This window comes from Pseudomonas glycinis (genome assembly GCF_054871425.1).
Window position 1 is genome coordinate 173014 of the sequence record NZ_JBTYHF010000002.1, and the last position, 57199, is coordinate 230212.

Consider the following 57199-nt stretch of genomic DNA (forward strand, 5'->3'; position numbering starts at 1 on the left):
CCAATCCTGACGCTGCAGCAACGCGCGCATGCTGATCAGATTTTCGGGGTAATCATCGACGATCAAAAGGACCGAGCTGCCTTCACCTGGCTGGGGTTGCGCGCATTCCATGCTGCTTCTCTTATCGGGACCGGTTGCCGGCAAAACCATAGACGTACTGAGCCTTCACTCTAGACGCGGATCGGTGAAAGCAGAAGCTGTCATCCCGCCATCATTTAAACAATGCTCAACCCAGCCGACTAACGGTCACCGCTACAGCCCCCGAAAACCGGGCGGGATGGCATTTCGACAGGACTTTGACGTCAAGTAATCGCCGGGCGGGCATTAACAAAAATTGCCGCTACGCTTATAAAGACGCCCGAAAACGCGCGGGCTAGAGCTTCTGGCACCGGCGTTCCGGATGAATTGATTGGAAGAACCGTCATGATCGACCTCGCAACCTGGAACCTCAGCGTTCCTGTTGGCAGCCCGCCGTACACCGTCGAAACCTCAAAACTGGTGGATGGCTTCAAGGATCAGTACTTCCATTCCGACACCGGCACCCTGTTCTTCTGGTCCCCGGTGACTGGCTCGAAAACCGAAAACGCCATCTACCCGCGTACCGAACTGCGCGAAACCTACAGCAACGGCACACTGCGCAACTGGTACTACCCGGACGCCGACAACCTGCTGCGCGCCACCCTCGCGGTGAACAAGGTGCCGAGCTCGGGCAAGATCGTCATCGGCCAGATCCACGCGTACGAGAGCCAGCGGCCGATGGTCAAGCTCGAATACCAGTACAAGGAAAAAACCCATACCGGCAATCTGGTGATCAAAGTGCGCATGCGCCCGGACGACGCCGAAAGCCGCGTCATCACCCTCGCCACCGGCGTCAAGCTTGATCGTGAATTCAACTACCTGATCCACCTAAGTCCCGGCGGCGCACTGGGCGTAAGTGCGGCGGGGTATCAATGGGACTCACAGATCAGCGCGACCTGGCGCGACAAGCCGCTGTATTTCAAGGCTGGGGTGTATGTGCAGGACAACACTGGGTATACCAGCGAAGGTGGGCAGGTGACGTTTACCAAACTGGATATTGATCACGACAAGTAGCTAGCCGCCAAAATGACAAACGACCCATAACTTGCAGGCCACATTCGCTCCAATTGTAGGAGTGAGCCTGCAAGGGCTTCAGGGATGGGCTGCGGACTGCGCCACCTCCACATGCGGGCCGCTGCCTTGGCGAAATGTCGCGTATACGCGACTTTGAGAAGCAAATGTCACGGTAGCGGTACACCGCTTATCATTTATCAGCCTTTTCCTTTCTACCGCTTGATAAAGGATGACGCTTCAAACCAGAACCGACCGAGTCATTCAACGCGACCATGCGCCCGGTGTCCCATTCGCGTTGCATCCTTGCAAACAATTCAACGTCTATCCGTGGTCGGTGAATCAAAAGCGCCTGACTCATTGCCTCGGCTATCCGGTCGACGATCAGTGTTGGCTTATCCACAGCGCAGTGTTTACGACCAAACTCAATCAATTGCTGACGATCGGGATAAGCTTTGGCCTTGTTCATCTTGATGGCGAGAGTACGGTCAACCAGCGATTGCCCGGTCCTGGGGTTGTAGTTCTCGTATACGGTTGTGGTCGTGACATCGTATACCGGCGCCAACTGCACCGTTTCAGTGGCCGCAGGGTGCGTGTAGGTCACCCCGAAGTTTTTCAAATGCGCATCGCCGTTACGCACCATGACCGAAAGACAGACGGATGAAAAAAATCGTTCCAGTTCTCGTATCGGGTCGGCATGTCTGCATACCTGACGGATCACTGCAGCAAGGGTTTCGTAGCTCTGCGAATATTTATAGTTATCGTGGGGATCCTTGTTTAACCCCAGCAGCACCGCCATGTCTTCAAAGCCAAGGCGATCAGATGCCGTCAGATCAAAACGCTCCATGACAAACAGCTCACCGTTATCGGAAAGCCAGAAAGGCGGCGTGTGCAGTCCAGCCAGCCGCGCTGCTTCCAGACACAGAAACTCGTTTTGAGCCAGGTGCTCATACTCTTCCGCTCCTGATTTGACGATAAGGTCGGAGCTGATCACTGTTTTTCGGCTAGCAGTCAGCTTGTCCAGATCGGGCACCAGAACCTTGGGCTGAACACCTGAAATGCCTGACTCGAAGTAGGTTTCGACCAAAAAACCGAAAACATGCTGAGAGGTGTCCGCCGACAGGATCTGCTGCAGGCCGACCTGCGCACGAACAGAGTTTGAAGGTTCTACCGGATTCTCATACGTGAGGCGACCGATCTGATTACCGCCAATGACGGACAACAGGCGCATTTCATCCACTTGCATATGCTTGGCCATGCGCCGCTTGATTTGGTCGGCCAGATATCCCTCAGGCACATTCATATCGAAGATGGGCTGCAATACGCTGCTCACCGACGGTGTCGGGTCATAGGGCATGACCAGGGAAACTTCCCTGAGTGGCGACGCTGACTGGTAAGCGAATGAAAACTGCGAACCTTTGGACAACTCGCCGGAATGGCCCTGAGGCGTCATGACATTCAGTCGTTTCACCTTACTCATCATGCTCCACCAATTCGGCGAGTGATTTGAGATCGATTCGGTTATCGACAATCTCCAACGCCATGCCTAACGCGGCAATGACTCTAAACACGGTATAAAAAGCGACGTTTTCGCCTGCTTCGAGATCGATGATGGTTTTGCGGCTGCAATGAGCCCTATGCGCAAGCAACGCCTGACTGTAGCCCTTGGCTTTGCGCAATTGGCGGATACGCTGGGCAAACGTTGCTGGATTATCGAGGAGCACAATGTCACCCATATCGGACTTTAGATAGATTATCGCCAGTAAAGTCCCCTTTAAGTGACATTTCAAGCAAAAGGATGCCGATGTCTTGTCACAACGTTTGCACCACAAAAAACCCGCCTCTCCAGACTGTGTGAAAACGCACTGACGGCGGTTCCAGCAAACGCCCCGACTTGTTCGGGGCGTTTGCTTTTGTGCTCACAGCAGACGAAAAAAGGCGTTTCAGCCCATCAGCGCCATCATCTGGCGGACGCCCAACACGTTAATTGCTCTTTTCAGGTTGTAGGCGTTCACCGCCAAGGCCATTTCAGCTCTCGCGCCTTCAAGCTGTCGCAGCAAGAATCGAGCGTTACCAAATAACCACTGTTTAAGGTTGCCGAAGGGATGTTCGACGATGGATCGTCGGCTGACCATCATTTCGGGATGTGCCTGCATTCGCTGCTCCATTCGCTCGAAAGCCTGTTCGTGCAGATGGCGCGAGATGTATCGGCGTTTGGCGTCGGTGCACTTCGCTTTAATCGTGCAGCTTGCGCAGTCGCTGACCTTCGCTTGGTAGATCCGGCCTTTATTGCTGATCTGCTTAAAGATCAGCCATTTTCCGGCAGGGCATTGATATCGATCTTGCGACGCATCGTAGGCAAATGCTGTTCGATCGAAAAATATCTGTTCCTTGCCGCAGGAGTTGAGTGATCGCGCCACAGGCACATAAGCCGTGATGTTCTCATCCTCACATGCCTGGAACTGCTTGCCATTGGAATAGCCCGCATCCGCGGTGACCGTCAGTTCATCCTGCGAAAGTTGTTCCTTGGCGGCCTTGGCCATCGGTTCAAGTTGCTTGCGATCATCGCTGTCCTGAGTCACTTCATGATGCACGATCATGCAGTTTTCAGCGTCCACGGCTGTCTGCACGTTGTACCCGACCCGAGGCCCTTTGTGCGTTCGCAGCATTCGCGCATCGCTTTCGTGGGTATTGAATTGCTCAAGCTCCATGGATTTCATCAGCGCCTGGCACGTCAAGTTATTGGAATGCCTGACTTCAAGTTGCGCCAAGTCGCCTTGATTGCATTGCGGTCAATCTTCTCGCCGGCTTCGGTTTTATCTGCCTCGTCCAGCTCTGCCAAATAGTGGGCGATGCGCTTCTCCAGCTTCTGCTCTTGATGTTGGAGCCGCTTCAAATTCATATGACGCCGTGAAGAGGCGACCGCCTGAAATTTGCTGCCATCAATGGCCACCAACTCGCCGGTTATCAGCCCCGCTGTGCGGCAAAACTGCACGAAGGCCCGGCACGTCGCGATGAAAGCGGCTTTGTTGTCTTTACGGAAATCGGCGATGGTCTTGAAATCAGGCTTGAGTCGATTGATCAGCCACATCACTTCGACGTTGCGCTGGCACTCGGCTTCGAGCCGTCGTGATGAGCGAATCCGCTGGAAATAGCCGTAGAGGTAGAGTTTGAGCTGATCCGCTGGATCGTAAGAGGGACGGCCGGTGCTTTTGGGAAGTGCTTTATCAAAGCCCAGTCGAACCAGATCCAGCTTGGCGACGTAAAGATCGATAACGCGAACGAGGTGATCCTCGGGGATCAACTCTTCCAGCGAGACCGGAAACAGGCTGGTCTGGCTGCGGGACTGTCCCTGGATGTAGGCCATAACGAAAAATGCTCCGTATCTTTCGATACGGAGCATTTTCTTTGAGCGCTGCGCAGATTGCTAGGTTTTCACACAGTCTGTCTCGGCGGGTTTCTTTTGAATCAGCTCAACCCTCAGGCTCAGTTGACCTTCGCGTTCAACTCACCCTTCAGATAACGCTGGTACATCGCTTCCAGCGAGATCGGTTTGATCTTCGAGGCATTACCGGCGGTACCGAACGCTTCATAACGAGCGATACATACATCGCGCATTGCTGTCACGGTGGCGCCGAAGAATTTACGTGGGTCGAACTCGCTTGGGTTGGTGGCCATCAGGCGACGCATCGCACCGGTCGATGCCAAGCGCAGGTCGGTGTCGATGTTGACCTTGCGCACGCCGTGCTTGATGCCTTCGACGATTTCTTCAACCGGGACGCCGTAGGTTTCTTTGATGTCGCCGCCGTACTGGTTGATGATCGCCAGCCACTCTTGTGGCACGGAGGACGAACCGTGCATCACCAGGTGGGTGTTGGGGATGCGCTTGTGGATTTCCTTGATGCGGTCGATCGCCAGCACGTCACCGGTCGGTGGCTTGGTGAACTTGTAGGCGCCGTGGCTGGTGCCGATGGCGATGGCCAGGGCATCGACCTGGGTGCGTTTGACGAAGTCAGCGGCTTCTTCCGGGTCGGTCAGCATCTGGCTGTGATCCAGAACGCCTTCGGCGCCGATGCCGTCTTCTTCACCGGCCATACCGGTTTCCAGCGAACCCAGGCAACCCAGCTCGCCTTCTACCGAAACGCCGCAGGCGTGGGCCATGGCGACGGTTTGTTGGGTAACGCGGACGTTGTAGTCGTAGTCGGTCGGGGTCTTGCCGTCTTCGCCCAGCGAGCCGTCCATCATCACCGAGCTGAAGCCCAGTTGAATCGAACGCTGGCAGACGTCAGGGCTGGTGCCGTGGTCCTGGTGCATGCACACCGGGATGTGCGGGAATTCTTCGATCGCCGCCAGGATCAAGTGACGCAGGAATGGCGCGCCGGCGTATTTGCGGGCGCCGGCCGAAGCCTGGACGATCACCGGGGAGTCAGTCTTGTCAGCGGCTTCCATGATGGCGCGCATCTGCTCAAGGTTGTTGACGTTGAAGGCTGGAACGCCGTAGCCGAACTCGGCTGCGTGGTCCAGCATCTGGCGCATGCTGATAAGTGCCATTGTGTGTGTCTCTCCCGGTTGAGGGTCGTTGATCGTGCCAGCCTGCCGGAGCGGCGGCGGCTATTCAAGTTAATGCAGATCGGGGGTTGAGGCCCGGCCTGGTGATTCGGTGTTACCAAAACTGTGTGAACAACAGAGAACCCCTGTGGGAGCGAGCCTGCTCGCGAAAGCAATCTTGCAGTCGCAGATGCAGTGCCTGTCAGACCGCTTTCGCGAGCAGGCTCGCTCCCACATTTGGATCTCTGTACACCAATTCAATCGTGTTACTCGGCCTTGCAACCACGGCCAATGAGGTCATTGGTGGCGACCCAGTACACCAGGCCCTCGTCACCCTTGACGTGAAACGCCAGCATGCCATCGCTGTACAGCGTGCCAGAGGCGCCCGGCTCTTCTTTCAGGCGATAGACCTGATCACCGCCGCCGAGGCGAACGTCGACTTCCTTCTGGCCGGCATCGGCGTAACGCCACAACACCTTGGCCTGACTGTCGCAGGTCCAGGTCGTCCAGTCGTCTGCCGGGGCCGACGACTGAAACAGGCTCAACTGCGCGCAACCACCCAACAATGCCAACGCCGCAACGGCGATCAAGCCTTTCATCCGTGTTCCTCGACTGACGACGCATGCCGCCAGCCCTGAGTTAAAGAGTCAGACCCGTCAAGGACAACCATGTTCCTTGACCGGGGTTTGCGTCTCGTATTTGTCCAGGCCGTCCGGACCCGAGCGCTTGTTCAGCACCGGGTTGGTTTCGGCCTGCCAGTCGGCCTGATAACAGCCCTTCTGGGGTTCGCTCGGTGCTGGCGTCGCGTCAGCCTTCGGGGTGCTCCCGCAGGCCGCCAGCGTACCGGTCAGCAACAACAGCGCTAACGACTTGACCATGTGAACACTCCTTTGCCTGGCCAAACGGGCGGCCTCAGGCCTTGGCCCGGCTTTCCAGGACTTCAACGGCAGGCAGCACCTTGCCCTCGACGAATTCGAGGAACGCGCCACCACCGGTGGAAATGTAGGAGATCTGCTCAGCCACGCCATATTTATCGATCGCCGCCAGGGTGTCGCCACCGCCGGCGATGGAGAATGCCGAGCTTTCGGCAATGGCCTGGGCCAGCACTTTGGTGCCGTTGCCGAACTGATCGAACTCGAACACGCCGACCGGGCCGTTCCACAGAATGGTTTTCGACGACTTCAGCAGCTCGGCGAAGTTGGCCGCGGTTTGTGGGCCGATGTCGAGAATCATGTCATCTGCCGCGACGTCAGCGATCAGCTTCACAGTCGCTTCAGCGCTTTCGGCAAATTCCTTGGCGACCACGACGTCAACCGGCAACGGCACGCTGACTTTCGCCGCGATTTCACGGGCGGTGTCGAGCAGGTCCGGTTCATACAGCGACTTGCCGACTGGGTGGCCGGCGGCAGCGAGGAAGGTGTTGGCGATGCCGCCGCCGACGATCAGTTGATCGCAGATCTGGCTCAGGCTGTTGAGCACGTCGAGTTTGGTCGAGACCTTGGAGCCGGCAACAATGGCCGCCATTGGCTTGGCCGGTGCGCCCAGGGCTTTACCCAGTGCGTCCAGTTCAGCGGCCAGCAACGGGCCGGCAGCGGCGACTTTGGCGAACTTGGCGACACCATGGGTCGAACCTTCGGCGCGGTGAGCGGTACCGAAAGCATCCATCACGAACACGTCGCACAGGGCCGCGTATTGCTGAGCCAGATCGTCGGCGTTCTTTTTCTCGCCCTTGTTGAAGCGCACGTTTTCGAACAGCACGATGTCGCCAGCCTTGACTTCAACACCACCGAGGTAATCAGCCACCAGCGGCACTTCGCGGCCCAGCGCTTTGCTCAGGTAGTCGGCGACAGGTTTCAGGCTGTTTTCGGCGGAGAACTCACCTTCGGTAGGACGGCCCAGGTGCGAGCAGACCATCACCGCCGCGCCTTTTTCCAGGGCCAGCTTGATGGTCGGCAGCGAAGCCAGGATGCGCGCGTCGCTGGTGACAACACCGTCCTTGACGGGGACGTTGAGGTCTTCGCGGATCAATACGCGCTTACCTTGCAGATCGAGGTCGGACATCTTCAACACGGTCATGGGTCGCACTTCCTACGGTTTTTTTGAAGTTGCTGTTTGCAGATAGTGGTCTGCAACGTCCAGCATTCGGTTGGCAAAACCCCATTCGTTGTCGAACCAGGCCAGGATGTTCACCAGTTTGGGGCCGGAAACACGGGTCTGACTGGCATCGACGATGGCCGAATGTGGGTCATGGTTGAAATCACAGCTGGCGTGCGGCAACTCGGTGTAGGCCAAAAGGCCTTTGAGCGGGCCGCTGGTGGCGGCTTCGCGCAGGATCCGGTTGACCTCGTTGGCGTCAGTCGCGGTGGCGGTCTGCATCGTGATGTCAAGGCAGGACACGTTGACTGTCGGCACGCGCACGGCTTTGGCCTGAATTCGCCCGGCAAGTTCCGGCAGCAGACGCTCGATACCGCGTGCCAGACCAGTGGACACCGGGATCACCGACTGGAACGCCGAACGCGTGCGGCGCAGGTCTTCGTCATGATAGGCGTCGATCACCGGCTGATCGTTCATTGCCGAGTGAATGGTGGTGATCGACACGTAATCCAGACCGATCGCCTGATCGAGCAGACGCAGCAGCGGCACGCCGCAATTCGTCGTGCAGGAGGCGTTGGACACCAGCAGTTCGTCGCCGGTCAGGCATTCCTGATTGACGCCGTAGACGATGGTGGCGTCGACATCCGCTTCGCTGGCCATCGGCTGCGAGAACAGCACACGCGGCGCGCCGGCATCGAGAAATCGCTGGCCATCGGCACGGGTGTGGTAAGCGCCGGAGCATTCCAGCACCAGATCGACGCCTAGCGACGCCCAATCGATACCTTCAGGGGTGGCACTGCGCAGGACCTTCACGCAGTCGCCATTGATATGCAGACAATCGCCCTCAACCCGCACTTCGCCGGGAAAGCGGCCGTGGGTGGAGTCGAAGCGTGTCAGGTATTCGATGCTGGCCATGTCGGCCAGATCGTTGATCGCGACAATTTCAAACCCGGCCTTCGCGCCGCGCTCGAACAACGCCCGCAAGACGCAACGACCAATGCGGCCGTAGCCGTTGAGTGCAACTTTGTAGGGACGCGGTTGAGGCATGGGGTTCTCGATTACCGTGGTGAATCATGCAGTGCGATATTGCCTGAACCAACGCTTTCGCGAGCAGGCTCGCTCCCACATTGGAATGCATTTCCCTGTGGGAGCGACGGTGCGACGACTCGACCTGCTCGCGAAGGCGTCAGCCCGGACAACACAACTGTCAGATTTAGTCTTCCAGCAGCTCTTCAGCCTGACCGAGGATGTTTTCCAGGGTAAAACCGAACTCTTCGAACAATGCCGAAGCCGGCGCCGACTCACCGTAGGTGGTCATGCCGATCACGCGACCTTCCAGACCCACGTACTTGAACCAGAAATCGGCGTGGGCCGCTTCGATGGCAATACGCGCGCTGACCTGCAACGGCAGAACCGACTGCTTGTACTCCGCATCCTGAGCATCAAACGCGCTGGTGCAAGGCATCGAGACCACGCGAACCTTGCGGCCCTGCTCGGTCAGTTTGTCGAAGGCTTGAACCGCCAGACCGACTTCCGAACCGGTGGCGATCAGGATCAGCTCAGGCTCGCCTGCGCAATCCTTGAGCACATAACCGCCACGGCTGATGTTGGCAATCTGGCCAGCGTCGCGTTCCTGATGTTCCAGATTCTGCCGCGAGAAGATCAGCGCCGAAGGGCCGTCCTTGCGCTCCAGCGCGTTTTTCCAGGCCACTGCCGATTCCACGGCATCGGCTGGGCGCCAGGTGTCGAGGTTCGGCGTGCTGCGCAGGCTGGTCAGTTGCTCGATCGGCTGGTGCGTCGGGCCGTCTTCGCCCAGACCGATGGAGTCGTGGGTGTAGACGTGGATCACGCGTTTCTTCATCAGAGCCGACATGCGTACGGCGTTGCGCGCGTATTCCATGAACATCAGGAAGGTCGCGCCGTAAGGCACCAGACCGCCGTGCAGGGCGACGCCGTTCATGATCGCGGTCATGCCGAACTCGCGCACGCCGTAGTACATGTAGTTGCCGCTGGCGTCTTCAGCGCTGACGCCTTTGCAGCCTTTCCACAGGGTCAGGTTGGAACCGGCGAGGTCAGCCGAACCGCCGAGCATTTCCGGCAGCAGCGGGCCGAAGGCGTTGAGGGTGTTCTGGCTGGCTTTGCGGCTGGCGATGGTTTCGCCCTTGGCCGCGACTTCGGCGATGTAGGCCGAGGCTTTTTCCGAGAAGTCGGCCGGCAGTTCGCCGCTCAGACGACGGATCAGCTCGTTGGCTTCAGTCGGGAATGCAGCGGAGTAAGCGGCGAAACGCTGATCCCACTCGGCTTCAACCGCGCGACCAGCTTCTTTGGCGTCCCACTCGGCATAGATCTCGGCCGGGATTTCGAACGGGCCGTGGTTCCAGTTCAGCGCCTGACGGGTCAGGGCGATTTCCGCGTCACCCAGTGGGGCGCCGTGGCAATCTTCCTTGCCCTGCTTGTTCGGCGAACCGAAACCGATGGTGGTCTTGCAGCAGATCAGCGTCGGTTGAGCGCTCTTGCGCGCAGTTTCGATGGCGGTCTTGATCTCTTCCGGATCGTGGCCGTCGACGTTGCGGATCACCTGCCAGTTGTAGGCTTCGAAACGCTTCGGCGTGTCATCGGTGAACCAGCCTTCGACTTCACCGTCGATGGAAATGCCGTTGTCATCGTAGAAGGCAATCAGCTTGCCCAGGCCCAGCGTGCCGGCCAGGGAGGCGACTTCATGGGAAATGCCTTCCATCATGCAGCCATCACCGAGGAACACGTAGGTGTGGTGGTCAACGATGTTGTGGCCGGGACGGTTGAACTGCGCGCCCATGACTTTTTCAGCCAGAGCGAAACCGACGGCGTTGGCCAGACCCTGACCCAGCGGGCCGGTGGTGGTTTCGACGCCCGGGGTGTAACCGAATTCCGGGTGGCCTGGAGTGCGGCTGTGCAGTTGACGGAACTGCTTGAGGTCGTCGATGGACAGGTCGTAGCCGGTCAGGTGCAGCAGCGAGTAGATCAACATCGAGCCGTGGCCGTTGGACAGCACGAAGCGGTCACGGTCGGCGAACGACGGGTTGCTCGGGTTGTGCTTGAGGTAGTCGCGCCACAGCACTTCGGCAATATCTGCCATACCCATAGGCGCACCGGGATGGCCGCTGTTGGCTTTTTGCACGGCATCCATGCTGAGGGCACGAATGGCGTTGGCACGCTCACGACGGCTAGGCATCGCTGATCTCCTGGGGGTGAATAGACTGAAACGGAAAAAAGGAGGGCATTTTCCCTCACCCATGCGCCTCGGGGCAATGACAGATAGTCATCGGCAGGCGTTTTTCCAATCGATAGCACAGGTTTCGCTTGGTGAAACCTTTCCGCTATTCGTTTGTAGAGACTGCCGTCCGCCGAGAAGTGCCATTTATCGAGCAATATCAAAACTTTTTGATATTGACCTTGCGGTGCCTTGCCCCCGTCTCTAGACTGCCAGCCCTATGAACTTACGCGTGCCTTCCATTCGCCATGACGATTGCGACGAGCTGGCGGCCCTGTGCAAGGCCGGCGGCGATCCGCTGCGGCTGAATGTATTGCGCGCGCTGGCCAACGATTCGTTTGGCGTGCTGGAGCTGGCGCAGATTTTCGGCATCGGCCAGTCGGGCATGAGCCATCACCTCAAGGTGCTGGCGCAAGCCGACCTGGTGGCGACACGCCGTGAGGGCAACGCAATTTTTTATCGTCGTGCCCTGCCCCACAGCGAATTGCTCGGCGGCAAGCTGCACGCGGCATTGCTGGAAGAAGTCGACAATCTGGATCTGCCCGATGAAGTGCAAGCACGCATCGAGCAGGTTCATGGTCAGCGTGCCGCCGCCAGCCGGGATTTTTTCGCCCGGGTCGCGGAAAAATTCCGTGCCCAGCAAGATTTGATCGCAGGCCTGCCGCAGTACCGTGACAGCGTGCTGGCCCTGCTCGACAAACTGAACTTCGATGGTGCAGCCACGGCCATTGAAGTCGGCCCCGGCGATGGTGCTTTTCTGCCGGAACTGGCCCGTCGTTTCGGCACCGTAACCGCGCTGGACAACAGCCCGGCGATGCTCGAACTGGCGCGTCAGGTGTGTGAACGTGAACAGCTGGCTAACGTCAGCCTGCAATTGGCCGATGCATTGAACGGCACAAGCCTTCAAGCCGATTGCGTGGTGTTGAACATGGTCCTGCACCATTTCGCCGCTCCGGCCGATGCGCTCAGGCACATGGCCGATCTGCTGCAACCGGGCGGTAGCCTGCTCGTGACAGAGTTATGTAGCCACAACCAGAGTTGGGCCAGGGAGGCCTGCGGTGATCTCTGGTTGGGGTTTGAACAGGACGATCTGGCCCGTTGGGCCACCGCTGCGGGACTCGTTCCCGGGGAAAGCCTCTATGTAGGCTTACGTAATGGTTTCCAGATCCAGGTTCGCCACTTTCAGCGACCGGCTGGCGACACTCACCATCGGTAAATTCAGGAAAACATCGAGATGAGCGAATACTCCCTCTTCACCTCCGAGTCCGTGTCTGAAGGACATCCGGACAAAATCGCCGACCAGATTTCCGATGCGGTGCTGGACGCCATTATTGCCCAGGACAAACACGCTCGCGTGGCCGTGGAAACCCTGGTCAAGACCGGCGTGGCCATGGTTGCCGGTGAAGTGACCACCAGCGCCTGGGTCGACCTGGAGCAGATCGTTCGTGACGTGATTTGCGACATCGGCTACACCAGCTCCGAAGTCGGCTTCGACGGCGCCACCTGCGGCGTGATGAACATCATCGGCAAGCAGTCCCCCGACATCAATCAGGGTGTTGACCGTGCCAAGCCTGAAGATCAGGGCGCCGGCGACCAGGGCCTGATGTTCGGCTACGCCAGCAACGAAACAGACGTTTTGATGCCAGCACCGATCACCTTCTCGCACCAGCTGGTGCAGCGTCAGGCTGAAGCACGCAAGTCGGGCCTGCTGCCTTGGCTGCGTCCGGATGCCAAGTCGCAAGTGACCTGCCGTTACGAAGGCGGCAAGGTTGTCGGCATCGACGCTGTGGTGCTGTCGACCCAGCACAACCCGGAAGTGTCGTACAAAGACCTGCGCGAAGGCGTGATGGAGCTGATCGTCAAGCACGTACTGCCTGCCGAACTACTGAGCAAGGACACCCAGTTCCACATCAACCCGACCGGCCAGTTCATCATTGGCGGCCCGGTAGGTGACTGCGGTCTGACCGGCCGCAAGATTATCGTCGACAGCTACGGCGGCATGGCCCGTCACGGCGGCGGCGCGTTCTCCGGCAAGGATCCATCGAAGGTTGACCGTTCGGCTGCCTACGCTGGCCGTTACGTGGCCAAGAACATCGTTGCGGCCGGCCTGGCCGAGCGTTGCGAGATCCAGGTTTCCTACGCGATCGGTGTGGCCCAGCCTACGTCGATCTCGCTGAACACCTTCGGCACCGGCAAGATCAGCGATGACAAGATCATCAAACTGGTGCGTGAAGTGTTTGACCTGCGTCCATACGCAATCACCACCATGCTCGACCTGCTGCACCCGATGTACCAGGAAACCGCAGCCTACGGCCACTTCGGTCGTGCGCCGCAGACCAAGACCGTTGGCGAAGACAGCTTCACCACGTTCACCTGGGAAAAAACCGACCGCGCCGACGCCCTGCGTTCTGCCGCTGGCCTGTAACCCCCTGGCTGCATGAAAGCCCCGCAAGGTTCGCGCCGTGCGGGGCTTTTTCATGCCTGACAGATTTTTTGAGATCCGTGTGGGAGCGAGCCTGCTCGCCAAGGTGCCGCCCCGGCAACACCAGTTCCCCTGCCCCGAAACAGTTCGCAAAAAAGCCGCGCAACGTTCTTCAGATCCTCACCTACCCTTCAAGCATCACCCCCCGAGCAAGGACGCTCACAATGCTCTTCACACTGCGCCTGTTGCTGGCCTTCCTGCTGGCACTCATCACCCTCGTCAGCCAAGCCAACTGCCCGAACTGGGATCTTTCCCAAGCCCAACGCGAAATCACCACCCTGCAAAACCGGATCGACCAATGGGACGACGCCTATCACCGCGAAGGCCGCTCATTGATCAGCGACGAACTCTATGACCAGTCCCGGCTGCGGCTGAAAGAATGGCAAGCCTGTTTCAACCAACCCTCATCCCCGCAGCCGTTGCGCACCGCGTCCGGCCCGGTCACCCACCCCATCGCCCACACCGGCCTGGACAAGCTGCACAAAGCCGAAGACGTCGCCCACTGGTTGCGCGATCGCCAGAACGTCTGGGTGCAGCCCAAGGTCGACGGCGTGGCTGTCACGCTGATCTACCGCCAGGGAATATTGCAGCAGGCGATCAGTCGCGGTGACGGGGTCAACGGCCAGGACTGGACCGCCTCCGCGCGCAGGATCGCAGCCATTCCGCAACGGTTGAGGCAGCCACGGGATCTGCTGGTACAGGGCGAACTCTATTGGCGCCTGAACGCCCATGTTCAATCACAGTCCGGCAGCGTCAATGCCCGCGCCACCATCGCCGGGATGATGGGACGTAAAACACTCGATGTTGAACAGGCCGCCGGGATCGGCCTGTTTGTCTGGGACTGGCCGCAAGGTCCTGTGCGGCTGCCGGAGAGATTGTCCGAACTCCAGGCATTGGGATTCGCTGCAACCGAAACCTATACACAGCCCATCAACCGATTCGAGGACGCGCAAAAATGGCGCGAGCACTGGTATCGCTCGCCCCTGCCCTTTGCCAGCGACGGCGTGGTGCTGCGTCAGAGCCAACGGCCACCTGCCGAACGCTGGCAGGCCAAGGCTCCTTATTGGGCGATTGCCTGGAAATACCCGTTCGCCCAGGCATTGGCCGAGGTGCGCAAGGTCAATTTCAAAATCGGCCGCACCGGGCGGATCACCCCGGTGTTGGAACTGCTGCCGGTCAGACTCGATGACCGGGAAATCAAACGGGTCAGCGTCAGCTCGTTCAAGCGCTGGCAAACCCTCGACATCCGCCCCGGCGATCAGGTGGCAATCAGTCTGGCCGGGCTGACCATTCCGCGCCTCGACAGTATCGTGCTGCGCACCAGCGAACGGGCAGACATCAACATCCCCGATGCCGGCGACTACCACGCCCTGAGCTGCTGGCAACCGACGCCGGGGTGTGAAAGCCAGTTTCTCGCGCGTCTGACCTGGCTCAGTGGCAAGCAGGGCCTGGCCATGCAGAATGTCGGTCGCGGCACCTGGGAGAAACTTTTGGAAACAGGCCGTCTGAAACACCTGCTGGATTGGCTGACCCTCGATGCGTCAGAGCTTGCTAACATTGCCGGCCTCGGCGAGCGCAGCAGCGCACGTCTGATCCAGAGTTTTCACGGCGCGCGGCAACAGCCGCTTGCTCGATGGTTGAAAGCGCTGGGCATGCCGCCGACCGGACAGGCACAACTGGACGATTCGTGGCAGGCCCTGGCACAACGCGACACTGAACAATGGCAGGCAGAAGCCGGCATCGGCCCGGGACGCGCGGCGCAACTGAGCGCATTCTTTCGCGACCCGCAGGTACTGGCTTTGAGTGAAACCTTGAAAGCCGCCGGAATCGACGGCTTCTGAACCTGCAATCCCCGCCCGGCGGGAACCCAACGGCCGGCCAGACGCTCCAACAGCGCAGTGCCCTCCCACCCCGATTGCCTTTGCACATGGAGCTTTTATGAAATTTCTCGCACCGCTCGCCCTGCTTACTCTTTGCGGCGTCATGGCCGCCCCGGTCATGGCCGAAGAAGACGGCCCGGGCCTGACCGGTTGCGCTGCCAAGAAGCAGGGCATCATCAATCAGATCGAACAGGCCAAGTCGCGCGGCAACATGGAGCAGCAGGCAGGCCTGGAAACCGCACTGCGTGAAGTCAATGAACATTGCACCGATGCCGGGCTGAAGAAAGAGCGTGAGAACAAGGTGCTTGAGGCCAAACATGAAGTCAGCCAGCGTCAGGCGGACCTCGACAAGGCCATGAAGAAAGGCGATCCGGAGAAGATCAACAAGCGCAAGGAAAAGCTCGCCGAGTCTCGCAAGGAACTGCAGGAAGCGCTGGACGAGATCGATAAGTAACCAAAGCCCTGTGGCGAGGGGATTTATCCCCGTCCGGCGGCGAGGCCGTCGCAAATTCGACTGGTTGGGTCCGACTGAAAAAACTCGGTTATATGGTTTTGGGGCTGCTTCGCAGCCCATCGGGGATAAATCCCCTCGCCACAAGGTACTCAGCAGCCTCAGGAATCAATGATCGCGAAACTCTTTATGGCAAGCACTGCAGGCATCTTCAACTTTCTGCACTGCCGGTCCGAGATTGCTGGCCTTGTACGGCTGAACCTGGCTGGCGACCACCAGTTCACCGGTAGCTGCTTCGAGGGCGCGGGCCAGTTCCTGAAAACGCGCCTGTTTCTGCCAGACATCATCTTTGGCGCTGGTGTGATCTTCCTCGCGCACCTGCGGGAAATGCTTCCACGGCTCATGGGCCAACGCATCAAGTCTGACCGCACCTTCGGCAAATTTCGGCCCGTCGAAGGCAATGCGCCCACGCAACATGCCGCCGAGGTCTTCGCTGGTCTTGAGCATCTGCTTGAAGATGGCCTTGCGTTGACCCAGCGGCGAATTCGGGTCGACACCGCCACAGGCGGACAAGGTCAGGCAGGCCAGCAATACAACAGCAATTGGTTTCAGAGTCATGGTGGCTTCAGGTCGCGGAAATCGGCGGCCAGTATCCTCGGCTCACCGCCAAACACCAATAGCCCTATTAAAAATACGGGTTGGTGGAGCGCATGGAGCACTCGACCAACCGGCACAGGAATCACTCCATGAACAGCCGCTTCACGGCCTGGCGTCACCCGCTTATCGTCACCCTTCCACTGCTCGCCATCCTCGCCGGTTGCACAGGCGGCGACAGCGCCAAACCAAAAACCCATGCGCTGGCCACCTATTCCAGCGCGACCTGGGAAGCGTTGCCAGCGGTCTCCGACAGCGATCTGGTCGCCGGTTTCGGCTCGTGGCGCAGCGCTTGCACACGACTCAAAGCCGATGCGGTGTGGGGGCCGACCTGCGCTGCGGCGGTGAGTGTGCCGCAAAGCGCCGCCGAGATTCGTGCATTCCTCAAGCAGAATCTCGATGTCTACGGCCTGCGCGCCGAGAACGACAACCCCAACGGTCTGATCACCGGCTACTACGAACCGGTGTACCCCGGCAGCCTGACGCCAACCGCAACGGCGAACGTGCCGGTGTATGGCGTGCCGGAAGACATGATCATCGTCTCGCTCGACAGCATCTACCCGGAATTGAAAGGCAAGCGCCTGCGCGGCCGCCTCGAAGGACGCGTGCTCAAGCCTTACGACGATGCGGCGACCATTGAATCCAAAGGCGTGAACGCACCGGTTGTTGCCTATCTGACTGATCCGATGAATCTGCAATTTCTGCAGATCCAGGGCTCGGGCCGGATTCAGACCGAGGACGGCAAACAGTTGCGCATCGCCTACGCCGATCAGAACGGCCACCCGTACCGACCGATCGGTCGCTGGCTGGTCGAGCAAGGCGAGCTGAAGAAAGAAGACGTGACCATGACCGCGATCAGCAACTGGGCCAAGGCCAACCCCACGCGCATTCCGGAACTGCTGGCCAGCAACCCGAGCTACGTGTTCTTCACCCGCAACCCGGACAGCAACGAAGGCCCGCGCGGCTCGCTGAACGTGCCGCTGACCGCCGGCTACAGCGCGGCGGTGGATCGCAAGGTGATTCCGTTGGGCAGTCTGTTATGGCTGTCGACCACCAAGCCGGATGGCACCCCACTGGTGCGCCCGGTCGCGGCGCAGGATACCGGCGGCGCGATTGCCGGTGAGGTGCGCGCGGATCTGTTCTGGGGCACGGGTGATGCGGCCGGGCAACTGGCCGGGGACATGAAACAGCAGGGGCAGATATGGATGCTCTGGCCTAAAGGAAAAGAGTTGCCGCAAGTGCCGCAGGTGGCGGATACACCGAAGCAAAAGTCTTAGGTTCTTCGTCGTCTGATCCATCGCTTTCGCGAGCAGGCTCGCTCCCACATCTGGAATGCATTTCCATGTGGGAGCGAGCCTGCTCGCGAAGAGGCCGGCAGCAACAGCCGATAATCAGATCGACACAAAGAAAAACGAAGCAATCAGCCCCATCCCGATAAACCACACCACCGAACGCAGTGCAGCCCAGTCAGCCAGGTAGCAGATGATGTACAGCAGGCGACTGGTGATAAACAGCACGGCCAGCACATTGACCGTCACCAGTTGCGCAGTGCCGACCAGGTGCGCAACGATCACCGCAGCGGCAAACGCAGGCGTTACTTCAAAGCTGTTCAGTTGCGCGGCGTGGGCGCGACGGGCGACGCCATCGACGCTGTCGAGAAAATCCCGTGGATCATAATTGTCCTTGAGGCGGAAACCGCCGCTGGCCTTCGCAACGATCGTGCACACGTAAGGCAGGAAAATCGCGATCAACACACACCACAGAGCCACTGTCATAACGTCGTCCTTTTTTTCGATTGGTGAAATTGGCGAGCGATCAGAAATTCACCAGCATGCCGATCAGCACCTGCCCACAGGCTAAGAGCCGCGCCCGGCAGAAAGGTTCTTTCAGCTGGATATAACACGGCACTTCCAGCGCGCCGTCGATTAGTCAGATTATTGATTCGCCATGTGTCAGCAGCTGTTTATACTGCAACCCACCACGCCGTACTCAGCTGCACACCAAAAAACTCCAATAAAAGCTGCCTGCTCCGCTTTCTTCGAAAACGGTCGCTGGCACGCGTATGCCTGATCAAAGCGTCAAGACTACCGACAGAGACCTTGCGCATGCCCCTCGCTTTGCTTGCACTCGCCGTTGCCGCGTTCGGCATCGGCACCACCGAATTCGTCATCATGGGCCTGCTGCCCGACGTCGCCCGCGATCTGGCGGTGAGCATTCCTCACGCCGGACTGCTGATCACCGGTTACGCCCTGGGCGTGGTGTTCGGCGCACCGATCCTGGCGATCGGCACCGCCAATATGCCGCGCAAAGCGACATTGCTGGGCATGACGCTGATGTTCATCCTCGGCAACGTGCTCTGCGCGCTGGCACCCAACTACGCGACGCTGATGGCGGCGCGGGTGGTTACGGCGCTGTGTCACGGGGCGTTTTTCGGCATTGGCTCGGTGGTTGCTGCCGGGCTGGTTGCGCCGAACAAACGTGCGCAGGCGATTGCCATGATGTTCACCGGCCTGACACTGGCCAACGTGCTCGGCGTGCCACTCGGCACAGCGCTTGGCCAATACGCTGGCTGGCGCTCGACCTTCTGGGCGGTGTCGGTGATTGGCATTGTGGCGGCGTTGGCGCAATGGTTGTGGTTGCCGAAACACATCGCGATGGACAAGGCCAATCTCGCCAGCGAATTCAAAGTGCTGGGCAAGGCCAACGTGCTGCTGGCGCTGGGCATGAGCGTGCTGGCCTCGACCAGCCTGTTCAGCGTGTTCACGTATATCGCACCGATCCTGCAAGACATCACTGGCGTCAGCCCCCACGGCGTGACGGTGATGCTGCTGTTGTTCGGCGTCGGCCTGACAGCGGGCAGCATGCTCGGCGGGCGCTTGGCCGACAGCCGCTTGCTGCCGTCACTGGTCGGCGTGGCACTGGCAGTCGTGGTGATTCTCGCGGCGTTCAGCCAGACCAGCCGTGCGGTGATTCCGGCGGCGATTACCTTGGTGCTGTGGGGAATTTTCGCCTTTGCGCTGTGCCCGATTCTGCAGCTGTTGATCATCGATCAGGCGCACGAAGCGCCGAATCTGGGTTCGACGCTGAACCAGAGCGCGTTCAATCTGGGCAACGCAGCAGGTGCCTGGATTGGCGGGCTGGTGGTTGCCAGCGGCGCGGATCTGGCGGACCTGCCGTGGACCGGGGCGCTGGTCGGCGTGCTGACGGTGCTGACGGCGCTGTTGTTCATTTACCTGCAACGTCGGCGGGCGAGTGCGGTCAATGTGTCTGGCTGAGACCTCTGCGACTGACTACCTGTGGCGAGGGGATTTATCCCCGTTGGGCTGCGCAGCAGCCCCAAAAACCTTCAATCGGGTTTTGTCAGGAATGATCGATAAACCGGATTGCGACGGCTTCGCCGCCGAGCGGAAATAAATCCCCTCGCCACAATGAACTGTGGTGTGTCCCATGTCGCTGTTCGCCCATCAAACCCCTGCGTCCAACCTCCGGTCGCGCGCCATTCACCCTTCATCCAAAGGACCCCGGATGCTTGAACTCGTCGCCGCTTTCATCTGCCTCACCACCCTCCTGACCTTCGTCAATTTCCGCTTTATCGGCCTGCCGCCGACCATCGGCGTGATGGTTACCGCCCTGCTGTTCTCATTGCTCCTGCAAGGCCTCAGCGTCCTCGGCTTTCCCGGCCTCGAAGACCGCGTGCAGCAACTGATCGGCCAGATCGATTTCGGCGATCTGCTGATGAACTGGATGCTCTCGTTCCTGCTGTTCGCCGGCGCCCTGCACGTCAACCTCAATGATTTGCGCAGCTACCGCTGGCCGATCGGCCTGCTGGCCACCTTCGGCGTGTTGATCGCCACCGTGGTGATCGGCAGCCTGGCCTTCTACATTTTTGCCCTGTTCGGCTGGCACGTGAGTTTCCTCTACTGCCTGTTGTTCGGCGCGCTGATCTCACCGACCGACCCGATTGCCGTGCTCGGCGTACTGCGTACCGCCAACGCTTCGAAACCACTGAAAACCACCATCGTCGGCGAATCACTGTTCAACGACGGCACGGCGGTGGTGGTCTTCACCGTGCTGCTGGGCATCGCGCAACTGGGCGAAACCCCGACCGTCAGCGCCACGGCCATGCTCTTCGTCCATGAGGCCATTGGCGGTGTGTTGTTCGGCGGGCTGATCGGTTATCTGGTCTATCGCATGATCAAAAGCGTCGAGCAGCACCAGATCACCGTGATGCTGACCCTGGCCCTGGTGATCGGCGGTTCGGCGATGTCCACCGAACTGCACGTCTCGGCGCCGATCGCGATGGTGGTGGCCGGTCTGATCATCGGCAACCTGGGGCGCAATCTGGCGATGAACGACATGACCCGCCGTTATCTGGACGGTTTCTGGGAATTGCTCGATGACATGCTCAACGCGCTGCTGTTTGCGCTGATCGGCATGGAGCTGTTGCTGCTTCCGTTCAACTGGCTGCACATGGCCGCCGCAGGTCTGCTGGCGGTGGCGATTCTGTTGTCGCGCCTGCTTACCGTGGCGCCAGCGATCCTTTTGCTGCGCCGCTGGCGCTCGGTGCCGGCCGGCACCATCCGCATCCTGACCTGGGGCGGTTTGCGCGGTGGTGTGTCGGTGGCCCTGGCGCTGGCCCTGCCGCTGGGCCCGGAGCGCGATCTGCTGCTGAGCATCACCTACATCGTTGTGCTGTCATCGATCCTGCTGCAGGGCCTGACCATCGGCAAACTGGTCAAGCACGCAACGCGCAATGAGCCGGCCGTCGTGCCTGGGCCAGCCCACCACTGATCATTTCTTGATCGACTGCGGGTCGGGCTTGACAGCCTGATCCGCAGATTCCTTCGGCGCACCGCTTTCACTGCGAATTTGCGCATGGCTGATCAGCGCGAAGATAAAGCTGCCGCCAATGATGTTCCCCGCCAGCGTCGGCCCGGCGAACACCGCCCAGAAATCACTCCACGGCAACTCGCCGGCAAACACCAGATACGACACTTCCGCCGATCCGACGACGATATGGGTGAAGTCGCCCAGCGCCATGAAGTAGGTGATGAGGATGATGATCCACATCTTCGCGCTCTCCATGGACGGGATCATCCAGACCATGGTGGCGATCATCCAGCCGGAGACGATGCCCTTGGCGAACATCTGACTGGCGCTGTGCTCCATGACCTTGCGGCCGATTTCGAGGAAGGCGACGTCGGTCTTGCTGTCGAAAATCGGCAGTTCCAGCATCACGTACGCCACCAGAATCGTCCCGCAGAGGTTGCCGACCAATACCACTGTCCATAGACGGATCAGGCGCAGGAAATTCTTCAGCGTCGGCCTGGTCATCACCGGCAGCACGGCGGTCAGGGTGTTTTCGGTAAACAGTTGCTGGCGCGCGAGGATGACCGCGAGGAAACCGGCGCAGTAGCCGAAACTGGCGATCACCTTGAATTCGTCGCCGTCGGGCAGGCGCGAATTGAGCAATCCCATGCCCATCAGCGACAGGCCCATGGTCAACCCTGCCGCCAGCGCCGACCACCACAGCGCGGCAATGCTGCGCTCCAGTTCCTGATCGCCCTGGGTGCGGATGATTTCATGCAGAACGGCCGCGCGCGGCGGCTGGCTCTTCTCGACTTCGTGCTGCTCCTTGGCCGAGAGGTCGGGGGTCTTGTCGCTGGTGGGGGTGGTCATGGCGTGGCAACCGGTGGGGGGGGATGTAGCTACGACCGTTGCGCTTCATGGCTGTTCAGTGGCCAGGCGAATCTCCGCTGAATTGGCAACCGCTTTCGCGAGCAGGCTCGCTCCCACAAGGATCACGCTGTACCTGTGGGAGCGAGCCTGCTCGCGAAGAATGCGCCGCCGATCTTATTGAACAGCTTCGTCATCCTTGAACTGGTCTTTCACATATTTGATCTCGGTCCGCCCGTGCGGCGCCGGCAGGCCGTCTTCGCCGAGGTTGACGAACACCATCTTCTCGACGGTCAGGATGCTCTTGCGGGTGATCTTGTTGCGCACTTCGCAGGTCAGGGTGATCGAGGTGCGGCCGAATTCGGTGGCGGTGATGCCCAGTTCGATGATGTCGCCCTGGCGCGAGGCGCTGACGAAGTTGATTTCCGAGATGTACTTGGTCACCACACGCTGGTTGCCCAGTTGCACGATGGCGTAGATCGCCGCTTCTTCATCGATCCAGCGCAGCAGGCTGCCGCCGAACAGGGTGCCGTTGGGGTTGAGGTCTTCGGGTTTAACCCATTTGCGGGTGTGGAAATTCATGTTCACTCCTGAGCGCTTGCCGAAAGATGCGCCCATCTTGGCAGACTGCTCAGTCAGGCTCCAGGCAGCTGCGACTATGGTCGCCATTGGCGATCTTCATCTGGCCGACAGAAACCCTTTGGAAGATCAGCCCGGGCGGCTATAATCGCCCCCGTTTCAAAAAACGGTAACGTTCACTGGCTACCGTTTTCCCGCCACCTGTCCGAGGGGCGCTGCAGCAGGTTCGACCTGTCAGGCTCGGATGGGGCGTTGACCGGCTCACGCCGGACACTAAACGCACAACGGCGCCCATTCGCATACATTACGAATGGAGGCTCTTCATGAGCGCTGTCAACACGCCTGCCGATTTTACCGATTACAAAGTTGCCGACATGTCCCTGGCTGCCTGGGGCCGTCGCGAAACCATCATCGCCGAATCGGAAATGCCTGCCCTGATGGGTCTGCGCCGCAAATACGCTGCCGAGCAGCCGCTCAAGGGCGCGAAAATCCTCGGCTGCATCCACATGACCATTCAGACCGCCGTGCTGATCGAAACCCTGGTTGCCCTGGGTGCCGAAGTACGCTGGTCGTCCTGCAACATTTTCTCCACTCAGGATCAGGCCGCTGCCGCTATCGCTGCCGCCGGTATCCCGGTGTTCGCCTGGAAAGGCGAGACTGAAGAAGAGTACGAGTGGTGCCTGGAGCAGACCATCCTCAAGGATGGCCAGCCATGGGACGCCAACATGATCCTCGACGATGGCGGCGACCTGACCGAGCTGCTGCACAAGAAATACCCGCAGGTGCTGGACCGCGTTCACGGCGTGACCGAAGAAACCACCACCGGCGTGCATCGCCTGCTGGACATGTTGGCCAAGGGCGAGCTGAAAATCCCGGCCATCAACGTCAACGACTCGGTGACCAAGTCCAAGAACGACAACAAGTACGGCTGCCGTCACAGCCTGAACGATGCGATCAAGCGCGGCACCGACCACCTGCTGTCCGGCAAGCAAGCGCTGGTCATCGGTTACGGTGACGTGGGCAAGGGTTCGGCGCAGTCCCTGCGTCAGGAAGGCATGATCGTTAAAGTCTCGGAAGTCGACCCGATCTGCGCCATGCAAGCCTGCATGGACGGCTTCGAACTGGTGTCGCCGTTCATTGACGGTATCAACGACGGTTCCGAAGCGAGCATCGACAAAGCGCTGCTGGGCAAGATCGACCTGATCGTGACCACCACCGGTAACGTCAATGTTTGCGACGCGAACATGCTCAAAGCCCTGAAGAAGCGCGCCGTGGTCTGCAACATCGGTCACTTCGACAACGAAATCGACACCGCTTTCATGCGCAAGAACTGGGCATGGGAAGAAGTGAAGCCACAGGTGCACAAGGTTCACCGCACCGGCGCTGGCAGCTTCGATCCACAGAACGACGATTACCTGATCCTGCTGGCCGAAGGCCGTCTGGTGAACCTGGGCAACGCCACCGGTCACCCGAGCCGCATCATGGACGGTTCGTTCGCCAACCAGGTTCTGGCACAGATCTTCCTGTTCGGCCAGAAGTACGCCGACCTGTCGCCAGCGCAGAAAGCCGAGCGTCTGACCGTTGAAGTACTGCCGAAGAAACTCGACGAAGAAGTGGCCCTGGAAATGGTTCGCGGCTTCGGCGGCGTGGTCACCCAACTGACCAAGCAACAGGCTGACTACATCGGCGTCACCGTCGAAGGCCCGTTCAAGCCGCACGCCTATCGCTACTAACAGGCGCTGAATGCTCGCTCTCCCTGTGGGAGCGAGCTTGCTCGCGAAGGCGGCTTATCATTCAACATCCGTGTTGTCTGACCCAGCGCTTTTGCGAGCAGGCTCGCTCCCACACCGGATTGCAGCGCCTCGAGGTACTTGTTTCCAAGGGTATGACCATGTCCCAAGACCGTCGCTACAGCTTCGAGTTTTTCCCGACCAAGACCGATGCCGGGCAAGAAAAGCTGCTTGCCACTGCCCGCCAGTTGGCCACCTACAATCCTGATTTCTTTTCCTGCACCTACGGCGCTGGCGGTTCGACCCGTGATCGCACGCTCAACACCGTGTTGCAGCTGGAAAACGAAGTCAAAGTACCCGCCGCTCCGCACCTGTCGTGCGTCGGTGACAGCAAGGACGACCTGCGCGGCCTGCTGAACGAATACAAGACTGCCGGCATCAAGCGCATCGTTGCCCTGCGTGGCGACCTGCCGTCCGGCATGGGCATGACCAGCGGTGAGCTGCGTCACGCCAATGAACTGGTGGAATTCATTCGTGAAGAAACCGCCGATCATTTCCACATCGAAGTCGCCGCTTACCCGGAGATGCATCCGCAAGCGCGCAACTACGAAGACGATCTCGCCAACTTCGTGCGCAAGGCAAAGGCCGGTGCCGACAGCGCGATCACCCAGTACTTCTTCAACGCCGACAGCTACTTCTACTTCGTCGACCGTTTGCAGGCGCTGGGCGTGGATCTGCCGATCGTGCCGGGGATCATGCCGATCACCAACTACAGCAAACTCGCGCGCTTCTCCGATGCCTGCGGTGCGGAAATCCCGCGCTGGATCCGCAAGCAACTGGAAGCCTACGGCGATGACACGCGAAGCATTCAAAGCTTTGGCGAACAAGTCGTCAGCGAAATGTGCGAACGCCTGCTGCAGGGCGGCGCACCGGGGCTGCACTTCTACTCGATGAACCAGGCCGAACCTAGCCTGGCCATCTGGAACAACCTCAAGCTGCCGCGCTGAAGGTTTTCCATGCGATAAAAAAGGCCCTCACCGGGCCTTTTCACCGAAAAGCACAAATGGAATATTGTTGTCGATGATCTGCGCGCAAACAAAAACACGCCCTCAACTGGTCTATCTGGTTTTCGGTGCCGAGACCTACCATCAGGAAGCTGTTTTCAGCATCGCCAGTGCTCTGGCGTGGTTGCGCGAGACACCGGATGCCGCGATCGATATCCAGGTCTTCAGCGACAATCCGCAACCCTACGAGCGTCTTCCCGTACGCATTCGCCCGCTGGACGCCGAAACGCGCCAGAAATGGAGCGAGCCCCACGGTTATCATTTCCGCATCAAACATGTCGCTTTGCGTTCGGTACTTGAAGAGCATGAAACGGCGCTGTTGATCGACACCGATACGTTTTTCCACTGCTCGCCGCTGAAACTGTTCGAGCGGGTACAGCCCGGCACCCTGCTGTGCAATGACTACTACGCCCGCTATGGCGACAACAAGATGAGCCTGCTCTACCGCACGCTGTCGGCCACACTGCTGGACAAAGGCCTGACTGACGATCACATGCGCCTGCTCAACTCCGGCGTCATCGGCCTGCATCGGCAGGATGCCCACGTGCTGGACCGCTCCATCGCTTTGATCGATGAGCTGTTCCCATCGGCACAGGGCGCCTACACCCTCGAAGAGTTCTGCCTGTCAGTGGCCGCCTACCGCACGCTCGACGTCAACAAGTGCCCGGATCTGATTCACCATTACTGGAGCCGCAAGCACTTGTTCAGGGCCAAGGTTCAGGCCTGGGTCGCCAAACATGGCGACAACCCGACCGGCGAGGCTGCACTGGACGACACCCGACGTGTATCACCGCAACTGCCTCGACCACCGCGCCTGCAGCGTATGTTCTACAAGCTCGTCACGCTGCTGCTGCCGGCGCATCTGCGTCAGTTCATTCGCGAAATCCTTTACGGCTGCTATGAACATCCCAACGAGTTCGATCAGGCGTGTGCAGCGGTCTGGTGGGACAAGGCGCTGGAAAACCAGCAGCAACGCATTGGCAAGCCGGTTTGCAGGCACTTGCTCAGGGACTGGTTCAGTCGCGGTCTGGTCAAGCGGATCTTGGGTGCGCGCCACGCCAAGGTCCACCAACACCTGCTGAAAACCGCAAGCAAATAAGGCCATCACGGCCATTGCGCCGGGGTCTGCGCGAAACATGCATGCCAGAGCTTCTCATCAGGCGTTTCGCGTACTAACCTCAGGCCATGCCCCTTATTGCCCAACTGCTGAGCGTTATTCTTTTGACTTGCCTGAGCGTCGCCGCTCGGGGGGAGAAGTTGCGTATTGTCACCGAGCCGTGGGCGCCGTACGTCTACGAACAGGGTGGCAAAAACCTTGGTCTTGACTACGAAACCACCGCCATCGTGTTCCAGCGTCTGGGCATTGAAGTGGAATGGCAGTTCCTGCCGTGGAAGCGCTGCCTGTCGATGCTTGAGACCGGCCAGGCCGACGGTGCCCTGGACATCTTTCACAGCGCCGAACGCGACGCCACCCTGCTCTATCCCAGCGAACCTTTGTCCGACGTCGAATTCGTGATGTTCTACGCCAATGAGCGGCCGCATCCTTTCAACACCCTCGAGCAACTCAAAGGCCTGACCATCGGCACCTCGCCGGGTTATCTGTACAGCCCTGACTTCAGCCAGTCGGACCTGTTTGTTCGTGAGCCGGCACCGACCCATGAAGCCAATTTCGGCAAACTGGTGCGCGGGCGGATTGACCTGCTGATTACCGATCGCCGCGTCGGTCAGCATTTGCTCGATGAGCTGAATATTCGCGATCTGATCACGGAAAACCCGACGATTATCAGCCGTCAGAGCCAGTTTCTTGCGGTTCGGCGCAATGCCGGCATGGATTTGCTGGTGCAGCGTTTCGGCGCCGAGCTCAAGCGCTTCAAGCGCGAACCGGCCTACGCCGAGCTCAGCGCGCGTTACGGTGCTGCGCCCGTTGATAGCGCGTCACTGCGTTCGGCCACGGCCGGCGGCAAAACCGTTGAGCAGCAGGAAAGCAGCGCGCAGTGATTGCTCTGTTATACTCCGGCGTTCCCGCCAGGCTCACGCCCGGACGCCCGGAACCGTAACAGGCCTCTCGACCCGCTACAGCGCAGCTTCCAGCCCGCGCGAGCGCTCCTGACGTGCCTTCGGAACCGCCGCTGGACCGGACGGGATTGCGTCCTCTTAAACGTGATTCGCGCCAGGCAAGACTCCCATTGGGCCAAGCCCTAACTAAAACAGGATTACTCATGTCCTTTGCTTCCCTCGGTCTCTCCGAGGCTTTAGTCCGTGCCATCGAAGATGCGGGCTATACCGAGCCTACTCCGGTGCAACAGCGGGCCATTCCCGCCGTGTTGCAAGGTCGCGACCTGATGGTGGCGGCTCAGACAGGTACCGGTAAAACCGGCGGCTTCGCCCTCCCGATTCTGGAGCGGTTGTTCCCCAACGGTCACCCGGACAAATCCCAGCGTCACGGCCCGCGCCAACCGCGCGTGCTGGTCCTGACCCCGACCCGCGAACTCGCGGCCCAGGTGCACGAGAGCTTCAAGATCTACGCCCGTGACCTGAAATTCGTCAGCGCCTGCATCTTCGGCGGCGTCGGCATGAACCCGCAGGTCCAGGCCATGTCCCGTGGCGTCGACGTCCTCGTCGCCTGCCCGGGTCGCTTGCTCGACCTCGCCGGCCAGGGCAGCGTCGATCTGTCCCACGTGGAAATTCTCGTTCTCGACGAAGCCGACCGCATGCTCGACATGGGTTTTGTCCACGACGTGAAGAAAGTCCTCGCACGTCTGCCGGCCAAGCGTCAGAACCTGCTGTTCTCGGCGACTTTCTCCAAAGACATCACCGACCTCGCCGGCAAACTGCTGCACAATCCGGAACGCATCGAAGTGACGCCGCCGAACACCACGGTCGAGCGCATCGAACAACGCGTGTTCCGCCTGCCCGCCAGCCACAAACGTGCGCTGCTGGCACACCTGATCACCGCCGGCGCGTGGGAACAGGTACTGGTCTTCACCCGCACCAAGCACGGCGCCAACCGTCTCGCTGAATACCTGGACAAACATGGCCTGCCGGCGGTGGCGATCCACGGTAACAAGAGCCAGAACGCGCGCACCAAAGCCCTGGCCGACTTCAAGGCCGGCGAAGTACGCATTCTGGTTGCCACCGACATCGCTGCCCGTGGCCTGGACATCGATCAGTTGCCGCATGTGGTCAACTTCGAGCTGCCGAACGTCGATGAAGACTATGTGCACCGTATCGGCCGTACCGGCCGCGCCGGTCGTTCCGGCGAAGCGATCTCGCTGGTCGCGCCAGACGAAGAGAAGCTGCTGAAAAGCATCGAGCGCATGACCAAGCAGAAGATTGCCGACGGCGATCTGATGGGCTTCGACTCCAGCACCATCGAAGCCGAGAAGCCTGAAGCCCGCGAGCGTCCGGACATCCGCAACCCGCGCAATTCCCGTGGCCCACGTGGCGACGGCCCGAATGGCGGCGGCGGTGGCGGCGGTCGCAAGGACAAAGGCAAAGACAAGGGCAAGGAAAAGCCGGCCGCTGAACGTGGCGAGCGCCCTGCCCGTCAGCAGAAACCGCGCGAAGGCACGCCGAGCCGCGAACAGCGCCCGAGCCAGCCACCGCGTGCAGCGGCTGACCGCGCTCCGGACGAGTTCCTCGACGACGATATCGATAACTTCGGTAACCGCGTTGACTACGTGCCGAAGGCCGCTCCTGCCGGCGGCCGTGGCCGTCGTCCGGGCGCACCGGCGCAAGGCTCAGGCACTGGCGCACCGCGCGGCGGTCAGCCACAGGGTCGCCAGAACGGTCCGCGCAACAGCAACGGCTCGAGCACCGGGACACCACCGGCCAAACGCAGCGGCCCGCGCAACGGCGCTCCGCGTGACGGTCAGGGTCGTCGCGACGAATCCGCGCCACGCAACCGCCGCCCGGCCCGTGACGATCAGCCACGCAGCGAACCGGCCGTGCAGAATCCGCGCAGCAACGGTCCGAAGATCATGCACAAGGAATCGAAAGCCGACCGCTTCCCGACGCCTGAGCAGCTCGATCAACTGCCAAGCCGCCCACGTGGCGAGAAACCAGCACTGCTGACCCGCAATCGCTGAGTTTCAACCCGCCATGAAAAATGCCCCGACTCGAAAGAGCCGGGGCATTTTTTTACCTCGATTATCTCTGCCACACCGCAATACCCCTGTGGGAGCGAGCCTGCTCGCGAAGGCGGCGGGTCAGTCAGCAATGATGTTGCCGGACTGACCGCTTTCGCGAGCAGGCTCGCTCCCACAGGGAATGTGTCGCAGGCAATAAAAAACGCCCCGGGCCTTTCGACCAGGGGCGTTTTATTGTGGCGAGCGAAAGTTATTTGACTTTCACACCTTCCAGCGAGATATCCAGATCTGCCGTTTGCGAGGTTGGGCCTGGGCCCTTGATCCCGAACTCGTTCAGATTGAGAGTGGTCTTGGCGTTGAAGCCAGCGCGCTCGCCGCCCCATGGATCCTTGCCTTCGCCGTTGAATGTGGCCTTGAAGGTCACAGGCTTGGTCACACCGTGCAAGGTCAGGTCGCCGGTCACGTCAGCAGTCTTTTCACCGGTCGATTTAACGGCGGTGGAGACGAACTTGGCATCAGCAAACTTGCTCACGTCGAGGAAGTCTTTGCTGGCGATGTGCTTGTCACGTTCAGCATGGTTCGACCACAGGCTGGCAGTTTTCACATCCACAGAGATCTTGCTGGCTTCAGGCTTGGCCGAATCCCAAGAGAAAGTACCGTCGAAATCTTTGAAGGTACCGTGGATGAAGCTGTAACCCAGGTGGCTGATTTTCCAGTCAACGAAGGCGTGCTGGCCTTCCTTGTCGATTTTGTAGTCCGCAGCCATGGCCTGACCAGCCGAGAGCAGTGCAGAACCGATTGCCAGAGCGGCCAGAGTCTTTTTCAACATGCTTTCTTTTCCTTTGAGTCGAGGTTGAATTTCAGGCTTTGCGACCGAGCATTCGAGTGAGGGTCGCATCACGATCGATAAAGTGGTGCTTCAATGCTGCCAACGCATGGAGACCGGAAAAAATTACCAGTGCCCACGCCAGCCAGAGATGAATCACCCCAGCGGTATCTGCCTGATCCGGTAGTCCGGAGAGCAGTGCAGGAACTTCAAACAGGCCAAACACCGGGATCCCGACACCGTCTGCGGTGGAAATCAGGTAACCGGCAATCATCACAGCGAACAGCGCCAGATACAGAAACCCGTGGCCGAACTTGGCGCCGATACGGGTCATGCGGCTGTAGCTTTGCAGCGTTGGCGGCGGTGGGCTGATGAAACGCCACACCACTCGCAACACCATCACCGCGAGCAGCACCAGACCGATGCTCTTGTGCAGATCCGGCGCGTCTTTGCGCCAGGTGCTGTAGTAATCCAGCCCGACCATCCACAGACCCAGCGCAAACAGCCCGAAGACCGCCAGCGCCACGCCCCAGTGCATGAAGATGCTGACCCAACCATAGCGCGAAGAAGAGTTACGTAGCTGCATTGCCCAAATCCTGTGAGAACTGCGAACCAAGACTAGCGAGTTATCTATCGAATTAAAGCGGAAAATTTTGCTTTGAAATATCGAGAAATACGATCAAGAGTCTGCGAGCGAGGTGTTAAGGAAGGATTAAAGGCGATCTCAGGATAGGGCGCTTGAACAAATGAACGGTTTTGATATCGGGCGCCTGCGCAAACCCAAGCAAAAGTGGCTGAGGAAACTGCCGAACGGGACAGAGTTCTTCAAGTGGGAGTTTTGACTGACCAGCCATTCATGGCCGATCAGTTATGAAGTACTGCCGGCGGTTGCAGGCATTCGGCACTGTAGGGGTCTATGTGGCACTTGTGCGCCAGTTCAGAACCATAGCCGCCGGGGAAAAATTGCCCGTTGCTACATCCGGAAAGTGCAATCGAAACCAGTATCGCGATAAGCGTTTTCATAGCATGCCCCCAATTTTTTCCAGCATAAAATTGGCGCGCTGGCAGCCGCTATCACCTCATTCCGAGCATCTTGTGGGAAGGCTCCGGTACGCCGGTAAGTCCCGTAACCGGATGACGAAGGACTGAACCGCAGGGCAAAAAAAACGCGACCCGAGGGCCGCGTTTTCATGTGAACCAAGCCTTACTGCGCCTTGGTCTCGGTCGTTGCAGCAGGCTTGGCCGCTGGTTTCTTCGCCGGCTCAGCCTTTTTCGCTGCCGGTTTGGCCGCCGGCTTTTTCGTTTCGGTTTTGGCTGCAGGCTTCTTCGCCGCTGGCTTGGCCGCTGCTTTTTTCGCCGGCTCGGCTTTCACCGGGGCCGCTGGTTTCGGTGCTTCCACCGGCGCTGGCGCAGGTGCCGGGGTCGGTGCAGGCGCTGGAGCGGCCGGAGCAGGTGCTGGCTCTGGCGCTTTCGCAGGCTCAGGCTTTTTCTCGTCATCCGAACCGCCGAACAGGTTGCTGAAGAAGTTGCCCTTCTTCGCCGCCACGGCACCCGCCGCGCCTGCCGCTGCTGCAGCCGGAACCACTTTGGCCGGTTCGAACGACTTGCCTGCCGCCAGATCTTCAACCTGGCTGGCCGCGCGCTGGCCGGTGCGCAGTGCGCCTTCCAAGGTGCCCGGGTACAAGGTGTCGGTGTGTTCGCCGGCGAACGCTACGCGTTGCAGCGGACGTTCCCACAGGCGCCAGAACTTGCTGATCTGCCCCGGGCCGTAAGCCAGGTAGGCGCCGCCCATCGACGGGTCGGTGCTGTAGCGACGGATTTCATAACCGGTGAACGAGCCACGGGCCTGTGGATAAAACGCGTGCAGGCGGATCAGCACCTGATCGACCATCTGCTTGTCGCCGAATGCCTGCATCACACGGGCGTTGTCGCCGGACAGGTTGATCACCACATTGGCGCCGCCCTTCAGCGCCGGTTCGATCCAGAGCATGCCTAAACCTGCGTTGCTGTAGATCTCGCCGGACATGCGCGATTTGCTTTCCCACACTGGCGTCTTGAACTTCAGCATGATCTGGTCGCGCCAGCCGTAGTTGGTGCCCTTGATCGCCGCCAGATGCTGGGCATCCAGCGCCGGGGTCAGGGCGATCTTGTTCAGTGCGCGCAACGGCACCGCCAGCACCACGTAGTCAGCCTGATAGCCGACGCTGCCAACTTTGACGGTCACGCCGTCCTTGTCCTGGATGATGGCCGAGACCGGCGAGCTGGTTTTGATGGTCTTGATCTGTTTGACGAAGGCCTGCGCCAGCACCTGGCTGCCGCCGACCAGACGCGAGGCGCGCAGGTCGCGGTCGGAGACGCCGCGATAGACGCGGTTCTGCTGAGCGAAATACAGCAGCGACAGACGCGAAGGTTCGTCGTAGTGGGTGCGGATGTCCTGGTTGATCAGCTGACGCGCGGTGGCCGGCAGGTTCTGCTTGTCGAGCCAGCTCGATACGGTGATCTGGTCCAGTGCGTGCAGGGTGGCGGTCGCCGCCGGGTTCTGCGGGTCGTCGATCGAGCGCGCCAGATCGTCGAGGGTTTTCTGGTAGCGCTTGAGCGCATCGGCGGTGGCTGGCTGCTTGGTGGCCAGATCAGCGGCGGAGAAATAATCGCCGTCGATCAGATAACCCGGCGTACGCACGAATTCCGGCGCCGGCGTGGTGCCGAGCTTGAAGGTCGACACGTACTTGTTCAGCACCGGCTGAGTCTTGTCGTTGCCGATCCACTCGCTGGTGGCCATGCCCGAGCGGCCGCCCAAGCTCGGTTTGGCTTCCAGCAGGGTGACCTGCCAGCCTTTGTTCTGCAGTTCGTAAGCAGCGGTCAGACCCGACAGGCCGCCGCCGATCACGATTGCGGTTTTATCCTTGGCCAGCGCCGTAACGCTGAACAGCCCCAACATCACCAGCGCACAGGCGCGCAGCCAACCGACAGACATTCAGCGAACTCCGGAAAAACATGTGGGAAAAAGCAGTTTTGCGAGTCAGACGACTCAAAGAACCGCGAAGAATACGTTAGCCATCAAAACGCCGCCAGCGACGTCTATCGGCTCAGACAAAGTAGTTCAATCGACACAATGGGTTGTTCCCGCGCGATGCATTGCATAGGCTTGCGCGATTGTTCGCCCGCGCCTGACGCGAGCCGCCTCGAGGAGACTGTAAATGGGCCTGAATAACCAGTGGATGCAACGCGATCTCGCGGTGTTGTGGCATCCCTGCACCCAGATGAAAGACCACGAACAGCTGCCGCTGATCCCGATCAAGCGCGGCGAAGGCGTCTGGCTCGAAGACTTCGAAGGCAAGCGCTACCTCGACGCAGTCAGTTCCTGGTGGGTCAACGTGTTCGGCCACGCCAACCCGCGCATCAACCAGCGCATCAAGGATCAGGTCGATCAACTCGAACACGTGATTCTTGCCGGTTTCAGCCATCAGCCGGTGATCGAGCTGTCCGAGCGTCTGGTGAAGATGACCCCGCAAGGCTTGAACCGGGTGTTCTACGCCGATAACGGCTCGTCCTGCATCGAAGTCGCGCTGAAGATGAGTTTTCACTACTGGCTCAATCGCGGCCAGCCGAACAAGAAGCGCTTCGTCACCCTGACCAACAGCTACCACGGCGAAACCATGGCGGCGATGGCGGTCGGCGATGTGCCGCTGTTCACCGAGACCTACAAAGCCCTGCTGATGGACACCATCAAAGTGCCGAGCCCGGATTGCTATCTGCGCCCGCAAGGCATGAGCTGGGAGGAACACTCGCGCAACATGTTCGCCGCCATGGAACAGACGCTGGCGGAAAATCATGACAGCGTCGCGGCAGTGATCGTCGAGCCGTTGATTCAGGGCGCCGGCGGCATGCGCATGTATCACCCGGTGTACCTCAAGCTGTTGCGCGAGGCCTGCGACCGCTATGGCGTGCACCTGATCCACGACGAAATCGCCGTCGGCTTCGGCCGCACCGGAACGATGTTCGCCTGCGAACAGGCCGGCATCCGCCCGGACTTTCTCTGCCTGTCCAAGGCCCTGACCGGCGGCTACCTGCCGCTGGCCGCGTGCCTGACCACCGACGAGGTCTACAGCGCCTTCTACGACGACTACCCGACTCTGCGAGCCTTCCTGCATTCGCACAGCTACACCGGCAACCCGCTGGCCTGCGCTGCGGCACTGGCGACCCTGGACATTTTCGAGCAGGACAACGTCATCGAGAACAACAAGGCGCTGGCTCAGCGCATGGCCTCGGCGACCGCGCATCTGGTCGATCACCCTAACGTGTCGGAAGTGCGCCAGACCGGCATGGTCCTGGCCATCGAGATGGTCAAGGATAAAGCCACCAAAGAGGCCTACCCTTGGCAGGAGCGTCGTGGCTTGAAGGTGTTCCAGCATGCGCTGGAGCGCGGTGCGTTGTTGCGCCCGCTGGGCAGCGTGGTGTATTTCCTGCCGCCGTATGTGATCACCCCGGAGCAGATCGACTTCCTGGCCGAAGTGGCCAGTGAAGGTATTGATATTGCTACGCGTGACAGCGTCAGCGTGGCGGTGCCGAAAGACTTCCATCCGGGATTCCGCGACCCGGGCTAACCGTAATTTCTCGTTCCCACGCTCCGCGTGGGAATGCAGCCCGGGACGCTCCGCGTCCCAAAAGCGGACGCAGAGCGTCCGATGAGGCATTCCCACGCAGAGCGTGGGAACGATCTAATCTGAGAGACCCGAAATGAGACTGTCCCGCTTCTTTATCGACGCCCCGCTGAGCACTGGCGAACACGAACTGCCGGAGGCCCAGGCGCATTACATCAGCCGCGTGTTGCGCATGGCTGAAGGCGATGCGGTGCAGTTGTTCGACGGTTCCGGCCATGAATTTCGCGGGTCCTTGGTGGACGTCGGCAAGAAACGCGTGGTTGTACAAATCGACGAGCAGTTCGCCGGGCAAATCGAATCGCCACTGCAGATCCACCTCGGCCAGGGCCTGTCCCGGGGCGAGCGCATGGACTGGGCGATTCAGAAAGCCACTGAACTGGGCGTGACGCAAATCACCCCGATCTTCAGCGAACGCTGCGAAGTGCGGCTCAAGGACGAACGCGCCGACAAGCGCTTGCTGCACTGGCGCCAAGTGGCGATCAGTGCCTGCGAACAGTGCGGGCGTTCACGGGTGCCGGTGATTCATCCGCCAGTGTTGCTGGCGGACTGGCTCAAGCAGACCGAAGCCGAATTGAAACTGGTGCTGCATCCGGTGGCAGAGCCGTTGGTGAGTCATGCCAAACCGGCGACGCTGGCGTTCCTGATCGGGCCGGAAGGTGGTTTGACTGATGCTGAAGTCGAGCAGGCCAAAGGCAACGGTTTTCACGCCGCGCGCCTCGGCCCACGGGTGCTGCGCACCGAGACTGCGCCGGTAGTGGCGTTGGCGGTGGCCCAGCAACTTTGGGGTGATTTCTAAACCTTTTTGCCGGGCTGCATTCCCCCGCTCTGCGTGGGAATGCAGCCCGGGACGCTCCGCGTCCCAAACAGCGTGACGCAGAGCGTCACAGGAGGCGTTACCACGCAGAGCGTGGGAACGATCAGTCAGCCGGGCTACAGCACGTAAAACAGAATCGCGACAAAATGCAGCAAGCTCCCGGCAATCACAAACAGGTGCCAGATGCCATGGGCATGCCGCAGCCGGTGATCCAGGGCAAAAAAGATAATCCCCACCGTATACAAAACCCCGCCCGACGCCAGCCAGGCAAACCCCGCTGTGCCCAGCGCGGCGATCAGCGGTTTGACCGCGACCAGCACGATCCAGCCCATCACCGCGTAAATCACGATCGACAGAATCCGTGCCTCGGAGCGCGGTTTGATCTCTTGCAGGATGCCGATCAGCGCCAGCCCCCAGACAATCCCAAACAGCGTCCAGCCCCAAGGCCCGCGTAACGTCACCAGGCAGAACGGCGTGTAGCTGCCGGCGATCAGCAGGTAGATCGAGAAATGATCGACCTTCTTCATGATCGCTTTCTTGCGCCCGCGCACGCTGTGATACACGGTCGAGGCGCTGTAGAGCACCAGCAAGGTGAAGGCGTAGATCGCCACGCTGACGATCTTCCATGGACTGCCGTCGAGGCTGGCAATCACCAGCATCCATACGCCGCCGATAAACGCGGCGATGGCTCCGACCAGATGGGTCCAGGCGTTGAGTTTTTCCCCGTGATACATGTGTCGCATACCTCGTAGTCACTACCGCAAGCGCGCAAGGCTCGGGCCCTGAGCGTAAAAGCGCAATGTTTCTGTTCAACCTCGCCTGCGCGACCCGCGGGAATTGGGCACAATCGCCCGATACCAAAAAGAGTCCGCGCCATGCTGATCGACGAAGAATTGACCCTGAAAAAACTCGAGGTGTTCCTCGCCTTCATGCGCACCGGCAATCTCGCCCGCGCCGCCGCCGAACTGCAGACCAGCAACGTCAGCGTGCACCGCGCCATTCACTCTTTGGAAAACGCCCTGCGCTGCCCGCTGTTCAAACACGAAGGGCGCAATCTGACGCCACTGGAAAGCGCCTATGTGCTGGAAGAACGTGCGCAGAAGCTGATCAACGACGTCGTCGACAGCGTGCGCCTGACCCGCGAAGCAGCCGGATTCTCCGCCGAGCGCTTCAAGCTCGGCTCGCTGTATTCGCTGACGGTGAAAACCGTGCCACAGCTGATCATGGGCCTGAAAATCCGTCGCAGCGAACTCAACATCGACCTGATCCTCGGCTCGAACATCGACCTGCTCTACAAGCTGAAAAACATGGAAGTCGACGCGATTCTGGTGTCGCTGGACGACAGCATCAACGACCCCGATTGCGAACAGATTGCGCTGTTCTCCGACGACATCTTCCTCGCCACCCCGGCCGATTCAAAATTCGCTCAGCGCAGTGAAGTCGATCTGGCGGAAGTGCGTGATGAAACCTTCATCACCCTGACCCAGGGCTTCGCCACCCATCAGGATGGTGTGCGGGTGTTCAAGCAGGCGGGGTTCGAGCCGAAGGTGGCGATGCAGGTCAATGACATCTTCACCCTGCTGAGCATGGTCAGCTCGGGGGTGGGCTACGCCTTGTTGCCGGGGCGGATTGCGGCGGTGTACGAGAACCGGGTGAAGCTCATCCCGTTGCAGGAGAAGTACCGCTTGCAGCAGCACATTGGCGTGGTGTTTCTGAAGGCCAAGGAGCGTGATCCGAATCTGCTGGCATTGCTGGCGGAGTGTCGGATGTATGCCAATCGCCAGGCCAGCTCATGATCGTTCCCACGCTCTGCGTGGGAATGTCTCAATGGACGCTCTGCGTCCGCTTTGGAACGCGGAGCGTCCCGGGCTGCATTCCCACGCAGAGCGTGGGAACGATCAATGTCAGCTCGGTCAGCCCATCAACCCGCGCATCGCCAGAAACAGCAGCGAAGGCCCGAGCAGACACCCGAGCGCGGTGTAGAACGCCGCCGTCAGGCAACCGTACGGCACCAGCTTCGGATCCGTGGCCGCCAAGCCTCCGGCAACACCGCTGGAGGTGCCCATCAAGCCACCGAAAATCACCGCGCTGCGCGGGTTGTTCAGGCCGATCATCGGCGCCACGAAGGGTGTCATCACCATCACCAGAATCGCCTTGATCAGCCCCGCCGCAATCGACAGCGCCATCACCTCGGAACTGGCACCAATCGCCGCGCCGGTCACCGGGCCGACGATGTAAGTCACGGCACCGGCGCCAATGGTGGTCAGGCTCACCGCATCGGTGTAACCGAACGCCATCGCCACGCCGACGCCGGCGACGAACGAGGTGCCAACGCCGACAAACAGCGCCAGCACACCGACGAGTCCGGCGCGTTTGAGCTCATCGACACTGACGCCAAACGCCGTCGCCACAATCGCGAAATCCCGCAGCATCGCACCGCCGAGCAGGCCGATGCCGGACAGCAGGGGAATATCCACCACGCCTTTTTGCCCACCGGTGAGTGCGCCGCCGATATACGACAGCACCAGCCCGAGCAGAATGGCGATCGCCGAACCGTGCAGACGGCCCTTGGTGAAGGTGTTGGACATCCAGTAGGACACCCACATGGTCAGGCCGACAATCAAAAAGCCGCTGATCAGACCGTAGCCGGTGATCACTTTCATCATCGATTCGTACATGGCGATTACCCCGCAGTCTTGGCAGGAGCAATCGGCGTCTCTTGCTTGTTGCCCATGCGCGTCAGCACCGGCACCAGGGCAAAAGCGATCACTACGGCGAGGGTGCCGGCAAGAATTGCCATCGGCCCGCCCTTCAGCGCACCGTAGACATTCTGCTGCGCGGCCATGGCGACCACGATGGGAATGTAGATCGCACTCCAGAACTCCACGCCCTGCTCGGTCTTGCCCTTGAGCCAGCCGCTCTTGTAGAGATAGCTGCCCAGGCCGATCAACAGCAGCATCGCAATACCGACACCGCCGACGTTGGCCGGCACGCCGATCAGCTTGCCGAGCAATTCACCGACCCAGATACCGACCAGCGTGCAGAAGGCGAGAAACGCCACACCGTAAATAATCATTGTTGTAGTCCTCAAAGTGCATCGTCGAATGTTGTTTTTGTTGTTCGAAGCTTGAGTCGCGGCGGTTTTAGAGTTGGCGGCCACCCTCCTCGCGCAACAGCGCTTGCAGGGTATCGAGGCGGGCACTGTCGAAGGCAGTGACGGTGCCCTGCTCGAACACCCGGCGCGCCAGCCCGGTCAGCACCGCACCGGGCGGCAGTTCGATCTGTAGACGTACGCCGCGCTCATAGGCGCTTTGCACGGTGCCGCGCCAGTCCACCACGCGGCACATGTTGAAAGCGAGGTCGTCACGCAGCGCTTCGACTTTGCTCACAGGGCGGGCGCGGCTGCCGCTTAGATAAGCGATTTTCGGGTTCTTCAGTTCAACCTTGGCGAAGGCCTCGGCAAGCGCCTGCGCTGATTTTTCCAGCAATGGGCAATGCGACGGCACGCTCACCGCCAGCCGCTTCGCCACTCCGGCGCCGCGACTGCGCGCCAGTTCGGCCACCGCGTGCATGGCCTTGTCGCAGCCAGCGATGACCACTTGGTTATCGGCGTTGATATTGCCCAGATACACCGGCGAATCTTCGCTGTGCACTTGCGCCAGCAGCGTTTCGACGGTGGATAACTGCAAGCCGATGATCGCGGTCATGCCGTAGCCCTGTGGATAAGCCTGTTGCATCAGCTCACCGCGCAGACTGACCAGATGCAGCGCATCGCTGAAACTCAAGGCTCCCGCCACCACTGCTGCCGGGTAGGCGCCGATGGACAGGCCGGCGACGTAATCCGCGCTCAGTTCATCCTGCAATAACTGCCGCGAAGCAGCGACACCGGCGATCAGCAGGCACAGCTGAACCGCTCGTGTCGTGCGCAATGCCTCGGCTGAATCCAGCAGCGCAACATCTTCGCCCAGCACATCACTGGCCTCGACCAGCGTTTCCCTTGGCAAACGCTGGAGCATGCCCGCTTGCTGCGCGCCCTGGCCGGGAAACACCAACAGGCTGCTCACGCTGCCTGCTCCTGCGGGTGCCACGGATTCGTCACCAATGCAGCCTGATACGCATTTTTCAGCAGCACTCGGGCCGAACCGCTGGCCCATTCACGCAGCGCCACAGCGCCGAATGGGGTCTGCAATTGCATATCGACCCGGCACGCAGTTTGATCAAAAAGCGCGACCAGTTCGCGCGCCTGATTACGGCCGATGATGTGCGGCGCACGCAGAATCAGATCGAGATCACTGGCCGCGTGCATCGCTGCAAAACCACTGGCCAATTCAAACCCGACACTGCCGCTGACACCCCAGACCCAACCGCAGTCATCGAGCATCGGCCGCAGTTGTTTGAGCGCCTGCATCACCGGCAGATCTCGCTCGCACTCAACCTGACAAAGGGCTTCGGGACTGACCCGACAGGCAATCGAATCGAGCGGCATAAACGTCGCCAGCCGTTGTTCACGCAACACACCGCGCACGCCGACCGCGACAAAACCGTCAGCACTCAGCGCCCGCCTCACCACTACCGGGTGCCCGGCCGCCAGCGCCGCGATCGCCCACTGCGGCGCATCCGCCGGCAACTGCGCTGGGGTCATGCCCCAGAGCAGATCATGGGCCAGGGGCAGGTTCACCACTGCGCCCTCAGCAACTCGCGGACTTTGCTGGAGGCGGCACGATTGCTCGCACCAAGGCGCCCTTTCAAATCAGTGCTGGTCACATCGCTGATCGCTTGCTTCAGGCACTCAGTCACGCGCGTCAGATCTTCCTCTGTCGGCTGTTCAATCTGCTGCACCGAGAGGGTTTCCCAGAGCAGGCCGAGGCTGGCGTAGCTGTCGATGTCATAGGCCATCGGCGGCACGCTCGACGCCAGCGCCTCCAGTTCCTCGACACTGCGCAAGGTGACCCGCGCCGCCGAGGCTTTGCCCATTGCGTGGACCATCACGCCGGGATCGCGCAGCGCGATCAGGCGATTGGCCTGATAACCGTGGGCGAGAAATGCACCCGACATGGCCTTGCCCACCAGCAGCGCAATCACCGGATGCCCGGCCAGACGCGCACGGGCATAACTGTCCGCCGCGCCGGCCAGGGCCTGATGAATGCCGAGGGCTTCTTCGCGGCGGCCATACGCCTGGCTCGGCACATCGACGATGGCGATGATCGGGCGCTTCTTTGCGCTGTCGCGGTCGGCACTGATCGCGTCATCCACAGCCTTGGCCAGCCCCCAGCCTTCGAGCAGACCGACCTCGCCATTGCGGGCGCGGGGAAAACGATTGTCCGGGTCGGCGACCACGGCGATAAAGCGGCCGAGCTCAGCGTCGGCGACTTTCAACGACGGCGGCAAACCTTCGACGACACTGGCGCCAGCGCTGAGCGCATTGAACCAGTGCAAACCGCGCAATGAATAACCGCTCATGAGCGCTCTCCTTGATACAGATCGCGAACCACCGACGGTTCGATTTGCAGGTCAGTGTTCAGCTTGCCGAGGCGTTGCAGGAACCACTCGGCGCGTTGACTGCGCGGCTGTGCCGGCAAGCCTTGCTGGAGCAATTCACCAACCTGCTGACGAATCTTCGCCACGTCATCGCCGACATAACGGTCCACCAGTCCGGTGTTGAAACGCTGTTCGCCGCCGGTCAGGCTCCAGATGAATGGCCGGTCGCGGGAGTCGTATTCCTCGATCCCGGCTTCCTGCTCGATTACCTGCGGGCCGTTCAGACCGAGGCGTGCTTCCTGAGTCACCAGCAAATAACTGCACAGCGCTGCGGCGATCGACATGCCGCCGAAGCAACCGACACTGCCGGCGACCACGCCGACCACCGGTTGGTATTGCTGCAAATCGACAATCGCCGCGTGAATATCGGCAATCGCCGCCAGCCCTAGATTGGCTTCCTGCAAGCGCACGCCGCCGGTTTCCAGCAGCAACACGGCGCGGGTGGCGATACCGTTGCGGTTGTCTTCGGCGGCCAGTTCCAGCGCACCGGCAATCTTCGCCCCGCCGACTTCGCCAAGGCTGCCGCCCTGAAACGCACCTTCAATCGCTGCGATGACCACCGGCAAACCGTCGAGGCTGCCCTTGGCGATCACCACCCCGTCGTCGGCTTGCGGCACCACACCCTGGCGCTCAAGCCACGGCGACATGACCCGTTGAAACGGATCGAGCAGTTCGCGAAAGGTCCCGACGTCGAGCAAGGCTTGCGCCCGCTGCCGCGCGCCGAGTTCGACGAAGCTGTGTTTGTTGAGCAACGCTGCGCTGTCAGTCATGGCCGATCTCCTCGAAACCCTGTTCCAGACGCAAGCGCACCACTCCCGGCGTCGCGCCGAAATCGTGGATGTCGATGGCCATCGCCGGCGGCGTAGTGCCGTCGAACATCCGCGCAAACAGGTGCTGCCAGCGCTGCTGCGCGCCGTTGACCGAGGTCTGCACGTTGATCGTCAGTTTGCCGGCCAGACCCGGTTCGATCAGCACTTCCAGATCACCCGAACCGACACAACCGACCAGCGCACGCCCGCGTGGCGGCTGCCCGGCGGGGAATTCAAACGATAGGTTTTCCATCAAAACGCTCCCTGAGAGATGCCGTCGCGCTCGATACGATCGAGCAGCAATGTGGCGGCGAGCAGGTCGGCGGCGCCACCGGGCGAGGCATTCAATGCGATGAGTTGTTGATCCAGTTCGTGCAGGCGCCGACGACCGCTGAGGCTGGCGCTGCCACCGGCATCGAGCACCGCTTGTGCGCCGGCCTGCATGGCGTGCAGGCCCGGTTCCCCGGCGCGGTAAAGCACGCAGGTGTCAGCCAGCTCGGTCATGATCGCCAGCAACGCATCGAGCCGGGCGTTCTGTTCGCCGTGGCCGTTGGCGCGACTTTTCTGCAGTTGCGGCAGGCCGCGTTGCAGCACGGACGGGAAGCCCAGTTGCGCTTCCTCGCGAGCACCGCGTGCGCCGTAACGCTGGGCGACTTGTGCGCCGTGGCTGAGCGGTGTCGGTGCGTAGCGGTCGTTGAGCAGTGCCAGGCGTGCGGCGCACAGGGCGATGGATTTCGGTTGCAGCGCGGCGGCCGTCACCAACAGTCCCAACGCCCAGATCGCACCGCGATGGGTGTTGACGCCGTTGGTGGTCACGAGCATCGCTTGCTCGCCTTCACGGCCGATGCGGCCTATCGCTTCGCGCAACGGCACACCGACTTCGCCGATCTCCAGCGCCGCCTCGGCCATTTCCTTGAACGCTGGCCACAAGGCCAACGCCGACGCGTGCATCAGGCCCAGGTGCAGATCGGTGTGCGCGCCGTTGCCACGACGGTCGACCAGGGCCGGTTTCGGCGACAGATCGGCTTCGTCAATCAGCGCGTCCACTGCCAGATCTGCCAGTTGATCGCCCAAAGAAAGCGGTTTCGCTTGCAGGTTGAATGCGTGCATTACCAGCTCCTGAATTTGGCGGGCGGGTTGTACAGGCCGCCGGACCACTCGACCAGATCGGCCACGCTTTTCGCCGCGAGCAATTCGCGCGTGGCGTCGGTGCGGCGGATGCCGAGGTCTTCGGGCAAGGCGATCAGGCCTTCGCGGCGCATGCGTTCGGTGTCTTTCGGGTTGTGCCGCAGGCCGATGGCGGTAACCCCGGCAACCGCTGCGATCATCGCCTGGCGCTCTTCCAGCGAGCGCGCCTTGTACAGGTAGGCGATGCCTTCTTCGGTGAGCAGGTGGGTGACGTCGTCGCCGTAGATCATGATCGGCGCCAGCGGCATGCCGCTTTTCTTCGCCACTTCCACCGCGTCGAGGGTTTCGACGAAGGTCGCTTTGCCACCTTCCTGGAAGGTCTCGACCATTTGCACCACGAGTTTCTTGCCGCGTTCGAGCATCGGTTGCGGCCCATCGGCATGGCGCATGTCCAGCCACGCCGGGGTGCCGTGACGGCGGCCGCGCGGGTCGTGGCCCATGTTCGGCGCACCACCGAAACCGGCGAGACGGCCCCGAGTCACCGTCGAGGAATGGCCGTCGCCGTCGACTTGCAACGTCGCGCCGATGAACAGATCCACCGCGTACTGCCCGGCCAGTTGGCAGACCATGCGGTTGGAACGCAGCGAGCCGTCGCGGCCAGTGAAGAACACATCCGGCCGAGCGGCGATGTAGTTTTCCATGCCCAGTTCGGTGCCGAAGCAATGCACGCTCTCGACCCAGCCGCTTTCGATCGCCGGGATCAGCGTCGGGTGCGGATTGAGCGTCCAGTTGCGGCAGATCTTGCCCTTCAAGCCGAGGGATTCGCCGTAGGTCGGCAGGATCAATTCGATGGCGGCGGTGTTGAAACCGATGCCGTGGTTGAGCGACTGCACGTTGTGTTTTTCGTAGATCCCGCGAATAGCCATCATCGCCATCAGCACGTGCACAGGCTTGATATGCCGTGGGTCGCGGGTGAACAGCGGCTCGATGTAGAACGGCTTGTCGGCGACCACGACGAAATCGACCCATGAAGCGGGAATGTCCACGCGGGGCAGTTCGCTGACGTCATCGACCAATTGGTTGACCTGGACGATGACGATGCCATCGCTGAACGCCGCCGGTTCGATCAGTGCCGGGGTGTCTTCGGTGCTCGGGCCGGTGTAGATGTTACCGGCGCGGTCGGCCATGAAACCGGCCGAGAGCACAACGTTGGGGATCAGGTCCACGACGAGGCGGGCGTAGAGTTCGATGTAGGTGTGAATGGCGCCGACTTCGAGCAAGCCATCTTCGAGCAACTGGCTGATGCGCAGGCTCTGGGTGCCGGCGAAGGAGAAATCGAGCTTGCGGGCGATGCCGCGTTCGAACAGATCAAGGTGTTCGGAGCGGCCAACGCTGGGCATGATCATGTGCAGGTCGTGGAGCTTTTCCGGGTCTGCTTTGGCCAGCGAACGGGAGAGGAAATCCGCCTGCTTCTGGTTGTTGCCCTCGAGTACCACACGGTCGCCGGGATGAATCAGCGCTTCGAGCGCGGCGACGATCTTGTCGGTGGGCAACACCACACCGTCGGCCAGCCCGCGCACCTTGTCGAGGCGGCGCTGCTTCTCATCGCGCCGCCGCGTCCAGCGCGAGTCGGGGGAAATTGTTGTTGTCATGCTCACTCCACGGGTTCGCTGTCGTGGGGCCAAGTTAGGCGTGTGTGATGAGGGCATCAATCAAGCTGGGTGGTGAATCATTACGCTGAGCGTAACGTTCAAAAGCTACCCTCACCCTAGCCCTCTCCCGGAGGGAGAGGGAACCGATTGGGGGATGCTTGGGAATGACGCCAGCCTGAAGCAGCCGTGGTGAATCCCGACGAAAAATCAACAGCCCCTCACCCTGGCCCTCTCCCGGAGGGAGAGGGGACTGATTGGGGGATGCTTGGGAATGACGCCGGCCTGAAGCAGCCGTGGTGAATCCCGAAACGAAAATCAACAGCCCCTCACCCTGGCCCTCTCCCGGAGGGAGAGGGGACTGATTGGGGGATGCTTGGCAATGACGCTGACCTGAATCCGTTGTATTGAATCCATAATCGACTCGGTCATTCAGGTCGATGTAGGACGCGAGACACCTCGGTCGGCTCCCTCTCCCTCTGGGAGAGGGCTGGGGTGAGGGGCTTTCAGTCAGTGGGCACCATTTTGTCCAGCACGCGATTCACCGCCATCTCCGCCACCATGACAATCTGCGCGATGCCCTGCAGGGTCTTGCGCTGTGAGCCGTCTACCGAGGCGGCGTGGTTGTGCAGCATCACCGTCGCCGAACCCAGGGTTTCACAGGCGTCGGCCAGCAAGGATTCGGTGTCGGCTTCGGGATTGATCGTTCCCACGCTCTGCGTGGGAATGCCTCCACGGACGCTCCGCGTTCGGCTCTTAATGGGACGCGGAGCGTCCCGGGCTGCATTCCTTTGCTGCGCGTGGGAACGATCAGTCAAGCCTTGGATCAGCGGGCCAATCCCGCCTCCACCAACAACTTCTCCAGCCCCAACAAATCCGGCACCTTCGCCACCTGCTCGCCCACCTGCACCGCCGCCTGCTCCAGCGCACACAACGGCACATCCACGTAACTCAACTGACTGTCCAGCTTGTACGACCGAGGAATTCCCTGCACCAACAGGGCGATGAATCTCAGCTCGGGCAAGCCGCCCAGCGCATTCAGAATGACGATCCGCGCCCGTTCGCAGATGACGATTTTCTGCCCGCAGGCCGATTCGAAACTGATCAGCGGAATCTGCCGCTCGCGCCACGTTACCCGGCCCAGGTACCACGGCGGCGTGTCGAGGTCGAAGGCGCTGGCCTGGTAGTCGATCAGCTCGGCGATGGCGACATTCGGCAGGATCAGGTTGCGATCGGCCAGCGGCAGCAGCAGCCCGGTGAGCTGGCTGGTGCGCGGGTTGTGCCGGTGCTCATGCATGTTTCTTGCTCCACTGGGCGATGCTCTCCAGCAACACCGATTCCTGATACGGCTTGCCGAGGTAGTCGTTGACGCCGATGGCCATGGCGCGGTCGCGGTGTTTCTGCCCGGTGCGCGAGGTGATCATGATGATCGGCAAGTGGCGCAGGCGTTCGTCGGCGCGCACCTGGGTGGCGACTTCGAAGCCGTCCATGCGCGGCATTTCGATGTCGAGCAGCATCAGGTCGGGCATGTGCTCTTCGAGCAGCAGCATCGCATCGACACCGTCCTTGGCGGTCAGCACGTTCATGCCGTGACGTTCGAGCAAACGGCTGGTGACCTTGCGCACCGTCACCGAGTCATCGACGACCATGATCAGCAGCGGCTTGTGCGGCTCGCTGTCGATCTCCGTGCGCGCCGGCTCTTGCGCCAGGCGCGCCTGCATCGCCCGGATCGGTGCGAGCAGATCCAGAATCAGCACCACCCGGCCGTCGCCGAGAATCGTCGCCCCCGACACGCCCTGCACCGCCGCGAATTGCGGGCCGAGGCTCTTGACCACGATCTCGCGAGTGCCGGCCATGGCGTCGACCAGCACCGCAACATGGCGGTCGTTGCAATGCACCAGCAGCACCGGCAACGGCAGGTTCTGCCCGAGCAGTTTTGGCCGTGGCGCAGTCTTCAACAGCTCGCCCAGGTAGCACAGTTCATAACGCTGGCCGGCGTATTGATAACTCGGCGGATCCTGACGGAAGTGCCCTTCCAGATCATTCGGCAACACGCGCACGATGCCTTCGATGGTGTTCAGCGGGATCGCGTACTGATCCTCGCCGCACTGCACCATCAGCGCGCGGTTGACCGACACGGTGAACGGCAGGCGAATGCGGAAATGCACGCCCTGCCCCGGCACCGAATCGATGCTCATGCTGCCGCCCAGCTGACGCACTTCTTCGTGGACCACGTCCATGCCGACGCCACGCCCGGAAATCTGGGTGATCTTTTCCGCCGTGGAGAAACCCGGCTGGAGAATGAACTGCAACACGTCGCGGTCGCTGATCTCGGCGTCGGGCGCCAGCAGACCGCGCTTGATCGCCTTACGCCGCACGGCTTCCAGCGGCACCCCGGCGCCGTCATCGCGGATGTCGAAAACCATGTCGCCGCCCTCGCGGGACAGATCGAGGGTGATCTGCCCTTGCGCCGGTTTACCCGCCGCCAATCGCACCTCGGCAGATTCGAGGCCATGGTCGACGGCGTTGCGCAGCATGTGTTCCAGCGGCGCGGCCATGCGCTCCAGTACGTTGCGATCCATCTCGCCATCAGCGTTGCCGACGACGAATGCGACATCCTTGCCCAGCTCTTCGGCGACCTGACGCACGATGCGTTTCAGACGCGGCACCATGCGCTCGAACGGCACCATGCGCGTACGCATCAGGCCTTCCTGCAACTCGGTGTTGATCCGCCCCTGTTGCTGCAACAGGTTTTCCGCGTCGTGATTGCGGCGGTCGAGGGTTTCCTTGAGGTCGAGCAGGTCCGAGGCGGATTCGAACAGCGCCCGCGACAGTTGCTGAAGCTGCGAATGGCGGTCCATTTCCAGCGGATCGAAGTCTTCATAACCGAGGCGTTCGCCATCGACTTGCTGGCGGCTGAGGATGCGCCCCTGGGTTTCGGTGTCGAGGCGGCGCAACTGATCGCGCATGCGCTCGATGGTGGTTTCCATCTCGTTGAGAGCAATCTGCGCATCGTTGACTTGCTGCTCGATCCGTCCACGAAAGATCGAGGTTTCCCCGGCCAGATTGACCAGTTCATCAAGCAGCTCGGACGAAACCTTGACCATGTCCGCGCCAACATCGGCGGCCGGTGGCGCAGCCTCGGGCTTAGCCACCGGTGCCGCGACCGGCGCCGGCGGCGCTTCAACCTGCACCGGGTGACTGAAATTCTGGATCGCGCTGATCAGCCGATCGGCCGGCGGGCACGGTTGCCCGGCGCGCACGCCATCGAGCATTTGCGCCAGTCGGTCATGGCCACGCTGCACCAGCGCGAACAGTTCGGCAGACGGTTGCAGCGCACCGGTGGAGAGGCTTTCGTAGAGAAATTCCAGCTCATGGGCGAGGTCGCCGATCGGGCCGATTTCGACCATCCGCGCGCCGCCCTTGAGGGTGTGCAGATCGCGCAGCAGGGTTTCGATTTCCTGACGGTTGCCCGGCTCGGCCTGCCAGCGCAACAGCGCGGCGCCGGAGCTTTCGATGATGTCGAAACCTTCTTCGAGGAAGATCTCCAGCAACTCCGGATCATGCCCGGCGTTGTCGTGTTCGACCGCTGCGGGGGATGATTCACTGGCGGCCTGGCCCTGACGCAACTGACGGATCGCGTCGATCAAATCCTGCGCCGGAGTCAGCGCTTGATGCGCTTGCAGTTGCTCGAGCATCAGTGCCAAACGCTCATGACTGTGCTGCAACAAACCTTCGAGCGCGGCGCTGTGGTTGTAGCGTCGATCAACCAGCCCTTCGTAGAGATTTTCCAGTTCCTGGGCAAGGTCGCCGACGGCCTCGACCTCGGCCATGCGCGCGCCGCCCTTCAGCGTGTGCAAGTCGCGCTGCAATGACGACAGCGGCGCGGCGTTGTCCGGATCCTTGCGCCAGCGCTGCAAGGCTTGCCCGGCGCTGTCGAGAATGTCCACCGCCTCTTCGAGGAAGATTTCGACGATCTCGTCGTCAGGCTCGAGGGCGGCAACCGATTGCTGCAATTGGGCGGTGGCGCTGCCCAGTTCGCGAATATCCAGGGTGCGACTGCCGTCGCTGCGGATCAGGCCCATCGCCGCCGGGTCGAGGCCTTCGTCGAGCAGTTCCTGCAAGGCGCGAATCCGCTCCGGTTGCGGGGTGATTTCCTGGCCGGCAGCGAGTTCGTCGAGCATGTTGATCAGCGCTTCGTGGGCCAGTTGCGCTTCGTGGAAAAACCGCTCGCTGACCGCCAGGCTGCTTTCTTCCACCGCGCCATACAGATCGAGCAAGGCTTCGCACAAGCCATCGACCGCCTGCAGATCGGCCAGATGCGCACCTTCGCCGAGGGTGGTCAGTTCATCGAGCAGAGCGCTGAGTTCCTGGCGTTCGCCGGGGTGCTGCTGCCAGCGCTGCAAAAGGTTTTCGGCGTCGAGGAGGATGTCCATGCCCTGGGCGAGGAAGTTGTTGATCAGCTGCGGATCGCGCTTGAGGCGCAGGCCGCTGTTAGCGCCATCGGAACTGGATTGCAGGCGCTCGGCGAGCAGCGCGTCGGTGCGTTTGATCAGCGACTGCGCACCGACAATCGGCGCCAGCGGATCGTGTTTGAGCTGACGCAGGCCGACGCGGAACAAGCCCTCGGCTTCGAGCAGCAATTCGACCTCGTCCAGATCCAGCGGCAACTGATGCGCCTTGAACTCGCGAGCCAGTTGATCCAGTGAAGCCGCCAGTTCGGCCATCGGCAATACACCGGCCATCGAGGCACTGCCCTTGAGCGTGTGCAGCGCCCGTTGCAGCTCGTCGCTGGCCGGCAACGGCACCTGTTCGGCGGCCTGATCGAGAAAACGATTGAGGCTGGCGAGGTGGGTTTCGGCTTCTTTGCGAAAGATTTCCAGCAGCAGCGGATCAAGCGCGGCGACGTCGTCGGTGTCTTCGGCAGCCAGCGGCTCATCGCCTTTGGCCAACGCGTGGGCGCGGGCGGCGAGTTGGTCGACATCGTTGCGCTGGCGCTGACGCTGGGTGGCAAATTCGTTGATCAGCTCGGGCAGCAGCAACACGGTGTCGCCGAGCAATTGGCGCAGCACCGCGCCGGGCTCGACGCTTTGTTCGAGCACGCGGTTGAGCAGGTTTTCCACCGCCCAGGCCAGTTCGCCGAGGACCAACGCGCGGACCATGCGCCCGCTGCCCTTCAAGGTATGGAAAGCCCGGCGCAGTTCGGTCAGCACGGCGCGGTCCTGGGGATTGGCGGTCCAGCGCGGCAGGTATTCGTGGAGGACCGCGAGGACTTCGTCGGTCTCCTCCAGGAACACTTCGCGCAGTTCATCGTCGACCGGTTCTTCATCCGCTGGCGGCGGCATCAGGCTGTCGGGGCTGTTGCGCGCCGGCGGGTTGAGCGCCGACAGCGGGCTGGCCAGCACTTCGGCCAGCGACTGCACGACGTCAGGGTCGTCGAGCGCTTGCAGATCCTGCATGAGCTGCGCTTCGCTGGGGCTGAGCACCTCATCGAGCACCGGCACCTGCGCTTCGCCGGGCTGCTCGTTGGCGAAGAAGCCGAGGCTGGCGAGGCTGTTTTGCGCGACATCGAGCAGATGCTCGGCGGGCGCCTGCGGGTCGTCGCTCAGGCGTTCGAGGTAATACTCCAGGCCGCTGATCACGTCGGCCAGATGATCAAGTTGTTCCCAGCCCGGTTCGTGGGCATCGAGCATCAAATGCTCGCGAATGAAACCGTTGCAGGCCTCGACCAGACTCGCTGCGCGGGCCAGCGGAATCATCGCCAGCGCGCCGCGTACTTGCGTCAGCAGCTCGGGCAGCGATTGCAGATGCTGGCGGTCCCAATCGGCGTCGATGTAATCGACGATCATGTCCTTGGCCTGTTGCAGGCAGATGCGCGCTTCCTTGATCACGATCTGATGGATCTGCGTCAGGTCGGTGGTCGGCAGGCGCGCGTCTTCGGCGCTTTGCGTCTCCACCGTGCCGACCATGCCGGCCAGCGTCGCTTCGACGTAGAGCAAGGCCCCGGCGACGTCCATGAGAATCGCGTCGTTCGGTTCGCGCTGGCCCTGAGCGAGGCTGAGCACCACCGCCAGTTGGTCGATGATGACCTTGCGCGGCTGGCCGAAACCCAGCACCGCGAGGGTGTCGGCAATCTGTCGCAGCGGCGCGAGCAGGCTGTCCAGATCCGAGGCGTGCTGGCGGTCGCTGCGCACGAACAGATCGAGGCGCTCCTTGACCCGCACCAGCTCTTCGCACAGCGCTGCCAGCACCGAGCGCATGGCATCGCGGTCGGGGCCGGCGAGGCGCGCGCGTTCTTCATCGACCATCGCGCTGTCGGGCAACGCGTCGTCCAGGGAGTAGTGATCTTTCATGGTCAGCATCTGCCCGGTGGGATGTTCGGCTTTGGCAATATAGAACAACAGACTTTTCAGCAGCTCGGCCGGCGCCGGTTGATTGAGCCCGACGATGCCCTGCTCGAGCAGGCGCTTGAGCTCTTGGTCGGCGTCCTTGAACAGGCTGCGCAGCGCCGGACTGTTGGCGATGACGCCCTCGCGCATGCCCTCGACCAATGCCGAGGCGATTTGCCACAAAGGACTCAACGGCGCGTCGCCGCTCAGCGCTTCGAGACGGCTGAAGACTTTGGCCAGATAGCCAAGGTGAGTCTGGTCGTCCTGTTCGCGCAGCAGACCGACCAGAGCCATTTGCAGCATCTGCCGCAGTTTGCGCAGCACGTTCGGCAGATCGGGCGGTTCCAGCTCGGCGAGTGCCCCGTCGCCGAGCGGCGCCAGCTCGGGCAGTGGCGGGCTGAACAGGCTGGTTTCCGCCAGCAGGCTTTCACCGCGAGCGCTGCGCAGATCGTTGATCAGCGGCAGCACCACCAGCGGCAGGTCGCGGCGGGCGCTCTGCACGCGGTCGAGGTAAAGCGGCAGTTGCCCCAAGGCTTGCAGCATCAGGTGCAAGGCTTCGTCGCGGTGCGGCACGCGTTGATGTTGCAGGGCTTCGACCAGATGCTCCATTTCTTCGGCCAGCAACGCTGCGCCGTAGAACTCGACCATTTGCAGACTGCCGTGGACCTGATGAATGTAGGCCAGGCACTCGTCCAGCCCGGGGAAGGCCTGCGGATCGTCGAGCACGGCCTCGATCGCCTGATGCGCCAGCTTCAGCGTTTCGGCAATTTCGCCCTTGACCCATTCCAGGGCCACGTAGTCGTGCCGATCACCCATAACCACTCCACTCACGCTTTATCTGTCGCCGCCGGCAAGGTGAAACCGGACACCGAACGACGCAACTGACTGGCCATTTTCGCCAGGTTGCCGATGCTCTCGGCGGTGGCCGTGGACCCCGACGAAGTCTGCGAGGTGATCTGCTGGATCACGTTCATCGTCAGCGAGATCTGCCCGGCCGAAGACGTCTGCTGTTGCGCCGCGTTGGAAATGCTCTGGATCAAAGCCGCGAGGGTCTTGGACACGCCTTCGATTTCTTCCAGGGCCACACCGGCATCCTGCGCCAGTCGCGCGCCGCGCACCACTTCGGTGGTGGTCTGCTCCATGGAAATCACCGCTTCGTTGGTGTCGGCCTGAATCGCTCGCACCAGGGTTTCGATCTGCCGGGTCGCGGCGGACGAACGTTCGGCCAGGCGCTGCACTTCGTCGGCAACCACGGCAAAACCGCGCCCGGCATCCCCGGCCATCGATGCCTGGATCGCCGCGTTGAGGGCGAGGATGTTGGTCTGGTCGGCGATGTCATCGATCAGGCTGACGATGTCGCCGATTTCCTGGGACGACTCGCCGAGGCGCTTGATGCGCTTGGCGGTGTCCTGAATCTGTTCGCGGATGTTGTCCATGCCGTGGATGGTGTTGTGCACCACCTCGTTGCCTTTGTTGGCGATTTCCACGGAACGCTCGGCCACCGCCGACGATTCGGCAGCGTTGGCCGAGACCTGATCGATGGACTCGGCCATGTCGCTGATGGCTGTCGAGGCTTCGGAAATCTGCTGCGCCTGTTGCTCAGACGCTTGGGCCAGATGCATGGCGGTGGCCTGGGTTTCCTGCACCGCAGCGGCAACCTGGCCGGCGGTGAGGTTGATGGTCGCCACCAGATCACGCAATTGGTCGACGGAATAGTTGATCGAGTCGGCGATGGTGCCGGTGAAGTCTTCAGTCACCGAGGCGGTCACGGTGAGGTCGCCATCGGCGAGGTCTTCGATTTCGTCGAGCAGGCGCATGATCGCGTTCTGGTTGCGCTCGTTCTTCTCGGCGGTCTCGCGCAATTGGCGATTGGTTTCGCGGACCATGACCAGACCGATGAGGATGATCGAGGCCAGCGCCAGCAAGCCCAGCACATAGCCGCCAATGGTGTCGGTGTTGCGCCCGCCGGCCAGATGTTCGAAACCTGTAGCAAGGTGCGAGGCTTCGTCGAGCAGGGTTTGCGACAGGGTGAAGATGTTGCTCGCCGATTCGCGCACCTTGAACAGCTCTGGCGAGGTTTCGAGGATTTCGTCCACCGAGCCGGAAACGAACTGGAACAGCTCGGAGATTTCGCTCAAGCGCGCACGGGCGTCGCGGTCTTCGACCTGGCTGATTTTCAGCGCCGGGTTGCCCTGCAACATGCCGTTGAGCACCAGACCGAAACGCGCGGCATCGCGGCCAAAGGCGTCGGCGGCCTGTTGCGAGTTTTCGTCACCGGCGAGCACGGTGTTGACCGCGCCAAGAATGCGTTCAGCCAGTAGCGATTGCCGTTGCGCCATCGCTACCTGCGCCGCTGGGGCGCCGCGCTGGAGGAGGATTTCCACGACTTTTTCGTATTCGATCTGCAACTGCGGCACGGTTTCGGCCAACGTCGCGGCGACCTGATGCAGCGACAGCACGGTCTGTTCGCTGGTGAGGATCGCGTCGGTGTTTTTCAGCAGGCGTTCCCAGTCCATCTGCACCGCGCGCATTTCCGGGCGCACGGCGACGGGTGCCGGGGGCAGGCCGGTGTTCGGGTCACCCTTTTTCAGGTAACCCCAGCGCTGGGCAAAATCGTTGCGCGCATCGCTGAGCAGTTTGAAGGCGGCCGCCTTGCCCGCCGCCGCTTCGGTGGCGTTCTTGGCGATGCGTTGCGAGAGCACACGCAGTTCGCCGGCATGGCCGATGTACTGCTTGTCGTAGTTCGCCTGGGTGTTGAGGTACGCGAAGTTGGCGAACAGCAGCATGATGAACACGATCAGTGCGATAAACAGCACGATGATCTGCGCGCGACTGCGCGATGCTTCTGCCGACTTGCCTGTTTTTGCTTTTGTCATCGGTCCTCGCCTTAACCCACACCTTTGAGGCCTGCTGCAATCCCTGTGGGAGGCAACCTCATGATGAAGAAATTTTGTGGCGAGGGGATTTATCCCCGATGGGTCGCGCAGCGGCCCCAAAAACCTGAGTCGTATCGGCTACATCTCAAATACAGGTCTTGGGTCGGCTTCGCCAACCATCGGGGATAAATCCCCTCGCCACAGGTCTGTCTGACCCACAATTTTCCTGATCACATGGCCCATTCCACCCAATGGGTTCTGTGTTGTTCCTGCTATAGAGCCACACCCATAAACACCGGGGATCTGGCCAGTGCGAACAGGCTGAACACCCGCCAGTTCTGTTCGCGGCGGAAATAGCCTTTGACGAATTCAGCCTTGGAGCCCTGGCGCTTGCTGATCGACAGCGGCTCGAAACTGCCCTGTTCGAAATGCTGCAAGCCGATGACTTCGTCGACCATTACCCCGGCGAACACGTCTTCATGCTCCACCACCAATACCCGCCGCTGTTTGCGCAGCGGCGACAGTTCATGGCCGAAGAAGCCGCACAGGTCCATGATCGGCAGCAGCCGCCCGCGCAGGTTAGCCACACCCTTGACCCACGGCTTGACCCCGGGCAACTGGGTGAAGCGCGGTTCATGCAGGACTTCGCTGACTTCGCCCATCGGCGCCACATACCAATGCTCGCCGAGGCGAAAGCCGATGCCGCTCCAGCGATCCGGGCGCGCCGCTTGCGACGGCAGGTCGGCTGCCAGCAGGCGGCAGCGCTGGTCGATCTGCCAGAGCAGTTCGAACGCGGTCAGCGATTCGTTCATGATCGCGCGATCAGCCGTTGAGTACGTTGTTCAGGGTCTTGATCAGGGTGTCTTCGTCGACCGGTTTGGTCAGGTAATCCTTGGCGCCCTGGCGGGTGCCCCAGACCTTGTCGGTCTCCTGATCCTTGGTGGTGATGATGATCACCGGGATGTGCGCCGTGTCGGCATCCTTGGTCAACTGCCGGGTCGCCTGAAAACCGTTGAGGCCGGGCATGACGATGTCCATCAGCACCGCGTCGGGTTTTTCCTGACGGGCCAGGGCCACGCCGTCGGCGCCGTTCTCGGCCTTGAGCACTTCATGGCCGTGCTTTTCGAGCATGCCGGTGAGTTTGTACATTTCAGTCGGCGAATCATCGACGATCAGGATACGTGCCATGGTCTTCCCCATTTTTCTGGTCGACTGCCGGCCCGCTGGCCGAGCGTCACTGTGCGTGTCTTACTGCGGCAAAACGGCGGCGAAGCCCGGAACATGGGCCTGGATCGCGTTGAGCAGTTCTTCTTTGCTGAACGGCTTGGTCAGAAATTGATCAGAGCCGACAATCCGCCCCTTGGCCTTGTCGAACAGACCGTCCCTGGACGACAGCATGATCACCGGCGTCGCCTTGAAGGCGCTGTTGTTCTTGATCAGGGCGCAGGTCTGATAACCGTCCAGACGCGGCATCATGATGTCGACGAAGATGATCCCGGGATGGTGGTCGGCGATCTTCGCCAGCGCATCGAAACCGTCGATGGCGGTGATCACTTCGCAACCGACATTCTTCAACAATGTTTCGGCGGTGCGGCGAATCGTTTTCGAGTCGTCGATCACCATGACCTTCAAGGCGCTGGACTGCTGTTCCATAAGAGGGTTCTACCGTCGCCTTTGCGAATCAAATTGTCCGTTTTGCTGTGAATAATGGCCTGAAACCCTTGAAACCCATGGGGCGGCGCGATCTGCCAGCCTTTTTAGCACAGTCTCCAGATGCAATCTATCGACGGGTTTTTCCTTGACCCGAAACCCGCCCGGCGCCACTCTGGCGGCACTTTTTCAATACCGATCCGGTAGCCAAATTTCGAGGAAAACCCAATGAGCGTTCGCGTCGGGATTGTCATGGACCCTATCGCCAGCATCTCCTATAAAAAGGATAGCTCGCTGGCCATGCTGCTGGCCGCGCAGAAGCGTGGCTGGGAACTGTTCTACATGGAACAGAAAGACCTGTATCAGGCCGAAGGCCAGGCGCGGGCGCGGATGAGCCCGCTGAAAGTCTTCGCCAACCCGGACAAATGGTTCGAACTGGACGCCGAACAGGACAAGCTGCTGAGCGACCTGGACGTGATCCTGATGCGCAAGGATCCGCCGTTCGACATGGAATTCGTCTATTCCACTTATCTGCTGGAACAGGCCGAAGCCGCTGGCGTGCTGGTGGTGAACAAGCCGCAGAGCCTGCGCGACTGCAATGAAAAACTGTTCGCTACGCTGTTTCCGCAGTGCACGCCGCCGACCATCGTCAGCCGCCGCCCGGACGTATTGCGTCAGTTCGCCGACCATCACGGTGACGTGATCCTCAAGCCGCTGGACGGCATGGGCGGTTCGTCGATCTTCCGCCACACCGCCGGCCACCCGAACCTCTCGGTGATCCTCGAGACCCTGACCCTGCACGGCAAGCAGCAGATCATGATTCAGGGCTACCTGCCGGCGATCGTCGATGGCGACAAGCGCATCCTGATGATCGATGGCGAGCCGGTGGATTACTGCCTGGCGCGTATCCCGGCCATGGGCGAAACCCGTGGCAACCTCGCCGCCGGTGGCCGTGGCGAAGCGCGTCCACTGACCGATAAGGATCGCTGGATCGCCGCCCAGGTCGGCCCGACCCTGCGCGAGAAAGGCCTGCTGTTCGTCGGCCTCGACGTGATCGGCGAGCACCTGACCGAAATCAACGTCACCAGCCCGACCTGCATCCGTGAAATCGACAATGCGTTCGGCACTGACATTGGCGGCATGCTCATGGATGCTATCGAAAAGCAGCTGCAAGCTTCGAGCCGCAAGCCACAAGCTTGAAGCCGGCCCGCGTCAGCTTGAAGCTTGAAGCTTGCGGCTCGTCGCTTGCTTCTATGTCACTTGCAGCTAAAAAC

49 protein-coding genes, 2 pseudogenes and 1 riboswitch (1 of these 52 cut by a window edge) are annotated in these 57199 nt (G+C 61.0%); of the genes and pseudogenes, 17 read left to right on the plus strand and 34 right to left on the minus strand.

Features of this window, described 5'->3' with window-relative positions:
• Window positions 1-111 carry the 5' portion of a putative bifunctional diguanylate cyclase/phosphodiesterase gene (locus ACYSTU_RS04820; protein WP_136493092.1) on the minus strand. It extends 2013 nt beyond the left edge of the window, so the window shows 111 of its 2124 coding nt (coding positions 1-111); it begins with the start codon at window positions 109-111; the stop codon falls past the left edge of the window.
• A 312-nt stretch (window positions 112-423) separates the two neighbouring features.
• Between ACYSTU_RS04820 and ACYSTU_RS04825 the strand changes: the two genes are divergently transcribed.
• The gene (locus ACYSTU_RS04825) at window positions 424-1092 is read left to right on the plus strand and encodes a polysaccharide lyase family 7 protein (protein ID WP_498996444.1); all 669 of its coding nucleotides are present in this window, start codon (window positions 424-426) and stop codon (window positions 1090-1092) included.
• Window positions 1093-1282: 190 nt separating this feature from the next.
• Here ACYSTU_RS04825 and ACYSTU_RS04830 read toward each other — a convergent pair whose 3' ends face one another.
• The 9 genes and pseudogenes from ACYSTU_RS04830 to tkt form a co-directional block, all read right to left on the minus strand.
• A complete protein-coding gene (locus ACYSTU_RS04830; RefSeq protein WP_498996446.1) occupies window positions 1283-2569 on the minus strand; it encodes a type II toxin-antitoxin system HipA family toxin in 1287 nt (428 codons plus the stop codon).
• Window positions 2562-2825 (minus strand): helix-turn-helix transcriptional regulator, encoded by a 264-nt coding sequence (locus tag ACYSTU_RS04835; protein ID WP_232245467.1) that lies wholly within the window; start codon window positions 2823-2825, stop codon window positions 2562-2564. Before ACYSTU_RS04835 ends, ACYSTU_RS04830 begins: the two co-directional genes overlap by 8 nt.
• Before the next feature lie 207 nt (window positions 2826-3032).
• Window positions 3033-4456 (minus strand): annotated as a pseudogene (locus ACYSTU_RS04840) (IS1182 family transposase).
• A gap of 119 nt (window positions 4457-4575) precedes the next feature.
• A complete protein-coding gene (fba, locus tag ACYSTU_RS04845; protein WP_008081027.1) occupies window positions 4576-5640 on the minus strand; it encodes a class II fructose-bisphosphate aldolase in 1065 nt (354 codons plus the stop codon).
• A 263-nt stretch (window positions 5641-5903) separates the two neighbouring features.
• Window positions 5904-6236 (minus strand): MliC family protein, encoded by a 333-nt coding sequence (locus ACYSTU_RS04850; RefSeq protein ID WP_498996453.1) that lies wholly within the window; start codon window positions 6234-6236, stop codon window positions 5904-5906.
• 57 nt (window positions 6237-6293) lie between these two features.
• The gene (locus ACYSTU_RS04855) at window positions 6294-6515 is read right to left on the minus strand and encodes a hypothetical protein (RefSeq protein WP_016772786.1); all 222 of its coding nucleotides are present in this window, start codon (window positions 6513-6515) and stop codon (window positions 6294-6296) included.
• Window positions 6516-6549: 34 nt separating this feature from the next.
• Window positions 6550-7713, minus strand: coding sequence for a phosphoglycerate kinase (locus ACYSTU_RS04860; RefSeq protein ID WP_016772785.1), 1164 nt, complete (start codon window positions 7711-7713; stop codon window positions 6550-6552).
• A gap of 12 nt (window positions 7714-7725) precedes the next feature.
• A complete protein-coding gene (gene epd, locus ACYSTU_RS04865; RefSeq protein ID WP_336463418.1) occupies window positions 7726-8778 on the minus strand; it encodes an erythrose-4-phosphate dehydrogenase in 1053 nt (350 codons plus the stop codon).
• A gap of 166 nt (window positions 8779-8944) precedes the next feature.
• Window positions 8945-10942, minus strand: coding sequence for a transketolase (gene tkt, locus ACYSTU_RS04870; RefSeq protein WP_476307507.1), 1998 nt, complete (start codon window positions 10940-10942; stop codon window positions 8945-8947).
• Window positions 10943-11201: 259 nt separating this feature from the next.
• On the opposite strand from tkt, the gene ACYSTU_RS04875 reads away from it, so the two are divergent.
• The 4 genes from ACYSTU_RS04875 (at window position 11202) to ACYSTU_RS04890 (ending at window position 15797) form a co-directional block, all read left to right on the plus strand.
• Window positions 11202-12197, plus strand: coding sequence for an ArsR/SmtB family transcription factor (locus tag ACYSTU_RS04875; protein ID WP_024014623.1), 996 nt, complete (start codon window positions 11202-11204; stop codon window positions 12195-12197).
• An 18-nt stretch (window positions 12198-12215) separates the two neighbouring features.
• Complete coding sequence (metK, locus tag ACYSTU_RS04880; RefSeq protein ID WP_476307510.1) at window positions 12216-13406, plus strand: methionine adenosyltransferase; 1191 nt, start codon at window positions 12216-12218, stop codon at window positions 13404-13406.
• 221 nt (window positions 13407-13627) lie between these two features.
• Window positions 13628-15304, plus strand: a complete 1677-nt coding sequence (gene ligB / locus ACYSTU_RS04885; RefSeq protein ID WP_476307512.1) for an NAD-dependent DNA ligase LigB — start codon at window positions 13628-13630, stop codon at window positions 15302-15304.
• Window positions 15305-15401: 97 nt separating this feature from the next.
• On the plus strand, window positions 15402-15797 hold the full coding sequence (locus ACYSTU_RS04890) for a DUF1090 domain-containing protein (RefSeq protein WP_016772779.1): 396 nt from the start codon (window positions 15402-15404) through the stop codon (window positions 15795-15797).
• Between the two features lie 165 nt (window positions 15798-15962).
• On the opposite strand, the gene ACYSTU_RS04895 is transcribed toward ACYSTU_RS04890, so the two are convergent.
• A complete protein-coding gene (locus ACYSTU_RS04895; RefSeq protein ID WP_056786463.1) occupies window positions 15963-16412 on the minus strand; it encodes a c-type cytochrome in 450 nt (149 codons plus the stop codon).
• Between the two features lie 128 nt (window positions 16413-16540).
• Between ACYSTU_RS04895 and mltA the strand changes: the two genes are divergently transcribed.
• Window positions 16541-17725 (plus strand): murein transglycosylase A, encoded by a 1185-nt coding sequence (mltA, locus tag ACYSTU_RS04900; RefSeq protein ID WP_476307514.1) that lies wholly within the window; start codon window positions 16541-16543, stop codon window positions 17723-17725.
• 114 nt (window positions 17726-17839) lie between these two features.
• Here mltA and ACYSTU_RS04905 read toward each other — a convergent pair whose 3' ends face one another.
• A complete protein-coding gene (locus tag ACYSTU_RS04905; protein WP_016772776.1) occupies window positions 17840-18223 on the minus strand; it encodes an MAPEG family protein in 384 nt (127 codons plus the stop codon).
• A gap of 330 nt (window positions 18224-18553) precedes the next feature.
• On the opposite strand from ACYSTU_RS04905, the gene ACYSTU_RS04910 reads away from it, so the two are divergent.
• Both ACYSTU_RS04910 and ACYSTU_RS04915 read left to right on the plus strand, forming a co-directional pair.
• Window positions 18554-19723, plus strand: a complete 1170-nt coding sequence (locus tag ACYSTU_RS04910) for an MFS transporter (RefSeq protein ID WP_071173880.1) — start codon at window positions 18554-18556, stop codon at window positions 19721-19723.
• Between the two features lie 250 nt (window positions 19724-19973).
• Window positions 19974-21239 (plus strand): cation:proton antiporter, encoded by a 1266-nt coding sequence (locus tag ACYSTU_RS04915; RefSeq protein ID WP_350483356.1) that lies wholly within the window; start codon window positions 19974-19976, stop codon window positions 21237-21239.
• Here ACYSTU_RS04915 and ACYSTU_RS04920 read toward each other — a convergent pair whose 3' ends face one another.
• Together ACYSTU_RS04920 and ACYSTU_RS04925 are read right to left on the minus strand one after the other, a co-directional pair.
• A complete protein-coding gene (locus tag ACYSTU_RS04920; RefSeq protein ID WP_016772773.1) occupies window positions 21240-22127 on the minus strand; it encodes a formate/nitrite transporter family protein in 888 nt (295 codons plus the stop codon).
• 174 nt (window positions 22128-22301) lie between these two features.
• The gene (locus ACYSTU_RS04925) at window positions 22302-22706 is read right to left on the minus strand and encodes an acyl-CoA thioesterase (RefSeq protein ID WP_016772772.1); all 405 of its coding nucleotides are present in this window, start codon (window positions 22704-22706) and stop codon (window positions 22302-22304) included.
• Between the two features lie 198 nt (window positions 22707-22904).
• A riboswitch (S-adenosyl-L-homocysteine riboswitch) is annotated at window positions 22905-23003 on the plus strand.
• Between the two features lie 23 nt (window positions 23004-23026).
• Between ACYSTU_RS04925 and ahcY the strand changes: the two genes are divergently transcribed.
• The 5 genes from ahcY (at window position 23027) to rhlE2 (ending at window position 29585) form a co-directional block, all read left to right on the plus strand.
• Complete coding sequence (gene ahcY / locus ACYSTU_RS04930; protein ID WP_016772771.1) at window positions 23027-24436, plus strand: adenosylhomocysteinase; 1410 nt, start codon at window positions 23027-23029, stop codon at window positions 24434-24436.
• Window positions 24437-24594: 158 nt separating this feature from the next.
• The gene (gene metF, locus ACYSTU_RS04935; RefSeq protein WP_206421453.1) at window positions 24595-25440 is read left to right on the plus strand and encodes a methylenetetrahydrofolate reductase [NAD(P)H]; all 846 of its coding nucleotides are present in this window, start codon (window positions 24595-24597) and stop codon (window positions 25438-25440) included.
• Window positions 25441-25513: 73 nt separating this feature from the next.
• Complete coding sequence (locus ACYSTU_RS04940) at window positions 25514-26596, plus strand: hypothetical protein (RefSeq protein ID WP_476307936.1); 1083 nt, start codon at window positions 25514-25516, stop codon at window positions 26594-26596.
• An 86-nt stretch (window positions 26597-26682) separates the two neighbouring features.
• Window positions 26683-27495 carry a substrate-binding periplasmic protein gene (locus ACYSTU_RS04945; protein ID WP_476307518.1) on the plus strand — a complete coding sequence of 271 codons (813 nt, stop codon included), beginning with the start codon at window positions 26683-26685 and terminating at the stop codon, window positions 27493-27495.
• 221 nt (window positions 27496-27716) lie between these two features.
• A complete protein-coding gene (gene rhlE2, locus ACYSTU_RS04950; protein WP_476307520.1) occupies window positions 27717-29585 on the plus strand; it encodes an RNA helicase RhlE2 in 1869 nt (622 codons plus the stop codon).
• A gap of 250 nt (window positions 29586-29835) precedes the next feature.
• Here the strand turns inward: rhlE2 and ACYSTU_RS04955 are convergent, their stop codons facing one another.
• From ACYSTU_RS04955 to ACYSTU_RS04965, 3 genes are all read right to left on the minus strand, one after another.
• Window positions 29836-30414 (minus strand): YceI family protein, encoded by a 579-nt coding sequence (locus ACYSTU_RS04955; protein WP_024014635.1) that lies wholly within the window; start codon window positions 30412-30414, stop codon window positions 29836-29838.
• A gap of 31 nt (window positions 30415-30445) precedes the next feature.
• Window positions 30446-30997 (minus strand): cytochrome b, encoded by a 552-nt coding sequence (locus tag ACYSTU_RS04960; RefSeq protein WP_073471054.1) that lies wholly within the window; start codon window positions 30995-30997, stop codon window positions 30446-30448.
• 618 nt (window positions 30998-31615) lie between these two features.
• Window positions 31616-33385, minus strand: a complete 1770-nt coding sequence (locus tag ACYSTU_RS04965) for a flavin monoamine oxidase family protein (protein WP_243243026.1) — start codon at window positions 33383-33385, stop codon at window positions 31616-31618.
• A 223-nt stretch (window positions 33386-33608) separates the two neighbouring features.
• Between ACYSTU_RS04965 and ACYSTU_RS04970 the strand changes: the two genes are divergently transcribed.
• Window positions 33609-35015: an adenosylmethionine--8-amino-7-oxononanoate transaminase gene (locus tag ACYSTU_RS04970; RefSeq protein ID WP_281879592.1), complete on the plus strand. Its 1407-nt coding sequence runs from the start codon at window positions 33609-33611 to the stop codon at window positions 35013-35015.
• Window positions 35016-35148: 133 nt separating this feature from the next.
• The gene (locus tag ACYSTU_RS04975; protein ID WP_341638098.1) at window positions 35149-35868 is read left to right on the plus strand and encodes a 16S rRNA (uracil(1498)-N(3))-methyltransferase; all 720 of its coding nucleotides are present in this window, start codon (window positions 35149-35151) and stop codon (window positions 35866-35868) included.
• Between the two features lie 134 nt (window positions 35869-36002).
• On the opposite strand, the gene trhA is transcribed toward ACYSTU_RS04975, so the two are convergent.
• On the minus strand, window positions 36003-36620 hold the full coding sequence (gene trhA / locus ACYSTU_RS04980; RefSeq protein ID WP_039757573.1) for a PAQR family membrane homeostasis protein TrhA: 618 nt from the start codon (window positions 36618-36620) through the stop codon (window positions 36003-36005).
• 141 nt (window positions 36621-36761) lie between these two features.
• Here trhA and ACYSTU_RS04985 point away from each other — a divergent pair, with 141 nt between their 5' ends.
• Window positions 36762-37682 (plus strand): LysR family transcriptional regulator, encoded by a 921-nt coding sequence (locus ACYSTU_RS04985; RefSeq protein ID WP_024014641.1) that lies wholly within the window; start codon window positions 36762-36764, stop codon window positions 37680-37682.
• Window positions 37683-37799: 117 nt separating this feature from the next.
• Here ACYSTU_RS04985 and madM read toward each other — a convergent pair whose 3' ends face one another.
• The 16 genes and pseudogenes from madM to pilG all read right to left on the minus strand — a co-directional run bounded on the left by madM (window position 37800) and on the right by pilG (window position 55928).
• Window positions 37800-38564, minus strand: coding sequence for a malonate transporter subunit MadM (madM, locus tag ACYSTU_RS04990; RefSeq protein WP_024014642.1), 765 nt, complete (start codon window positions 38562-38564; stop codon window positions 37800-37802).
• A gap of 5 nt (window positions 38565-38569) precedes the next feature.
• A complete protein-coding gene (gene madL / locus ACYSTU_RS04995; protein WP_016772756.1) occupies window positions 38570-38962 on the minus strand; it encodes a malonate transporter subunit MadL in 393 nt (130 codons plus the stop codon).
• Between the two features lie 67 nt (window positions 38963-39029).
• Window positions 39030-39950 (minus strand): malonate decarboxylase subunit epsilon, encoded by a 921-nt coding sequence (gene mdcH / locus ACYSTU_RS05000; protein WP_323165025.1) that lies wholly within the window; start codon window positions 39948-39950, stop codon window positions 39030-39032.
• On the minus strand, window positions 39947-40567 hold the full coding sequence (locus ACYSTU_RS05005; protein ID WP_258604014.1) for a malonate decarboxylase holo-ACP synthase: 621 nt from the start codon (window positions 40565-40567) through the stop codon (window positions 39947-39949). The genes mdcH and ACYSTU_RS05005 overlap by 4 nt, the downstream gene beginning before the upstream one ends.
• Window positions 40561-41346 carry a biotin-independent malonate decarboxylase subunit gamma gene (gene mdcE / locus ACYSTU_RS05010; RefSeq protein ID WP_498996500.1) on the minus strand — a complete coding sequence of 262 codons (786 nt, stop codon included), beginning with the start codon at window positions 41344-41346 and terminating at the stop codon, window positions 40561-40563. The genes ACYSTU_RS05005 and mdcE overlap by 7 nt, the downstream gene beginning before the upstream one ends.
• A complete protein-coding gene (locus tag ACYSTU_RS05015; RefSeq protein ID WP_498996503.1) occupies window positions 41343-42194 on the minus strand; it encodes a biotin-independent malonate decarboxylase subunit beta in 852 nt (283 codons plus the stop codon). Before ACYSTU_RS05015 ends, mdcE begins: the two co-directional genes overlap by 4 nt.
• Window positions 42187-42486 (minus strand): malonate decarboxylase subunit delta, encoded by a 300-nt coding sequence (locus ACYSTU_RS05020; RefSeq protein WP_039757560.1) that lies wholly within the window; start codon window positions 42484-42486, stop codon window positions 42187-42189. The genes ACYSTU_RS05015 and ACYSTU_RS05020 overlap by 8 nt, the downstream gene beginning before the upstream one ends.
• Window positions 42486-43343, minus strand: coding sequence for a triphosphoribosyl-dephospho-CoA synthase (locus tag ACYSTU_RS05025; protein WP_498996506.1), 858 nt, complete (start codon window positions 43341-43343; stop codon window positions 42486-42488). Before ACYSTU_RS05025 ends, ACYSTU_RS05020 begins: the two co-directional genes overlap by 1 nt.
• Window positions 43343-45013 carry a malonate decarboxylase subunit alpha gene (gene mdcA, locus ACYSTU_RS05030; RefSeq protein WP_498996510.1) on the minus strand — a complete coding sequence of 557 codons (1671 nt, stop codon included), beginning with the start codon at window positions 45011-45013 and terminating at the stop codon, window positions 43343-43345. Before mdcA ends, ACYSTU_RS05025 begins: the two co-directional genes overlap by 1 nt.
• A 503-nt stretch (window positions 45014-45516) precedes the next feature.
• Window positions 45517-45711 (minus strand): annotated as a pseudogene (locus tag ACYSTU_RS05035) (DUF6124 family protein); the annotation flags it as partial.
• Between the two features lie 125 nt (window positions 45712-45836).
• Window positions 45837-46307 carry a chemotaxis protein CheW gene (locus ACYSTU_RS05040; protein ID WP_498996513.1) on the minus strand — a complete coding sequence of 157 codons (471 nt, stop codon included), beginning with the start codon at window positions 46305-46307 and terminating at the stop codon, window positions 45837-45839.
• A complete protein-coding gene (locus ACYSTU_RS05045; RefSeq protein WP_498996516.1) occupies window positions 46300-52215 on the minus strand; it encodes a hybrid sensor histidine kinase/response regulator in 5916 nt (1971 codons plus the stop codon). Before ACYSTU_RS05045 ends, ACYSTU_RS05040 begins: the two co-directional genes overlap by 8 nt.
• Window positions 52216-52226: 11 nt before the next feature.
• On the minus strand, window positions 52227-54275 hold the full coding sequence (locus ACYSTU_RS05050; RefSeq protein ID WP_016772746.1) for a methyl-accepting chemotaxis protein: 2049 nt from the start codon (window positions 54273-54275) through the stop codon (window positions 52227-52229).
• Window positions 54276-54547: 272 nt separating this feature from the next.
• A complete protein-coding gene (locus ACYSTU_RS05055; protein WP_016772745.1) occupies window positions 54548-55087 on the minus strand; it encodes a chemotaxis protein CheW in 540 nt (179 codons plus the stop codon).
• Between the two features lie 10 nt (window positions 55088-55097).
• A complete protein-coding gene (gene pilH, locus ACYSTU_RS05060; RefSeq protein ID WP_016772744.1) occupies window positions 55098-55463 on the minus strand; it encodes a twitching motility response regulator PilH in 366 nt (121 codons plus the stop codon).
• Window positions 55464-55523: 60 nt separating this feature from the next.
• On the minus strand, window positions 55524-55928 hold the full coding sequence (gene pilG, locus ACYSTU_RS05065) for a twitching motility response regulator PilG (protein WP_016772743.1): 405 nt from the start codon (window positions 55926-55928) through the stop codon (window positions 55524-55526).
• Window positions 55929-56153: 225 nt separating this feature from the next.
• Between pilG and gshB the strand changes: the two genes are divergently transcribed.
• Entirely contained in the window at window positions 56154-57125 is a 972-nt protein-coding gene (gene gshB, locus ACYSTU_RS05070; RefSeq protein ID WP_310403419.1) for a glutathione synthase, read from the plus strand.
• Window positions 57126-57199: the final 74 nt, after the last annotated feature.

Coding starts and splice junctions, on each gene's coding strand:
- metK (WP_476307510.1), top strand. CDS start 12,216: ATGAGCGAATACTCCCTCTTCACCTCCGAGTCCGTGTCTGAAGGACAT.
- tkt (WP_476307507.1), bottom strand. CDS start 10,942: ATGCCTAGCCGTCGTGAGCGTGCCAACGCCATTCGTGCCCTCAGCATG.
- ACYSTU_RS05050 (WP_016772746.1), bottom strand. CDS start 54,275: ATGACAAAAGCAAAAACAGGCAAGTCGGCAGAAGCATCGCGCAGTCGC.
- madM (WP_024014642.1), bottom strand. CDS start 38,564: ATGTACGAATCGATGATGAAAGTGATCACCGGCTACGGTCTGATCAGC.
- pilG (WP_016772743.1), bottom strand. CDS start 55,928: ATGGAACAGCAGTCCAGCGCCTTGAAGGTCATGGTGATCGACGACTCG.
- ACYSTU_RS04985 (WP_024014641.1), top strand. CDS start 36,762: ATGCTGATCGACGAAGAATTGACCCTGAAAAAACTCGAGGTGTTCCTC.
- mltA (WP_476307514.1), top strand. CDS start 16,541: ATGAACAGCCGCTTCACGGCCTGGCGTCACCCGCTTATCGTCACCCTT.
- fba (WP_008081027.1), bottom strand. CDS start 5,640: ATGGCACTTATCAGCATGCGCCAGATGCTGGACCACGCAGCCGAGTTC.
- ACYSTU_RS04895 (WP_056786463.1), bottom strand. CDS start 16,412: ATGACTCTGAAACCAATTGCTGTTGTATTGCTGGCCTGCCTGACCTTG.
- ACYSTU_RS05040 (WP_498996513.1), bottom strand. CDS start 46,307: ATGCATGAGCACCGGCACAACCCGCGCACCAGCCAGCTCACCGGGCTG.
- ACYSTU_RS04855 (WP_016772786.1), bottom strand. CDS start 6,515: ATGGTCAAGTCGTTAGCGCTGTTGTTGCTGACCGGTACGCTGGCGGCC.
- ACYSTU_RS04915 (WP_350483356.1), top strand. CDS start 19,974: ATGCTTGAACTCGTCGCCGCTTTCATCTGCCTCACCACCCTCCTGACC.
- ACYSTU_RS04945 (WP_476307518.1), top strand. CDS start 26,683: ATGCCCCTTATTGCCCAACTGCTGAGCGTTATTCTTTTGACTTGCCTG.
- mdcA (WP_498996510.1), bottom strand. CDS start 45,013: ATGACAACAACAATTTCCCCCGACTCGCGCTGGACGCGGCGGCGCGAT.
- metF (WP_206421453.1), top strand. CDS start 24,595: ATGTCCCAAGACCGTCGCTACAGCTTCGAGTTTTTCCCGACCAAGACC.
- ACYSTU_RS04965 (WP_243243026.1), bottom strand. CDS start 33,385: ATGTCTGTCGGTTGGCTGCGCGCCTGTGCGCTGGTGATGTTGGGGCTG.
- ACYSTU_RS04955 (WP_024014635.1), bottom strand. CDS start 30,414: ATGTTGAAAAAGACTCTGGCCGCTCTGGCAATCGGTTCTGCACTGCTC.
- ACYSTU_RS05020 (WP_039757560.1), bottom strand. CDS start 42,486: ATGGAAAACCTATCGTTTGAATTCCCCGCCGGGCAGCCGCCACGCGGG.
- ACYSTU_RS05025 (WP_498996506.1), bottom strand. CDS start 43,343: ATGCACGCATTCAACCTGCAAGCGAAACCGCTTTCTTTGGGCGATCAA.
- epd (WP_336463418.1), bottom strand. CDS start 8,778: ATGCCTCAACCGCGTCCCTACAAAGTTGCACTCAACGGCTACGGCCGC.
- trhA (WP_039757573.1), bottom strand. CDS start 36,620: ATGTATCACGGGGAAAAACTCAACGCCTGGACCCATCTGGTCGGAGCC.
- ACYSTU_RS04830 (WP_498996446.1), bottom strand. CDS start 2,569: ATGAGTAAGGTGAAACGACTGAATGTCATGACGCCTCAGGGCCATTCC.
- ACYSTU_RS04890 (WP_016772779.1), top strand. CDS start 15,402: ATGAAATTTCTCGCACCGCTCGCCCTGCTTACTCTTTGCGGCGTCATG.
- ACYSTU_RS04850 (WP_498996453.1), bottom strand. CDS start 6,236: ATGAAAGGCTTGATCGCCGTTGCGGCGTTGGCATTGTTGGGTGGTTGC.
- pilH (WP_016772744.1), bottom strand. CDS start 55,463: ATGGCACGTATCCTGATCGTCGATGATTCGCCGACTGAAATGTACAAA.
- ACYSTU_RS04825 (WP_498996444.1), top strand. CDS start 424: ATGATCGACCTCGCAACCTGGAACCTCAGCGTTCCTGTTGGCAGCCCG.
- ACYSTU_RS04970 (WP_281879592.1), top strand. CDS start 33,609: ATGGGCCTGAATAACCAGTGGATGCAACGCGATCTCGCGGTGTTGTGG.
- ACYSTU_RS04875 (WP_024014623.1), top strand. CDS start 11,202: ATGAACTTACGCGTGCCTTCCATTCGCCATGACGATTGCGACGAGCTG.
- rhlE2 (WP_476307520.1), top strand. CDS start 27,717: ATGTCCTTTGCTTCCCTCGGTCTCTCCGAGGCTTTAGTCCGTGCCATC.
- ACYSTU_RS04905 (WP_016772776.1), bottom strand. CDS start 18,223: ATGACAGTGGCTCTGTGGTGTGTGTTGATCGCGATTTTCCTGCCTTAC.
- ACYSTU_RS04835 (WP_232245467.1), bottom strand. CDS start 2,825: ATGGGTGACATTGTGCTCCTCGATAATCCAGCAACGTTTGCCCAGCGT.
- ACYSTU_RS04910 (WP_071173880.1), top strand. CDS start 18,554: ATGCCCCTCGCTTTGCTTGCACTCGCCGTTGCCGCGTTCGGCATCGGC.
- ACYSTU_RS04925 (WP_016772772.1), bottom strand. CDS start 22,706: ATGAATTTCCACACCCGCAAATGGGTTAAACCCGAAGACCTCAACCCC.
- ACYSTU_RS04940 (WP_476307936.1), top strand. CDS start 25,514: ATGATCTGCGCGCAAACAAAAACACGCCCTCAACTGGTCTATCTGGTT.
- mdcE (WP_498996500.1), bottom strand. CDS start 41,346: ATGAGCGGTTATTCATTGCGCGGTTTGCACTGGTTCAATGCGCTCAGC.
- ACYSTU_RS04920 (WP_016772773.1), bottom strand. CDS start 22,127: ATGACCACCCCCACCAGCGACAAGACCCCCGACCTCTCGGCCAAGGAG.
- ACYSTU_RS05045 (WP_498996516.1), bottom strand. CDS start 52,215: ATGGGTGATCGGCACGACTACGTGGCCCTGGAATGGGTCAAGGGCGAA.
- madL (WP_016772756.1), bottom strand. CDS start 38,962: ATGATTATTTACGGTGTGGCGTTTCTCGCCTTCTGCACGCTGGTCGGT.
- ligB (WP_476307512.1), top strand. CDS start 13,628: ATGCTCTTCACACTGCGCCTGTTGCTGGCCTTCCTGCTGGCACTCATC.
- ACYSTU_RS05015 (WP_498996503.1), bottom strand. CDS start 42,194: ATGACTGACAGCGCAGCGTTGCTCAACAAACACAGCTTCGTCGAACTC.
- gshB (WP_310403419.1), top strand. CDS start 56,154: ATGAGCGTTCGCGTCGGGATTGTCATGGACCCTATCGCCAGCATCTCC.
- ACYSTU_RS04975 (WP_341638098.1), top strand. CDS start 35,149: ATGAGACTGTCCCGCTTCTTTATCGACGCCCCGCTGAGCACTGGCGAA.
- ACYSTU_RS04960 (WP_073471054.1), bottom strand. CDS start 30,997: ATGCAGCTACGTAACTCTTCTTCGCGCTATGGTTGGGTCAGCATCTTC.
- ahcY (WP_016772771.1), top strand. CDS start 23,027: ATGAGCGCTGTCAACACGCCTGCCGATTTTACCGATTACAAAGTTGCC.
- ACYSTU_RS05055 (WP_016772745.1), bottom strand. CDS start 55,087: ATGAACGAATCGCTGACCGCGTTCGAACTGCTCTGGCAGATCGACCAG.
- ACYSTU_RS04860 (WP_016772785.1), bottom strand. CDS start 7,713: ATGACCGTGTTGAAGATGTCCGACCTCGATCTGCAAGGTAAGCGCGTA.